General features: G+C 49.0%; 32 protein-coding genes (1 of these 32 cut by a window edge). 15 read left to right on the plus strand and 17 right to left on the minus strand.

Going from position 1 to position 42,901, the window contains the following annotated elements; genetic code table 11:
* The 4 genes from dhaK to EIZ48_RS08135 all read right to left on the minus strand — a co-directional run.
* Positions 1-58, minus strand: partial view of a dihydroxyacetone kinase subunit DhaK gene (dhaK, locus tag EIZ48_RS08120; protein WP_160649968.1) — the start only. Its footprint begins 1,010 nt before the window's first position; the window shows 58 of its 1,068 coding nt (coding positions 1-58); it begins with the start codon at positions 56-58; its stop codon lies off the left edge, out of view.
* 142 nt (positions 59-200) lie between these two features.
* Entirely contained in the window at positions 201-467 is a 267-nt protein-coding gene (locus EIZ48_RS08125; protein WP_160649970.1) for a hypothetical protein, read from the minus strand.
* Positions 468-565: 98 nt separating this feature from the next.
* Complete coding sequence (locus tag EIZ48_RS08130; RefSeq protein ID WP_160649972.1) at positions 566-2,842, minus strand: patatin-like phospholipase family protein; 2,277 nt, start codon at positions 2,840-2,842, stop codon at positions 566-568.
* Positions 2,843-3,156: 314 nt separating this feature from the next.
* The gene (locus EIZ48_RS08135; RefSeq protein WP_160649974.1) at positions 3,157-5,157 is read right to left on the minus strand and encodes a replication initiator protein RctB domain-containing protein; all 2,001 of its coding nucleotides are present in this window, start codon (positions 5,155-5,157) and stop codon (positions 3,157-3,159) included.
* A 1,280-nt stretch (positions 5,158-6,437) separates the two neighbouring features.
* On the opposite strand from EIZ48_RS08135, the gene EIZ48_RS08140 reads away from it, so the two are divergent.
* The 6 genes from EIZ48_RS08140 (at position 6,438) to EIZ48_RS08165 (ending at position 14,536) form a co-directional block, all read left to right on the plus strand.
* Positions 6,438-7,652, plus strand: a complete 1,215-nt coding sequence (locus EIZ48_RS08140) for a ParA family protein (protein WP_160649976.1) — start codon at positions 6,438-6,440, stop codon at positions 7,650-7,652.
* 8 nt (positions 7,653-7,660) lie between these two features.
* A complete protein-coding gene (locus tag EIZ48_RS08145; RefSeq protein WP_160649978.1) occupies positions 7,661-8,635 on the plus strand; it encodes a ParB/RepB/Spo0J family partition protein in 975 nt (324 codons plus the stop codon).
* A 153-nt stretch (positions 8,636-8,788) separates the two neighbouring features.
* The gene (locus EIZ48_RS08150; RefSeq protein ID WP_160649980.1) at positions 8,789-10,879 is read left to right on the plus strand and encodes a tRNA(Met) cytidine acetyltransferase TmcA; all 2,091 of its coding nucleotides are present in this window, start codon (positions 8,789-8,791) and stop codon (positions 10,877-10,879) included.
* A gap of 70 nt (positions 10,880-10,949) precedes the next feature.
* Positions 10,950-11,690, plus strand: a complete 741-nt coding sequence (locus tag EIZ48_RS08155; protein ID WP_160649982.1) for a phosphatase — start codon at positions 10,950-10,952, stop codon at positions 11,688-11,690.
* Positions 11,691-12,023: 333 nt separating this feature from the next.
* Positions 12,024-12,413, plus strand: coding sequence for a hypothetical protein (locus EIZ48_RS08160; protein ID WP_160649984.1), 390 nt, complete (start codon positions 12,024-12,026; stop codon positions 12,411-12,413).
* 458 nt (positions 12,414-12,871) lie between these two features.
* On the plus strand, positions 12,872-14,536 hold the full coding sequence (locus tag EIZ48_RS08165) for a flagellar assembly protein A (RefSeq protein ID WP_160649986.1): 1,665 nt from the start codon (positions 12,872-12,874) through the stop codon (positions 14,534-14,536).
* A 142-nt stretch (positions 14,537-14,678) separates the two neighbouring features.
* Here the strand turns inward: EIZ48_RS08165 and EIZ48_RS08170 are convergent, their stop codons facing one another.
* The 3 genes from EIZ48_RS08170 to EIZ48_RS08180 all read right to left on the minus strand — a co-directional run bounded on the left by EIZ48_RS08170 (position 14,679) and on the right by EIZ48_RS08180 (position 20,085).
* Positions 14,679-16,634: a bifunctional diguanylate cyclase/phosphodiesterase gene (locus EIZ48_RS08170; protein ID WP_160649988.1), complete on the minus strand. Its 1,956-nt coding sequence runs from the start codon at positions 16,632-16,634 to the stop codon at positions 14,679-14,681.
* Between the two features lie 287 nt (positions 16,635-16,921).
* Complete coding sequence (locus EIZ48_RS08175) at positions 16,922-18,274, minus strand: sigma-54-dependent transcriptional regulator (RefSeq protein WP_160649989.1); 1,353 nt, start codon at positions 18,272-18,274, stop codon at positions 16,922-16,924.
* Positions 18,271-20,085 carry an ATP-binding protein gene (locus EIZ48_RS08180; RefSeq protein ID WP_160649991.1) on the minus strand — a complete coding sequence of 605 codons (1,815 nt, stop codon included), beginning with the start codon at positions 20,083-20,085 and terminating at the stop codon, positions 18,271-18,273. The genes EIZ48_RS08175 and EIZ48_RS08180 overlap by 4 nt, the downstream gene beginning before the upstream one ends.
* 201 nt (positions 20,086-20,286) lie before the next feature.
* Here EIZ48_RS08180 and pdxH point away from each other — a divergent pair, with 201 nt between their 5' ends.
* Positions 20,287-20,922: a pyridoxamine 5'-phosphate oxidase gene (pdxH, locus tag EIZ48_RS08185; protein WP_160649992.1), complete on the plus strand. Its 636-nt coding sequence runs from the start codon at positions 20,287-20,289 to the stop codon at positions 20,920-20,922.
* Between the two features lie 70 nt (positions 20,923-20,992).
* Here pdxH and EIZ48_RS08190 read toward each other — a convergent pair whose 3' ends face one another.
* Both EIZ48_RS08190 and EIZ48_RS08195 read right to left on the minus strand, forming a co-directional pair.
* On the minus strand, positions 20,993-21,157 hold the full coding sequence (locus tag EIZ48_RS08190; protein WP_075766664.1) for an addiction module component: 165 nt from the start codon (positions 21,155-21,157) through the stop codon (positions 20,993-20,995).
* A gap of 187 nt (positions 21,158-21,344) precedes the next feature.
* Entirely contained in the window at positions 21,345-22,055 is a 711-nt protein-coding gene (locus EIZ48_RS08195; RefSeq protein WP_160649993.1) for a PAS domain-containing protein, read from the minus strand.
* A 1,167-nt stretch (positions 22,056-23,222) separates the two neighbouring features.
* On the opposite strand from EIZ48_RS08195, the gene EIZ48_RS08200 reads away from it, so the two are divergent.
* From EIZ48_RS08200 to putP, 4 genes are all read left to right on the plus strand, one after another.
* A complete protein-coding gene (locus tag EIZ48_RS08200; RefSeq protein WP_160649995.1) occupies positions 23,223-24,008 on the plus strand; it encodes an AraC family transcriptional regulator in 786 nt (261 codons plus the stop codon).
* A 415-nt stretch (positions 24,009-24,423) separates the two neighbouring features.
* Positions 24,424-27,552, plus strand: coding sequence for a bifunctional proline dehydrogenase/L-glutamate gamma-semialdehyde dehydrogenase PutA (gene putA, locus EIZ48_RS08205; protein WP_160649996.1), 3,129 nt, complete (start codon positions 24,424-24,426; stop codon positions 27,550-27,552).
* A 28-nt stretch (positions 27,553-27,580) separates the two neighbouring features.
* Positions 27,581-28,279, plus strand: a complete 699-nt coding sequence (locus EIZ48_RS08210) for an aldehyde dehydrogenase family protein (RefSeq protein ID WP_160649998.1) — start codon at positions 27,581-27,583, stop codon at positions 28,277-28,279.
* Positions 28,280-28,375: 96 nt separating this feature from the next.
* Positions 28,376-29,872, plus strand: coding sequence for a sodium/proline symporter PutP (putP, locus tag EIZ48_RS08215; RefSeq protein WP_160649999.1), 1,497 nt, complete (start codon positions 28,376-28,378; stop codon positions 29,870-29,872).
* An 83-nt stretch (positions 29,873-29,955) separates the two neighbouring features.
* Here putP and EIZ48_RS08220 read toward each other — a convergent pair whose 3' ends face one another.
* The 3 genes from EIZ48_RS08220 to EIZ48_RS08230 all read right to left on the minus strand — a co-directional run bounded on the left by EIZ48_RS08220 (position 29,956) and on the right by EIZ48_RS08230 (position 32,932).
* Positions 29,956-31,326 (minus strand): L-serine ammonia-lyase, encoded by a 1,371-nt coding sequence (locus EIZ48_RS08220; protein WP_160650000.1) that lies wholly within the window; start codon positions 31,324-31,326, stop codon positions 29,956-29,958.
* A gap of 80 nt (positions 31,327-31,406) precedes the next feature.
* Entirely contained in the window at positions 31,407-32,537 is a 1,131-nt protein-coding gene (locus EIZ48_RS08225; protein ID WP_160650002.1) for an HlyD family secretion protein, read from the minus strand.
* Entirely contained in the window at positions 32,537-32,932 is a 396-nt protein-coding gene (locus EIZ48_RS08230) for a DUF3302 domain-containing protein (RefSeq protein ID WP_160650003.1), read from the minus strand. Before EIZ48_RS08230 ends, EIZ48_RS08225 begins: the two co-directional genes overlap by 1 nt.
* Before the next feature lie 201 nt (positions 32,933-33,133).
* On the opposite strand from EIZ48_RS08230, the gene EIZ48_RS08235 reads away from it, so the two are divergent.
* Positions 33,134-34,444 (plus strand): tetratricopeptide repeat protein, encoded by a 1,311-nt coding sequence (locus tag EIZ48_RS08235; RefSeq protein WP_160650005.1) that lies wholly within the window; start codon positions 33,134-33,136, stop codon positions 34,442-34,444.
* Here the strand turns inward: EIZ48_RS08235 and yieH are convergent.
* Both yieH and EIZ48_RS08245 read right to left on the minus strand, forming a co-directional pair.
* Entirely contained in the window at positions 34,439-35,143 is a 705-nt protein-coding gene (gene yieH, locus EIZ48_RS08240; RefSeq protein WP_160650007.1) for a 6-phosphogluconate phosphatase, read from the minus strand. The two genes, EIZ48_RS08235 and yieH, sit on opposite strands and share 6 nt — an antisense overlap.
* Before the next feature lie 193 nt (positions 35,144-35,336).
* Positions 35,337-35,810, minus strand: coding sequence for a hypothetical protein (locus EIZ48_RS08245; RefSeq protein WP_160650009.1), 474 nt, complete (start codon positions 35,808-35,810; stop codon positions 35,337-35,339).
* Positions 35,811-35,908: 98 nt separating this feature from the next.
* On the opposite strand from EIZ48_RS08245, the gene EIZ48_RS08250 reads away from it, so the two are divergent.
* Positions 35,909-36,571 (plus strand): CatB-related O-acetyltransferase, encoded by a 663-nt coding sequence (locus tag EIZ48_RS08250; protein WP_160650011.1) that lies wholly within the window; start codon positions 35,909-35,911, stop codon positions 36,569-36,571.
* Between the two features lie 111 nt (positions 36,572-36,682).
* Here the strand turns inward: EIZ48_RS08250 and EIZ48_RS08255 are convergent, their stop codons facing one another.
* The gene (locus EIZ48_RS08255; RefSeq protein WP_160650013.1) at positions 36,683-37,618 is read right to left on the minus strand and encodes a Rossmann-fold NAD(P)-binding domain-containing protein; all 936 of its coding nucleotides are present in this window, start codon (positions 37,616-37,618) and stop codon (positions 36,683-36,685) included.
* A 102-nt stretch (positions 37,619-37,720) separates the two neighbouring features.
* On the opposite strand from EIZ48_RS08255, the gene EIZ48_RS08260 reads away from it, so the two are divergent.
* Positions 37,721-38,659, plus strand: coding sequence for a LysR family transcriptional regulator (locus tag EIZ48_RS08260; protein WP_160650014.1), 939 nt, complete (start codon positions 37,721-37,723; stop codon positions 38,657-38,659).
* 343 nt (positions 38,660-39,002) lie between these two features.
* Complete coding sequence (locus EIZ48_RS08265) at positions 39,003-40,196, plus strand: acetate/propionate family kinase (protein WP_160650016.1); 1,194 nt, start codon at positions 39,003-39,005, stop codon at positions 40,194-40,196.
* A gap of 173 nt (positions 40,197-40,369) precedes the next feature.
* Here EIZ48_RS08265 and EIZ48_RS08270 read toward each other — a convergent pair whose 3' ends face one another.
* Together EIZ48_RS08270 and EIZ48_RS08275 are read right to left on the minus strand one after the other, a co-directional pair.
* On the minus strand, positions 40,370-42,373 hold the full coding sequence (locus EIZ48_RS08270) for a methyl-accepting chemotaxis protein (protein WP_160650018.1): 2,004 nt from the start codon (positions 42,371-42,373) through the stop codon (positions 40,370-40,372).
* Between the two features lie 391 nt (positions 42,374-42,764).
* Positions 42,765-42,901 (minus strand): transposase (locus EIZ48_RS08275; RefSeq protein WP_160648522.1); only part of this gene is annotated, 137 nt, incomplete at its 5' end.

Below are 42,901 nucleotides of genomic sequence, written 5' to 3' on the forward strand. Positions count from 1 at the left end.
CAACACCTTGCAGTTGCTCCTTAACCACGTTATCGACTTGGTTAATCATCTTTTTCATCGTTCTATCCTTATTATTCTGGCGGGGTAATGTTGAATCTGATGGTATGTCAGCCACAGAGGAGATGTTACTTAGCCCCATTTGTTTCAACCTGAAACACTGCTTTCCATCGTGTCGTTTCATTATGAAACATTACTAATATTCAATATGTTGAACCTTGAACTTCATCATGTTTTTCAACAGGAGACTGAACGATGATAACGTCGCAATAAGCAGATTTGAGGAAAGTATTCAGCAGACTGATTTGTGAATTTGCAGGCGGGTTCACAAACAATCGACATCTCGCCACAGGGGCAACAGAAAAGCAAAAAAAAAAGCGAGCCGGTGTAGGCTCGCAAAAACTCATATATTGCTTTTCGAAAGGGTGGGTTGATGAAAAAGTCCCGACATCCATGCCGGGAAACTTCATCTCTATCTTCGAAAGGGACAAAGGTTATATCAAGGTCTATTTTGCCCGGTTAACCTGGTTTAATGTCAGTAAATTGTCAAAATATCCATTTAATTTAATTAATTAAACGAGCTTCCCACCGATAGGTAGATGGAGTTCTCACCCGCTTCGGCCTGGCCGTAACCCAGGTACAGCGGTCCCACCAGCGAGTCGACAGCAAGATAGACACTCGCCGCCCCGATACTGCTCTCCCAGCTAATATCACTGCTGTCATCCCACACCCCCCCGCGCTCGATTGAGCCGCCAATATACACCGGTGCAGAAAATGCGCCGAAATCATTATCCAGCAGGCGATAGCGGTAGTTGAACGCACCAAACAGGCGATAGCGACCGTTAAGCTCATAGCGATGGAAACCAGACAGGTTAAACAACCCGCCGAGATCCTGAACGTAAATCGGAATAAGCTCATCGGACTCCGAGCCGCCGGCCTTGAAGGTTGCCACCAGGGTATGACGCTGGTAGTTAAAGGGCTTAACCATCAAGGCATCATAGTAGATATTTTCCCCGTCAATAGACGGCTCGTTATTGAGCGTACTGCGGCTAAATCCGAGGCCTACGTCCGCTTCGAGCAAGAAACCCTCGGTCGGGAAGTAGAAGTTATTCAGGTCGTCATAGACAAACGACAGGTAGGGGCCGTGGGCGGTATAGTCCTGCTTGTCATTGTCGCCATTTATCTCTTTAGCCTCACCGCTGATCCCGTTATAGCCCAATGCAATCGCGCTCCATGGGCGTATATTCCAGCCAATTTCTGCAAAGCCTGTAACTTGCAGATACTCGGCATCAATCACGGTCAGATCCTCGCGCCCAATCAGACGTCGCTGCTCCTCCGACAGATTAAACTCACGGTTCTCACGATTCCAGCCAAGTCCGAATGACGTGAAATGTTTTTTCTGATAATCAAGAGGGAAATATAATTCGGTACTAATCTTCTTCCAGCTCCCGAGCAACCAGTCAAACTGCCACTCGCCGCCCTTATCGGTTAAATCGGTGTAGATGTACTGGGCACCAAAGGCGAAATCCGACCGGTTGGCAAAGTCATCTTCGAAGGAAAACTTGAAATTCAAGTAGCCCGGTCCCCATGATTTCTCGCTCACATTGACGACCAGGACGTTTTCATCATCCTGTTGTTTAATCTGATAGGTGATCCGGGCAAAGATGTCCTGAGCATTGAGTCTGTTCACAGCCAACTCGAGTTCATCGTTGGAGATCACCCGACCGACGTCTAAGTCCAACAGGGCAATTAACGCCTGATCCGAGCGTAAGGTATGATTCTCAATCTCGATCCTGTCGATATAATAAGCCGTACTGGCGCTGACCTGACTGCGGCGATCATACTTACGTTTCTCGTAGGCCCGGTAATCCTCCGGCGAGAGCTGATAGCGACGCAGCTTGGGCAAAGCCTCTAGGGCAACTTTTCTTCCTGCGATATAAGCCTGCTCCATCTTGTCAAAATCCGGGGCGAGCATAAAGGAAACCTCGGGCTCAAGGTATACGTCATCCGGCTTCATCAGCGACTTTTGCTGATCCGCACTGCTGTTGGTCATGAAAGTCGTCAGCTGGGCAATGATATTCAGTGCACTGTCGAGCTGTCCTTCCTCAAACAGGGCATCGCGCAAATCAACGGCAATGATCGCATCGGCACCAAGCTGCTGGGCCGCATCTACCGGCATGTTGTTAACCACGCCGCCATCAACCAGCAGGTGGTTCTGCCAGATAACCGGCTTCAGGGCACCCGGCACAGTCATTGACGCCTGCATCGCTGCGGCCAGGTGACCACTATCGATCATCACCGGTTTGACTTTTGCAATATCGGTCGCAACTGCCCGGTAGGGTATGGCCAGATCATCGAAGCTGGCCAATTCCGGCAGATTATCAGTCAGGGTACGCAGCAGTACTGCCATCCCCTGCCCCTGAAACGCGCCGGGCCTGGCCTGGAACTCACCGTCAAGACTTAAGCCGATATCGGCATAAATCTGGTAATCATCACTCTGCTTTTTTCTTCTGAGGATCAAATCGTTGCGGCTGGCACGGTCTTCGTAACCACGAAGCCAGTCGGCGGCAAGGGTGCGGTTTTTTATCTCTTCGGCAGACAAACCCATCGCGTACATACCGCCGACATAGGCACCCATACTGGTACCGGTGATCACGTCGACCGGGATGCGGTTTTCTTCGAGCACAGCCAGTACCCCGATATGGGCCGCCCCTTTCGCCCCGCCCCCGCTGAGTACCAGTCCGACCTTCTCCCTCTCGCTGGGGGCAGAAGCTTGAACGGGCATACAAAGTAACGTCAGGCAAATGAGCCCCAACCCACTGCAGATCCTTCTCGTCAATGACATGATGAGCCCTTTTTTAATAACTAAATAAATTGTTACAAGGTTAAAGCTACCCTCACAGTATGATATTCGCAACGGTCAAAAATCTGCTTTGTTAACACTGTCTTATTACATATAACGTATAATTGGCAGGATCAAAAAAGCCGGAAAAGCAAATTGCCTTTCCGGCTCTCAAATCAGCACCTGAAGTAGGCGGTTGCCCTCTAACAGAGCGAATTAGCGTCTGCCATAATAGGCACTTCGCGCCTGTACAGTTACCACGCGAGTCGGTCAATAAATTTACAGTGTAAATGTTATAAAGGCTCTATCGAAGGAAATTAAACCCCTCTTGCCATATCATCCAGCGCCTTGATGACCTGCTCATTGATATGACCTTCCTGCACAAGCTTACAAACCTTACGTCGTACGGCAAGACCGGAAATCAGCTTTTCGATAGAAAGATGATTTTCTTCCTGCTGACTGTTGTACAGCTCAATGGTCTTACTGAGGGTCTCGTAGGTAATGGCTTCCTGACCCACCCGAAGCCAATCGAGCTTCTCTAGCAAGCTGTGGCACTCCTCAGTGATTGAGGCTGCAGAGTGTCCCGTCATAGCAGATAAAGCCGTTATACTGCGTTGTAGAGCCTCTGGGGAAGTATATTTGGATAGGGTAATGGTCAACTCATCCGCATTGATCTCAACCAAGTGCTTCCTCAGCTTCACTCTGCGGCCCAAACGGCCCTTGGTCCGTCCCTCTTTGCGCTGGATCGGCTCGAACTCACCGTCGATGATCTCGGAAAGCTGATCAAGCTCCTGCTTGGGCATAATTTCATTGCGCAGCGGGTTTGGCATCGTCGGCGCCATCGAGCGCTTGCCTTCATTGGTGGTTTTGGCCCGTGAATAACGGATCACCTCATCGGCATCGCACTTAATGTCAATCTGATAATCGCAGTAGCGCTTGTCCTGATCCTCCGGGGTGATCGTCAGGTGATAACCCCACAGATTGACGGCAAAGATATCATCGGTGATCTTACCTTCGGCCAGTTTGCGTAGCTCGCGGATCAGATCCGACGAGAAACGGCGCCATTCAATATTACGAGCCAGTTTCTGATTGAGCTCGCTAAGCAGCATCGAGTCGTTGACCCGACGGGACATACGGCTCCGGAAAAAAGTATAGAGCTGGAAAACCAACGTATGCTGACGCAGGATCTCCGGCGGAAAGAGGAAAAAGTAATCACGGGTAAGCAACTCATCGAAAAACGAAGGTTCCCAGACCAGGATATACAGATTGGGCTTGATTCGGATCTCGCCGTCATCACCTTCCTGCGGTGCTTCTTCCGAAGCCGTGATCGTTCTGGCCAGAAAGCGGAAACGATCACTCTTGAAGCCTTCAGGCATGTTCTCGCTAAGCCAGCGACCGGTAAGTTCATGCAACTGGAAATCGGTAAATTCAATCCTATCAATACTCTCTCGGATCGAATCACGGGCCGGTCCGCTGTCTTTCTTGCCACGAAGAGCCAGAATATCCGTAATATAAATCGGGGTCTTGTTGCCCATATGGCGGGACTGGATCTCATAGTCAGGCAAATGATGATCGTGATACTGCACTGTCAACGTAAACAGGGCAAACAAGGTCATCAGATCATCAACCGTCATGATCGATTTTGAGGATCGTGTCTCGATGATCGCCTTGGTGCCGCTGATCGCAACCATCGATTTCTGATAACTCTTTTTGGTTCTTGGCGGTGCCAGTGCCTGATCAATGATCCCGGCCCAGCTGGTTGGCGAAACTACAATTTGATCAGCTTCATCAGGCATGGTTGGGGGGGTTCCCAAGCCATATTCGTTTAACAGCCGTCGGTTTACATGATTTTGCGCCAACGCCTTGGAGCGTTTCTGTTTCTCCTGAGCCTTGCTCTGCTCTGAGTTCAGGCTACCTGTACCAAGCTGAGATATCAGCAAAGCCGGATTCAAAAAGTGGTGCAGCATGGTTTTTCCGGCCAGGCCTTCTTCAAAACGTACGGGTTGCTGGCTGAATAAACCAATATTGACCGCTGCCCGCAGGCGCTGTTGAATGGCTGCTCGAGTTAGCTGTCCTTCAGTCGCTTCTACCAGCTCAGTAGTTGAAACCATACCGTCCTGGCTCGACAGGCCGCGAAGAGAAATTAAGTTAAGCAGTTCAATAATACTTTTCGTCACACCTTTGAAGTGCTGGTACTGAGGTAACCAGTCTACAAGGGCTGAAGGTATTGCGAACAGATGGCCATCTTTGTGGGATCGTGGCGCTAGGATCAAAATCTTTTCGACGGTTTTATTATCGTTGTTACCAGGGGCTTTCATTTGTCATTAGCCGTAGAAGCATCATCTTTCCGGAAAGATTAATAGAAAAAGATCAAGAAATAAAGCTCTTTTTATTGAATCAGTTAAATACTGATCTTTTTGTTTAATGTGATCTTATTGATATTATGATCTTATGATCCGGCGGAAAATAAACGTGTAAGTATTTGATTAAATAAAGATTTAAAAAATGCTAATACGGAAAGATGATCAACATAGTGCCGGAACGCTGATCATAACTTATCAGAAACGATGATCATAGAGCCTCAGGAAGGATGATCATCAGTCGAGCGTAACAATGATCATCACGATGTTGAAACGATGATCATGATATTAAAACAGGTTATCCACAGGTTTATTCAGTGTAGATCCTCTCCGGCGGTACAATTTCACTTTTTCAGCGAAAGATTGGCCCGGAAAAATGATCATAGCAGTGTACGTTCAAAGTTGGATCCTACTGCTATGTTGGTGACTGGTGCTTAATTAACCAAAATTCAAATTGCACTCACCGTAATTTAGAGCTCAATCTTCATGTGTCCGTGTTCGGATCGATGATCAAGCCGTTGGCTCTGTATTTCAACTTATTGTCTAAACATAGTCTCCCTGTCGAGTATTGCCTGATTTTGGGCCGGAAAGGCGGTTTCAGGCCTGTTGCAATCTGCATTCACCGTAAATTAGCGTTAAATGTTCATGCTTCCGGAAGCTCCTGTTTGCCGGCAAGCAGGTTGATCTTCATCTTGATCATTTTTCCGTTGCTCTCGTTGTGATCAGAGTGTGTGAGATGAACGCTTTTACATTGATTATTACCTTGATCATCGTTTCAGAACGGGCCCATTTGACTGGAAGAATGATCAAGTTGCATTGGCGGATTGTTGTTCAGTTCCAGGGACTAAGCCGTTTTTATCGTTTTCAGCCTGATTTTGTTTATTTTAGATTTTTCATACTGAAATTTGGCTACTGTATGTTGTGATAAAGCGATAGCAGAGATTGAAATGACACTGGCCGTAAATTGAGCAGATAATTTCACGCTTCCGGAGAAAATAGCCCTGATCTACAATTTACATTGTAAAATAGTGACGCTGTAACACTTTTGTGAGGTTGTTCTTTTCGTATCATTGCCCTCGAAAAAGTGACAGTAAAATCGATATGGAAGTTCGGTTTTTTGTTCGCTTAGCTTATTTTTACTTGAGAACAATATCACACTAGCACGTTCAGCTTTTTATTGTATGTATTGGGTTTTGCTGTACAATGTGTGCCAAAACTAATAATGGCGAACAATAACAATGAATAGGGAACAGACGATTCAAAACTTGCTCAATATTGCAGAGCAAACCAAGCAGGTACAAGCAGACCGGATCGAGATCGTTTTAGAAGAACGCCGTGAAGAGCTTTTCCCGCCGATGTCCAAAGCGTTGATGGAAACACGCTCTGGCCTCACCCGCCGCAAGCTCGATGATGCCATTTCCCGAGTCGAGGCAACGGGCCATCAGTTTACCAAGAACAATGCCAACCATTATTCGATTACGCTTGAAGAAGCGCATCAGCTTATGGATGCAGCCAAAAAGCCGGCATTCCATGAGCGAGAAGGCGCCGGTCGCAAGCCGTGGATTGTTAATGTGCAAAACCAGAAAGGGGGCACAGGCAAGTCGATGACGGCGGTGCACCTGGCAGCCTGCCTGGCGCTTGATCTTGATAAGCGTTATCGCATCTGTCTTATTGACCTTGATCCGCAGGGCTCTCTGCGTTTGTTCCTCAACCCGCAGATCAGTGTCGGTGAGCAGGAAACTATCTATTCGGCGGTTGATGTGATGCTGGGCAATGTGCCTGAAGGTCAGGAAATGGATAAGGATTTCCTGTTGGATAATGTGGTAATGCCTACCCAGTATCCGAACCTGAAGACCATTGCCGCGTTTCCTGAAGATGCAATGTTTAATGCTGACGCATGGCAGGACTTGGCGGTAAACCAGGATTTGGATATTGTCCGATTGCTCAAGGAGCGGGTCATCGATCCGATTGCCGATGAGTTTGACGTTATTATGATTGATACCGGTCCGCACATTGATCCCTTGGTCTGGAATGCCATGTATGCTTCGAATGCGCTGATCATTCCTTGTGCGGCCAAGCGCCTTGACTGGGCGTCTACTGTTAATTTTTTCCAGCATTTACCGACTGTTTACGAGATGTTCCCGGAAGAATGGCATGGCCTTGAGTTCATACGCCTGATGCCGACCATGTTCGAGGATGACAACAAGAAACAGGTCTCGGTATTGACGGAAATGAACTATCTACTGCGTGACCAGGTGATGATGGCTACTGTACCTCGTAGCCGTGCCTTCGAGACCTGTGCGGATACCTACAGTACCGTGTTTGATCTGACCGCAGCAGAATTTGAAGGTGGTAAGAAAACCTTGTCGACCGCCCAGGATGCAATTCAGCGAGTCGGGCTCGAGCTAGAGCGCGTCATGCATAGTCACTGGGCGAATTTGAATCAGGAGTAACATAGCAGATGGCAATTAAAACCAAAGATCTGAATGCTCGTCTGTTCGGAAAAGCGGATAAACGCCGTGCGACGAACGTCAACGAAGCGCAGAAAGCGGCTCGCGACAAAGCTTCTGTCATTGAGCTGGCTGTTGCCGGTGAAGATACCGTTGCGTTCGAGTTGGTGAAAGTTAATGCTGGCGAGGTGGAATCAACCACCCAGGTATTTGCCGAAAATGCCCGTGAGCAGGCGTTTTTGAACGAACACGCCCTGGCTGATATTTTGACCACGCTCAAGGATCGCGGACAGCAGTATCCCGCGGTCGGGCGCTGGCTAGACAACGGCAATATCGAGGTGCTTGACGGTAGCCGCCGTCGTATGTCCTGTATTCTGGCTGGCAAGGATTTCTTAATCTATGTCGCCAAGGGGATCAATGGCGAGCATGCCAAGTTTTTGTCTGATGTGGCAAATGCCCACAAGCCACTGTCGTTGTATGAACGAGGCAAGGAGATGCAGCTGTTGCTGACGTCAGGCAAAGTCGCCGATCAGAAAGAACTGGCGAAGTATTGTCAGTGCAGCGAGGCTTTGGTCAGTGGTGCGTTGAAGGCAGCGAGCCTGCCGATGGAGCTGCTGATGGCCTACCCGAGTGTCGGCGAGTTGGGTCGACCAACTATCGTTAAACTGCACCGTATGTTTTTTGGCTTGAACGACGAGCAGCGTGATCTGCTGGTGAGCAAGCTAACAGTCGGGGACGAGGCGATTTGGAAAACCATCGATGCTCAGGGTATTACGCGTATTACCCGCGAAGTGACGATGTTGCTTGAACAGATCAGTGATGAGCTGCAGCCGAAAGTTGAGATTGAAAAACCCAAGGCGCAGGAGTTGATCAAGGGGAAAGTCAGCTTTACCCGTGATGGCGACAAACTGCAGCTTAAGCTTAAGAAGCTAAGCGAGAAACAGGCCGACGATATCCTGGCATACCTTTCGGATTATCTGAAATAACCGTTATTTCAGATCTTGGATATGCTTCTAAAACCACGCCTGGCGTGGTTTTTTTATTTCAAGCTAGATGACTGCTTTCTATTGAGCATTAGCCTCGCCGCCGTTATCACCGGCATGCTATGATCGCTGGGTGAGTAACCGTTGAGTGTTGTAATGTCCGATTTTATCCATTTTTGTCACGCCCTTAGCGAGAACGCCAAGCAGGCCAATATCCGTTATCTAGTCGTTATTGAAGGCGACGCTGGCTGGACTAATAAACTGGTTGGTGCATTTCTTCAGCGCTACCAGCATCCCTTGTGGGCAGGCGAAACATCGCCCGAACATATTCCTTCCGTCAGATTAAAGAAGGCCAAACAGTTTCTTGGCCGTGAATGCGACTGTCTGATCTTCAATGCCGAACACGCCTTTGACGCCGAGGCGCTTGGCGCGCTCTCGGGAACCGTTACAGGTGGTGGTGTGCTGCTGTTGCTGGCACCGAGCACTTGGTTTCGGCAAACCGATGAGCAGTCACCGTTTATCCGCCGCTTGACTGGATTACTCTCACTGCCTGATGTTATTCAACTGCGCCAAGGCTTGCCTTTGCCGCCATTGCCTGTTGTGTCGTCTAGCCAAGGGGATTATTCAGATGACGAGTTTGGTTGCCTTACCCGTGAACAATTTGGGGCAGTAGCGGCTATTCGACGTGTCGTTACGGGTCACCGAAAGCGGCCGCTGGTTCTGACGGCAGATCGCGGTCGCGGTAAATCGGCATCACTTGGTATCGCTGCGGCAAGTTTGATGTCAGAACGGACGATGCGAATTGGAGTGACGGCTCCGGCTTATGCTAATACCGAGACGTTGTTTGCTCACGCCGCGCGGCGGCTGGGAATCAACAATGCGCCACTGGGCAGGCTGGTATTGGGTGATAGTGAGCTGGTATTTCTTGCCCCCGATGCCTTGTTGTCTGACAAGCCGGCATTAGATTTTTTGATTGTCGACGAGGCTGCGGCTATTCCGGCACCGATGCTGAACAAGCTACTGCGGTATTATAATCGTATTGCGTTTGCCAGTACGGTTCATGGTTACGAAGGGACCGGACGTGGGTTTGCTATAAAATTTTGCCAGCAGCTCGATGTTGTTACGCCCCAATGGCGACAGCTTAAAATCAACCAGCCGATACGCTGGGCTGATAATGATCCGCTTGAGCAATGGGTCTTTAATACACTTCTGCTTGATGCCGAGTATGCTGCTCTTGATACAGATTCAGATGTAGTGAATAGTGATGATATTCGATATCGTTATATTCCGACCGATTCTCTGCTTGGTGACGAAACTTACCTGTCCCAGTTGTTTGGCTTGCTGGTCAATGCACATTATCAAACCTCTCCGGCTGATCTTGTCCAGTTACTGGATGATGACGCTATTCATCTCGTGGTCGCTGAAACAAAGAACCACGTTGTTGGTTGTTGTCTGCTGAGTATTGAAGGTGGTTTTACTCCGGAGTTGGCGCGACAAGTGATGCTGGGGCAGCGGCGGCCTAAAGGTCACTTGTTGGCGCAGTCTGTTGCTGCCCATATAGGGATAGACTCCGCGGCCATACAGAGCTGTGCCCGGGTGCTTCGCATTGCGGTTCACCCCGACAGACAACAGCAAGGGATCGGGCAGCTTTTGCTGCAGCATTGCCGTCGCTGGGCGGTCGCAGAGAAACTTGACTACCTTGGTACCAGTTTTGGAATGGCATCAGAGCTTGTGGAATTTTGGCGTAAAGCCGGATATACCCCTGTACGACTTGGTGTCAGTAAAGATGCCGCCAGTGGTAGCCATTCATTGTTGATGATCCAGCCTATTTCTCCTGAGTCAGAGACCTGGGTAAGGCAAGCACAAAGCTTGTTTGCCGCCAATCTTAACGCCCAGCGTGTCGAACAGTATCGTGATCTTGATACTCTGTTGTTTAGCCAGTTATATTTCTTTGCACTGGATGGGGTGGCACAACTGCCACATTACAATACTCACCTTGGTGACCTGCAGGTGCGTATCTATGCCAATGGCGGTTTGGGGTACGATCTAGTGGTGGCAAGTTTGGAAATGTGGTTATCTGACTATCTTTCGGGTAAGCAGCAGGCACTAGATACGAACGACTACATGGCTGTGGCTAAGATATTACAGCGTCAGCCCTGGTCAACGATTGTGTCAGACTATGGATTCACCAGCCGTAAAATGGCCGAAAAGTCGTTACGCGAGTATGTTAGCCTGCGGGCTCAATAATATCGATTCTCTTGTACGCAGAGCGAGTCTGTTTTCGCTAATTCTATTTCTTGTATAAGGAGCTGAGCATATGCAATTTTCAGTTGATACCCACACCCATACTATTTCCAGTGGGCATGCTTATAGTACGTTGCTTGAAAACGCCGAGGCGGCAGCGAGTAAAGGGCTGTCATTATTTTGTGTGACTGATCATGCGCCGAGCATGCCGGGCGCACCGCATTTCTGGCATTTTGCCAATCAGCGGGTATTGCCCCGTTTTCTTCATGGGGTCGGTATTCTTCGAGGCATTGAAGCAAATGTCCTGAACCAAGATGGCGAGATTGATATTGACCCGCGTATCTCGTCACAGCTTGACTGGGTGATCGGGAGCCTGCATGAACCTGTCTATTCGCCTTCTTCACGCCAGTCGCATACTGACACCTTGTTAAATGTCATACGCTCGGGCCGGATCCATGCCCTTGGGCATCTCGGCAACCCGAATTTTGATTTTGATTTTGAAGCGGTTGTGTCGGCTGCGGCGCAATACAACGTTCTTATTGAAATCAATAATTCTTCCTTGAGCGGCTCTCGCCAGGGCAGCGAACCTCGCTGCGAGCAGATTGCAGCATTTGCCCGCGAGGCTGGAGCTCGGTTGACTACCGGATCGGATGCTCATTTCGCTCACGATGTCGGTAACTTCAGCCAGGTTGCCAAATTACTGGCAAGGGTCAACTTTCCGCTTGAACAGGTTGTCACTCATCATCCTCGCTGCTTTCTTGAGTTTCTCCAGGAGCGAGGACAGCCGTCGATCGAGGAATTTGCCGAGTTGTAATTTCATTTGGTATTTACACTGTAAATAGCGGTTAGCGGATAAACAAAAAAGTGGTTTACAGTGTAAATTTACCCAAGCAAACTTTTGATGTTCAAAAGACGGTGATTGTTTTGTTGTCTAGATTTTGCCGCTATTCAGTTGATGTAGAAACGCAAACCCGTCACATATCCTACTCTGCACTCGTCATAATCAGTATTTCATTCCATATAATAAGGGTGAAAAAATTTGGTATTGCTCCCAAAAATTGGTCTAGAGTTAAATAACTTAGGGAGGAATTATTTGTTGTAAATTCGGCCCATAAAGTTGATTGAAATGAGAGTTTATGGGGGTGTCATGAGTCTAGTTAAAGTACATACCAAAGCCCTTGAAAAGATGATGGCACCTGTCCATCACTGCGTCCAGCCAGACATTGCCTATTCTCCTGGCCTTGGTGGGTTGGCTGCAAGGCTTCATAAATCTTCAATTCATAGTGATATCAGCCGGTTTGATATCGGCTCCCGTGTCACAGTCTCGCGTTTGAGCAAACGCTGCCTGTATCTGCAGTCCTCAAAGCGTCTGGAGCTTAAGGCCTCTTACGAGCTCAGCCTGCAGGGATTTTATGAGTTGACGGGATACCTCACTCCGGTTAACAGCAGTGATAAGGGTACTTTTCAATATAAGTTTCACTCGAATACCTGGCTGACCGATGAGCAGTTGATGCGGCTCGTGATTGACTACGATTAAAAAAAAGCCCCGAAAACCGGGGCGAATTTGGACTAAGATATTGCTGCTCAATCGGGGGGAACAGCAGCAATGGATATTAAGCAGTCCTAGGGATTACCTTATCAATGCTATTTCCGTGCCAGAACTAACCTTCAGTTATATTTCTGTAAACCTTTGAAAAAATTAACTTTAATATTATGGACGAATTTTGCTGAAAATATATTGGGTGGAAATCTACCCAAAAAAAATTTGCAGTGTGTCAACTTGTACCCATCCGCGATCAGTATAGAATCCTGTATATCGTTGTTTTAGTGCCACGCCGACAACATTTTTTCCCTCACTTAAAGCATAATTTCTTACACTTCTCGATAAATTTGCTAACGGATCTGTGACTTGGCATGTACATGGTTTGTATGTGGTTAGGTTAAGATGGGCTATAAGACCGTTATGGTGATGCTATAAGTTTTAGGGAGTGCTCTATGCCGACACAGCTTCTTCAGCTGTCTCAAGATGGTCAGACGATATCTTTGATCGCCAAGCCGTTGGGCGAAGATGCTGAGCATGCGATAACCCGGAGCGACATCGCCACTGAGCTGGTCGACCTTCAAGCGATCGATTTCTTCCTGTTCGACAACGCAATCGATTCTGCCTTGTCAGTTATCAATTCCAAACCGGCTGACAGCGACGTTGAGGTCAAGCTTCAGCAATTCGTCATAGCAGAGCGACGCGATGCCGGATTGCTAATCAAGACAGATCCTGATCTCATGAAAACCTCAGTTACTGTAATTGGGGCATATGGTGGTACCCAGATCACCGGAAATATGTTGATTGATGCCTTAAAAGAGAACCATATCGTAAAGGGGATCCGCAAAGCTAAGTTGCAGGAGCTGCTGATGAAGTCAAAACAACTCGCTCCCGGTGAAAAGCTGACGATGCCTGTCGCTTTCGGTCGTTTTCCCGTACACGGTACTGATACCGCATTCGAGCCTCTGGTCAATGATGCTAGCCAACGAATTCTGCGCCCGCAATCAACAGATGACGGCAAGGTCGATATGCTTGATCTGGGAGAGTTAATCACGGTTAAGGCTGGCCAGCCAATTATGAAGCTGATACCAGCAACGAAGGGTTGTAACGGCTTTAACGTGCTCGGCAAGGAGATCACCGCAATTCCCGGTAATGAGCTGGCGTTTGAAGCCGGTGACGGTACGGCAATTTGTGAAGATGACGAGTATGTTCTTGTTGCCACTAAATCGGGTGTCCCGTTAAGAAAGCCTTGTGGTATGCAGGTTGATGATGCCCTGACCTTGAAAGGCGTCAATGTGACCACCGGCCATATTGATTTCGACGGCAGTATCTTGATCACCGGCGACGTTACACCGGGCATGAAGGTAAGCGCGACCGGCAACATTGTCGTTAGTGGGTTCGTCGAGCTGGGCGAATTAAGGGCCGGTGGTGATATTGCTGTCGCAAAGGGAGTGATTGGCCGCCAGCAGGACGGCAAGCATCTTCCGTGTTATCTCGAGGCAAATGGCAAGGTAACCAGCAAGTTTGCTCAGTTTGTTGAAATTGATGCCGGCCAGGATGTCTCTTTTTCCCTTCATGCCCTCCACTGTATAATCCGTACCAAGGGAGCATTGAGCGTTGTTGACCAAATAAAGCGTCATGGCACCTTGAGTGGCGGCTATATTGAAACCGGGCTGGGCGTCGAGGCGCTCAATATTGGCGCTTTGGCCGGGGTACCGACTGAAATTGTTGCATTCACCCAATATACTTCCCTACGAGATACCCTAAATACGGCATATCAGCTGATTGAAGATGAAAAGGCGAAAGTGCATAAAATCAAGGAGGCACAACATAAGCTTCTTAAGATCCCGTCTTCGAAGCGCCCGCCAGAATTGGTTGAGAAGGTGAAGTCCTCGATACAGCTTCATAAGCAACGCATGGCCGAGCTTAATATGTCCTATCAAAATTTACGTCAGGATTACGACGAGCAACTTAGCAACACCACAATTACTGCGATCGGGCGGTTGTTCTCGGGGGTGACGTGCCAGATTGAGAAGGAAAAACTCAACATACTGCAAGAGCATGGCCCCTCTATGGTTGCCTATCGTGATCGGACACTCCAAAGGCTTCCCTACAACTGATAAGCTATTTACACTGTAAATCGAAAACAATCCGCTTTTATCATGTCAATTCTTGTTTCGCTTAACTGTTAATCCGTGTTATTTACACTGTAAATTATCAGCGACCAACCTCTTATCAAATCTCCTTTCACACGGGATAACATTAGCTCACATGCCCGCTGTGAGTTTCGGCTCTTGCTCTGGTATTGAACCGCTCGATGATGAAGCCTTGAAATCCACTAACAAATAGTTCGGAGAGCCGCTCAAGCTGTGTTTCTGTTTCGACGCGGGTAGCAATGGTCATAATGTTGAGGCTATGGGCGGTTCTGGAAATTGATGACAAGAGAGCGGATTTATTCTGATCGTTTAACTGGTGGGTATAAGCAAAATCAATCTTTACGTAGTCAGGGCGGAACTCTTTTAGATAGTCCAGGGATTTGAAGTGACGGCCATAGTTGTCGACACCAAATCTGAACTTGTAGAATCGGATGGCAGAGCAGAGCAAACTGGTTGCATCGGGATGGCGGACAAAGCTGGCCTCGGGTAACTCGAAAAATAGACGCGAGGATAAGCTCTGATTTTTATCCAAAATTTGGCTAAGCCAGCGAATGAAGGCGGGGTCACTGATGCTGCTGTTGGTGATGTTTATCGCCAGAGGACCAAGCTGATGATCAGCATTGAGACGGTTGATAAGCTGCGCAACAATGTGGCGGTCGAACAAGCTGCCAATGGCGAGATCCTCAATGGCACCGAGAAACTGGCTGGCAGTATAGACATCGTCTTTTGTTTTTATCGCGCTGAACACTTCATGATGATAAATCCCGTTTTTGTCATTGGCGACCGGTTGGAAATGGTAAGAGAAAAGATCATTGTCAATGGCCTCGAGCAGCAATGACTTCCACTGCTGCTTGCCGAGGGCTATTTGGGTCGAAGCCTCATCAATAAATGCAATGGGAAGCTGTGGCGTGAGGGCTGCTTTGCTCAGGGCATTGTCGAGCTGGGAAAGCAGGGTGCTGGAACTTGACGGCTGGCTGTTAAGTAGCAGCCCGACATGCGCTGTATGCGGTGTGGTTTTTGCGTGCTCCGGTTGCAACTCGTCGATAACCGTCAGCATCGTTTCGCCGATTATCTTGAGCTTCTCGGCACTGATGCCGGGCGCAAGCAGAGCAAATTCGTCATAGGATAAGCGTGCGAGGGTAATGTCACTATAGATGATCCCTTCGTTAAGGCCGTTGGCGATATCTTTGACAAGCTGGTCACCTTTCTCAAATCCCTGATTATGGTAACAATCATCAATCAGCGATGTCTTAACCAAAGCCAGACCGCCCTTGGCTGACTTGGTCAGCCAGGAGTTAAGTTGGCTGATAAAGAAATTTCGGTTTCCCATCCCCGATACGCCATCGCGGTAAACCTGTTCTCTTAGTTTTGCGGCCTCGCGGGCCTGGGCCTTGAAATTGGCTTCAAGCTGGGTGGAAAGGTGATTGATAGTTTTGACGATGATCCCGAGATCGTACGTGTGAGGTAGTGGGATAGGCGCCCCAAATTGATTCGAAGACAGATCTTTTGCCTTGTTGACGATATTGTCTAACGGCTTGAGTTTTCTTTTGAGCACCAACAGGAGAAGCAGGAGGCCGGCAACTAGGCATACCAGAGTTACACCAAGAGACTGACACGTCGATTGCCACAGCTGGCGGTACAGTGATGTCTGATCGGCCGTGATGGACAGTGTAGCCAATCGCTCCCAGCCGTTGTTAATGGTGTTCGACTTGGTGAGCGGCTCAAACAGGTTCAGGTTGATAAACCAACTCGGCAAACCTTGTAAGTCGGATGGTCGCTGTATTTCAATGTGTTCTTTGGTGGCGAACAGGTTAAGGCGAAGATGCTGCCAGTCCTGGCTGGCAAAAACTTGATTGACTTGGTCTGCGAGCTGCTGCGAATCCTGATCGCCTAGAAACGGGGTCAGGGCGATTTCGAGACTGAGCAAATCATGATTCAGGCGCGTATAGGCCTGTGCTGCTATTTGATCCCGCTGTGAAAAAAACGCACTGACAGTAACAGTTAAGGTAAACAGGAAGAAGATTGCCAGAATCCACGAGATTAACTGTTTGTATAAAGACATATGACATACTCTAGCGATAGCGGTGTATTGTTCAGGCATGCGCCGAGCGATATTGGGGCTATGAGATTTTGCGGTTTGCGACGCTGACAAATTTTGTACATATGCACTCAATTTATCAAAAGTTCCTGTCTGCCACTGTGCAGATTTATTCTCCGCTAACAGATTTTGAAGGTACTTCGAAGTAATTCTGAAACAGCGTGAATGTTACAGTGGGCCGGGGGAGAGGGCATGCAGAGTAGGCGATGAAGCACGGAACCGTTATCCGTGCCGCATCCGGTTTTGTGTGCTTAGCTTGTTGCCTTGTAGTCATCCTTGTCGATATGGTGCTTTTTCATCTTGTCATACAGCGTCTTTCGCGCGAGCCCCAGCTCTGCCTGTACCTCCTTCAAACGCCCGTTATGGCGCTTCAAGGCATCGCTGAGCAAGGTATACTCGAACTGATTCATCCGCTCTGCCAGCGTGTGGATTAAAGGCGCATCGCTAAACTGGCTGCTGTCACTGAGTGTCGTTGTATCTCCCATCAAAATCAGGCGTTCGGCCAGATTTCGTAGCTCCCGCACATTGCCTGGCCAGTCATGCTCGAGTAGTTTTTGCTGTTGTTCCAGGTTGATAGAGGGCGGCTCGACGCCATAGCGGGTAGAAGCCGAACGGGTAAAGTTCTGGAACAGCATTGGAATATCATCTTTGCGTTCGCGAAGTGGCGGAATATCAACGCTGACTACGTTCAGACGGTAATAGAGATCGTGCCTGAATAGCCCGCGATCACTCATCTGCTTTAAATCGTCCTTGGTGGCGGCAATAATGCGGATGTCTAGCGGAACCGTTTTGTTGCTGCCAAGCGGCTCCACCGCCCTTTCTTCGAGCACTCGCAACAGCTTGATTTGCAGCGACATCGGCATTGACTCAATTTCATCAAGGAACAATGTTCCTCCGTTGGCATGGGCAATTTTGCCGACGCGCTTCTTCTGCGCGCCGGTGAAGGCGCCCGCTTCATAGCCGAATAATTCGCTTTCGATCATGGTTTCGGGGATTGCCCCGCAGTTAATCGCGACAAACGGGTGGTTCTGGCGAACGCTATGATCATGCAGGAAGCGGGCGACCAGCTCCTTTCCTGTTCCCGTTTCGCCATGGATCATGACGTCTGCCGGGGTATCTTTGATGTGGGAAAGGATCCGGCGTAGTTGCTTCATCTGTGGTGTGTTGCCCAAAATCCTCGGGCCGGGGCCGCTTTGCGCTTCTAGCTCGCGACGTAGATCCCGATTTTCAAGCACCAGCTCCCGCTTGTCCGCCGCACGTTTGACAACATCAAGCAGGTTGTCTGTCGAGAACGGTTTTTCAAGAAAGTCATAGGCACCGAGCCGCATCGCGTCGACGGCCATTGAAATGTCACCGTGGCCGGTAAGCAGAATGATACATAGCTCGGGATCAATCGCCAGTGCCTGCCTGAGGAAGTCGATGCCATCAATACCGGGCATGTTGATATCAGAAATAATCACTCCGGGGTATTGGCTGTCGAGCATTTCTAGTGCGGGTTTGGCACTTGCAAACAAGGTGACGTCGTAGTCTTCTAGTTCTAATGTCTGCCCCAGCGCATCGCGGATGGATTTTTCGTCATCAATAAAAATTACGTGTTGGTTCATTGAGTGTCCTCAGTGCTACGGGGAAGAGTGATCACAAATTCGGCACCGCCGCCAGGGTGGTCGGTAACTGTGAGCGTGCCGGTGAAGGCGTCGATGATCCGGCGGGAAATCGTTAACCCGAGCCCGAGCCCATCGTTTTTAGTGGTAAAGAATGGCGTGAAGATCCGCTTTTTCTGATCATCATCCAGGCCCGGCCCGTTGTCCCAGATACGGATTTCGACCAGGTTGTCGAGGGCTGCCAGCTGAATGCCAATTTGCGGCTGGTGTGCCGAGGACAATGCCTGGATAGCATTATGGAGCAAGTTGATAATAACCTGCTCAACCTGCACTGCATCGGCATTGATCAGTATATCCGGCGGCAAGTCGCCGACACGGAGAATCACTCCTTCCTTTATCAGTTTATTACGCAGCAGACTGGTTGCCGAGCGAATTGAATCTGCCGCGACGGTGCGGTTGTTATGTTCGCTGCCCTTGCGGGCGAAGACCTTGAAGCGCGCGATAATATCCGCGACCATCTGGTTCAGCTTGATGATTTCGTCGATGTTGCTGGCGACTGAATCATAGCGCTCTTTGCTGAGGAGCTTGCGCGAGTTCTCGGCATAGGTGCGCATGGCGGCGAGCGGCTGGTTAATTTCATGGTTGATGCTAGCCGAGAGTTCACCCAGCATGGCCAGCTTGGCGGCCTGCACCAATTCGCTTTGGGTCTGCTTCAGCTCCGCCTGACTACGCTCGTATTGTCTTAGTGTATCTTTCAGCCGCTGGTTATTTTCAAGCAGAGTATTGGTTCGTTTCACCACCAGTTGTTCGAGTTTGTCATTGAGTTGTGCCAGCGCCTTCTGTGCCTGCAGCGTCTGCCACCATGAGGTTACGGCCAGACTCAGAAGAAAGTAAAATACGCTGAACATGAGTACGGCTTGGGCCACATACTGATAGGCAGCACGGATCGGGCTGAAGCCGAAAATTGCCCACCCGGCCTGGGCCATTTCATGGTTGGCAACAACATAAGCAGCGCTTTTCTCATCTGCTGACGGTTGGATATCAATGGTTTCATTATGTCTGAGTTTATCAAGCCGGGCGTAGCCAGTGAGTGGGTCGAGCCTGGCATTGCCATATTGTCGTGATGCCAGGATCCGCTGTTTTTGGGTATCATCCAGCGGGATCAGCGACCGGTACAGCCAGCTGTTCTCAGAGCTGTAGAATACCACGCCCTGCGAATCGGCAATGACGTATTCGATGTCTTCGTATTGCCAGATATCTTCAATCAGCGACAGATCGACCTTGATGGTCAGAACACCGATAACAGACTGCTGATGGTAGATTGGCGCAGAAAAGTAATAGCCGCGTTTATCAGAGCTGGCACCCAGTGCGAAGTACTGGGCGGGATTGCCTGCAATCGCCTCGCGGAAGTAGGGGCGGTAGGCATAGTTTTGTCCGACAAAACTGTCAGGCTGTTGCCAGTTGCTGGCAGCCAGGGTCTCTCCCTGTCGGTTAATCAGGTAAATCGTGTCGGCGCTCAGCGTCGTCGCCCACTGCTGGAGCAGCTGGCTGGTTTGATGATAGTGTTCGGCCTTTGTCGGTGATGTCGGATCGGCCAGCAAAGGTTGCGAGAGTCGCGGATCATTGGCCAGCACCTCGGGTAGTTTGCTATAGCGCATAAGTTGCGCATCCAGCTTCTGACCCAGTAGGTCGACATCAAGGGAGATTTTGTCTGCCAGATGCTGTTTGACCTGCTGGTAGGTTAACTGGGCGATAAGAACGTTGAGTATCAGACCGACAACTACAATAAGGGCGAGGCATTTACTTTTCTGCACTTGACGTTTCCGTGGCATTTTTATGGGCTTGTATAGCAAACTTTACCCGATGAAAACACGAACCAGCTAGCAGAGATGAAATGAAGTGGTCTGCTATTCGATAAATAGTTTTAAAAATCATTCAGATCAATGAAGGAACTTGTTTTTCCTAGAGCCAAAGCGCACAATTTCCCCCAGAATGACTAAGAAGCGGAGTTAACAATGGAATTGTCTGATATTCGTCGCGAATACACGCGAGGTGGTTTACGTCGTCATGATTTACCAGATGAGCCGCTGAGTTTATTCGATAAGTGGCTGAAGCAGGCCATTGAGGCAAATTTGAGCGATCCGACGGCAATGACGGTGGCTACTGTGGATGATAGCGGTCAGCCGTATCAGCGTATCGTGTTACTAAAACACTATGATAAAGAAGGCTTTGTTTTCTATACCAACCTCGGTAGTCGAAAGGCGATGCACCTGGACCATAATGCCAAAATTAGCCTGCATTTCCCGTGGCACGCTATTGAGCGTCAGGTACATATCACGGGTGAGGCTGAGAAGTTGTCTAAGATGGAAGTGATGAAATATTTCACGTCGCGTCCTAAAGAAAGCCAGCTTGCGGCATGGGCCAGTAAGCAAAGCAGCCGAATTTCTGCCCGCCAGGCACTTGAAAGTAAGTTTATGGAACTTAAACAGAAGTTCTCGAACGGTGAAGTGCCGTTACCCACTTTTTGGGGAGGCTACCGGGTGAAAATCAGTTCGATAGAATTCTGGCAGGGAGGGGAAAACCGCCTTCATGATCGTTTCTTGTATCGACAAGAAGCTGACAATTGGGAAATTGATCGTCTTGCCCCTTAATTGGCTATGGAAGAAATAAAGAAGTGTAGCCTAGCCGCTACACTTTTTTTATATATCCTGAATTAACCGGTTACTGCTGATTGCTAGTAACAATACTCACCCCTTCAGGGTGGCGTATTCTTAATGCCTTCTCGGCTGATTGAATCGAGGCGATTTCGCTTTCTGCTGCTATTTCGTATTTACACGGAATATTAAAATGTGGATGTACAACGTAGGTAATAGTAAATTGTTTCATACTTGTTTCCAGTTAAATAATAATATCAAGCCACGGAGTCAATTAAGGCTAGTTAATTACTCGGGCTAATTAATTCTGCAGATATTGTAGGTGGTGTTTGACCTGCAATATTTGATCTGGAAACAGACTTGCATTGGCAAAATTTCAAACTAAGAGTGCATGAAACGAGAGTGTTTGTTGCTGCCGGTTATTCTTTTAGGATGACAGACAGCTGGCGCTTGAGCATACTTTCCGGAATATGAGAGCCAAAGCCGAGATCAAGGGCCAGGTCCAGCAGTTCGCCTTTAGAGTTCGCATTGAACTTTTCGCGCAGGCGAACAACATAGTTCTCAACGGTTTTCACCGAAACATTCAGTACCTTGGCGATATATTGCGGTTTTTTACCATAAAGCAGCAAAAAGAGAACTTCCGATTCACGAGTATTCAAGCTCACCGCCTGGTTATGCAGATCAAGACTGAATGACGCCTGCTCTTTATTGCTTAACCCTGCCGCGCGGCAGATCCAATGGCCGACTTCAAGGATGGCCGTATCTTTTAACTCGACACCGGAAAAAATCGTACCGACGGTTTCATTCTGCTCATCTTTCCACGGTGTTTTAGTGAATAAATGTGCACGCCAGCTTCCATCTGAATAAGGATGAATATCGAGGACACGCATTCTGTTCCCCGTAGAAAGGACAAGGTTATCCTGCTCTCTAAATGAATCGGCACATTCGACTGTCGGGCTCGGCATATCAAAATCAGTTCGACCAATACAATCGAGGTGATGGTCGACACCAATAATTTTCCCATATTCTTCATTGGCATAAATAAAGACCGAGTCTTTATCTTTACACCCCCAGCACCCAGGAAGCTGATTAAAAATATGTAGTAGAGAAGGGTCGACTTTATCTTTCACTCTTTTTGCCTAATGAAATTGGCTTGGTTAATTGACTGTACAGAGTTTAATAGAAAGAAGAAATCTTACAATAACCAGATGACGGTATATTGGGCATATTTGTGTATTTTTTAAAAAAAAGCCGGTCATAAAGACCGGCAAAGACAAGAGTTTGACTCCGAAGAGCACAATCCTGTACGACGTGTAGAAGAGGTATCCAATTAAGTTCATCTCTTTAATATGAGGGTGTATATCAAAGGAACTTCATTGGCATGTATCCAATGCTGGATACTGCAGACACTGAACAGTGAAGTATGTTCCCTGTCTACGGAACGAACTATAGCTTACAGGCGTATTGTATATAAGGGGGGAAATCACCTATTGACGCAGGAAGTATAATGTGCATTGGCCTGTTGGGTGACAATGTTTATATGTCTACTGTTGATATGCTCTTATTGAGCGATAGGCAGTAATGAGTGCGGGGTGGGGTCAGTTTATTAACATGAACCACGATAGCTAGATAGCGACTATGATCATTTCCGAAGCGATGATCAAGAGGCTGCAAGTTCAATTACTGGCGCCTGATGAAGCTTGCCTCTGCTGATATTGGTCCGGGCATTCACTGGTATACAGCCTGCGGTATAGAATCCCGGAAAAATGATCAAGACAGGCTAATTAACGGGGAGTGTCATTTCAATTGGAACGATGATCAAGCGTGATCATCGTTTTGATCCTTGCTGTTATGGAAAAATGATCAAGGCTGATGATCATGCTTCAGTGAATGAAGGGGCTGGGCAACGATGAAGGATAAACCTGTTGTCAGTGAGTACTATAGAAATATTGAGCTTAATTATTTGAATAACAAGGATAAATCATGCTTAGAGCGGTTGTGTGACCGGGCGAGGGACCCCTGGGGATGGGATGGCATTGGTGGATTGTGGTGTTGGATCGGAGCTGTTGCGGTAAATTGAAAAGACAACGGCCGTAAAAAAGTTGTTCTTGATCATTTTTCCGGTAGCAGCCCGCTTCCTGGGGAGGGATGGTGATCACCGTCATCTATACTAAGAGGTGTCAATAATGATTGCCTGATCGCTACTGGCTATATCATCAGATATCTATCTGGTTCTACAGGCGGGTATGGTATTCTGGCCCGAAAATAGATGACACCTTTTATGTTATTAATGACATATGGAAATTAAATCCAAACACGCGAATTTTAAGCCCTCTGAAATTGTCGCTCTGCCACAGCAAATGGATCACCACAATCATGGTTATAACCAGGTCGTGATCGGACTGTCCGGCCAGACAGAGTTTGATATCGAAGGCTACGGTAACCTTGTTTGCTCCGGTCAGGGCTGTCTGGTGACGGCAGATTCGGAGCACGCGTTTTCCGGGATCGGTAAAAACGAGATCCTGGTCTTGAATGTGCCCGTTGATCAATTGCAGCCTTCTTATTCGCAGGAAAGAATGACCCGGTTATTTGACCAGTCGAGTTATTTTCATCTTGACAGTCAGGCACAGAATTTGATTCAGGCGCTGACGGCAGAGATGACTGCCCATCCTGATGATCTGCTGCTCAGCAAGGCCTGCACCGATACTTTGTTGTGCGTGCTGCAGCGTCATTTTAAGCCGTTAAACGACGATCGCCAGAGCTACCGGCTGAATATGGATATTATCGATCAGTACATACTTCAGCATCTTACCCGTAAAATTTCTGTAACACAGTTGGCCGGGCTGGTATTCCTCGGTGAAAGCCAGTTTCATTATTTGTTCAAAGAACAGACAGGCGTGACACCGCATCAGTATGTCCTGAAAAAGCGTCTGGAGATGGCGAAACAGCTTATTGAAGAGTCTCACTTAAGCCTGGCCCAGGTGGCGCAAAGCTCGGGATTTGCCAGCCAAAGCAGCTTTACCCAGGCATTTTCCCGCCTCTACGGTATGCCGCCAGCCCGCTACCGAAAAATTCACAGCTAACGCTAATAGTTTATCAAACCCTTCTTTATCAATGGCTTGCTGAGAAATGCTGGTAAGCCATTGAGCGCTTATCTCGCCACTATTCCTACAGTCCCTTTTGGCGTTGCTATACGTCTGCCTTTCTTGATCATCGTTCCAAACAACCACTGCTGATCGACTAGTTAATAACACTATTGACGTAGCTGTAATTAGCGTTTCGCTATATGAAACCAAAGTTTTTGATGTAGTTTTGTGTCTATTTTTGTTAAAAAACGGACTTTTCCTAAAAATTATCGGAGAATATAGCAAGACTCTCGGCGTGGCGGAAAATAGAATCCTCTCAATGCTAACACTGGTGTAACATTTAACCTGAGCGAGATCGCCTAGTAGATATAGATACTGGTATTCAATCAGGTTCACTATTGAGGGATTGATTATGTTCAATGCGGCAGATGTACTTCAGCCATCATTTATTGAGCGACCATTGGAAGAAATCTGGACATTGATTTCACCGCTCTATTCTGTTGATGAGTCTCAGTGGCTTAAACAGTTGATACCTTTGGCTGAGCCTTCGGAGCAAGAACGTAAACACACCACGGAACAGGCTGCGACGTTGATCGAGCGTGTTCGTGCCGATCAGAACGCGATTCAGATGATTGATGCGTTGTTGCTGGAATATAGCCTGGATACCAAGGAAGGCATTTTGCTGATGTGCCTTGCCGAGGCTCTGATGCGTATTCCTGATGCGGCAACGGCTGATGCGTTGATCCGCGACAAGCTGAGTGTTGCAGACTGGAAGTCGCACCTGAAAAATTCCGACTCGTTGTTTGTTAACGCCTCGACCTGGGGCCTGATGCTGACCGGTAAGGTGGTCACCATGGATGCCAGGGAAGACGGAACACCGAGTCACGTGATCAACCGCCTGGTGAACAAAATGTCTGAGCCGGTGATCCGCCAGGCAATGAATCAGGCGATGAAAATCATGGGTCACCAGTTTGTCCTTGGCCGCACCATTGCCGAAGCAATGAAAAACGGTAAAGACAAGCGGGACCAAGGGTTCACCTATTCATTTGATATGTTGGGTGAAGCCGCACTGACAGCACAAGATGCCCAGAAGTATTTCAAAGATTACATCATGGCTATCGAAGCGGTCGGACGTGATGCCTATTCGAGCCAGAAGGGCAGCAATGCGAAATCGCCGGATCCGACAGTGTCTATCAAGCTGTCGGCGCTGCATCCTCGTTACGATGTGGCCAATGAGACACGTGTACTGGACGAGATGTATGAGTCGGTGCTGTCGCTGCTCAAGCGTGCCCGCGAGCTGAATGTCGGGATCACGATTGATGCAGAAGAAGCGGACCGTCTGGAACTGTCACTGAAGCTGTTCGAGAAGCTTTACCGCGCGGACGAAGTTCGTGGCTGGGGCCGCTTTGGCCTGGTTGTGCAGGCTTACTCAAAGCGTGCGCTGCCGGTATTGGCATGGCTGGCTGCATTGAGCAAGCAACAGGGTGACGTGATCCCGTTGCGTCTGGTGAAAGGGGCGTATTGGGACAGTGAGCTGAAACTGTCACAACAGAGCGGTTTCTCGGGTTACCCAGTGTTCACTCGCAAAGAAGCAACAGACAGTTCTTATCTGGCCTGTGCCCGGTTCCTGCTGTCCGAACACCTGCGTGGTTTGATTTATCCGCAGTTTGCCAGCCACAACGCCCACACGGTGTCGGCGATTGTTGCCATGGCAAGTTCAAATAAGGATTACGAATTCCAGCGTCTGCATGGTATGGGCGATGCCCTCTATAACCATGTGATGGACATGCACAATGTGAACGTGCGTATCTACGCACCGGTAGGCAGCCATAAAGATTTGCTGCCGTACCTGGTCCGTCGTCTGCTGGAAAACGGTGCCAACAGCTCGTTTGTTCACCGTCTGGTTGATGCCAACTGTCCGGTTGAATCTCTGACCCAGCATCCGGTGGACGAGCTGCTGGCCCGGTCGACACTGCATAACGCCCTGATCCCGCTGCCACCGCAAATTTTCGGTGAACGGCGTAAGAACTCGGCTGGAATCAACATTGATATCGAGTCGGAGTGGCGTCCGTTCTCGGACTCGGTCAAGGCATTTTCCCGGCACCAGTGGCAGGCCGGCCCCATCGTCAATGGTGAGAGGCTGTCTGGCGAAGTGCAGGTGGTAACAGCACCGTATGATCGCCGTGAAACGGTTGGTAGCGTAGCTTTTGCCACTGCCGAGCAGGTAGAGGCTGCTATTTCCGTTGCGGCCGGGGCGTATCCGAGCTGGTCACAGCGACCGGCTGGCGAGCGAGCTCAAAGCCTGGTCCGCCTGGCTGATTTGCTGGAAGCACATACCGGTGAGCTGGTGGCGCTTTGCCACCGCGAAGCGGGCAAAACGATTCAGGATAGCATCGATGAAATTCGTGAGGCGGTTGATTTCTGCCGTTTCTATGCCGATCAGGCGGCAACGGACTTTGCCGAGCCGAAGCAAATAACCGGTTTTGATGGCACGACCAAGTTGCTGAGCTACCAGGGGCGCGGTGTGTTTGCTTGTATCAGCCCGTGGAACTTCCCATTGGCGATTTTCCTCGGTCAGGTGTCTGCTGCTCTGGTGGCAGGTAACACGGTTGTCGCAAAACCTGCGGAGCAGACGTCGCTGATTGCGTTTAGGGCGATTGAGCTGATGTTGGAAGCAGGCGTGCCTGCGGGGGCTATCCAGTTCCTGCCAGGTACGGGAGCGCAGGTGGGGGCACCCCTGACATCGGATCCGCGTATTTCTGGGGTGGCCTTTACAGGCTCGACCGAGACCGCACAGCGTATTAACCGTTCGCTGGCGGCACGCGATTGTGAACCGGCGACGTTTATTGCCGAGACCGGTGGACAGAATGCGATGATCGTCGACAGTACGGCCCTGCCCGAGCAGGTTGTTCGTGATGTGGTTCGTTCGGCCTTTGCGTCTGCCGGACAGCGTTGTTCGGCGCTGCGGGTGTTGTTTGTTCAGAAAGATATTGCCGATCGCATTACCTCCCTTATCAAGGGAGCAATGGATGAATTGTCGGTCGGCCGGCCTGAACTGCACAGTACTGATGTCGGCCCGGTGATTGATACCGGCGCCCGTGAAAAGTTGCTGACCCATATTGAGTCTTTGAAGAACCAGGCCAAGGTGGTGGCGCAGGCGACACTGGATGAAGAGTGTCAGCACGGTGATTTTGTTGCCCCGACGGCGTTTGAGATCGGCAGCATTGATGTGCTGAAGAATGAAAACTTCGGCCCGATCCTTCATATCGTACGCTTCAAGGCCAGCGAGCTGGAGCAGGTGATTGACCAAATCAACAACACTGGCTTTGGTCTGACGATGGGGATCCATAGCCGAAATGAGCGTACCTATTGCCATATCGAGCGCCGTGCTCGTGTTGGTAACTGCTATATCAACCGGGACCAGGTCGGTGCCGTGGTCGGGGTACAGCCATTTGGTGGGCAGGGATTATCGGGAACCGGTCCGAAAGCCGGTGGTCCGCACTACCTGTATCGTTTTACCCAAGATGTGTTTAACGCTTAATGGCCGCTGAGTTGAGAAGGAAATAGCTATGACGATAAGTATTCAAGCAATGGTAGATAACAGCTCGGCAGCCTGGGAAGGGTGGAACGGCTTGGGCTATGAGGCGCGCTCACAGATCCTGGGCCGCTGGGCAGAAGAGCTGGCCCCCGATGTTCGGGCAATGGTGGCGTTCCAGTGTCGAAATGCCAACGAGCATGTGGCAGAGACACTGCTGATGCCTGGGCCGACGGGTGAGACCAACGAGCTTTATTGCGCCGGTCGCGGCAGTTTCATTGTAACGGCCGATGTCGAGACATCACTGGTTGCTGTTGTCGGCCAAATTGCGGCGGCACTGGTTACCGGAAATACAGTTTTTGTTTGCCTACCGTCGGACTACATGCTGTCGGCAGGTGAACTGGCTGCACAGCTGGAGAAAAGCGGCTGTGCTCGCGGTGTGGTCACCGCAATTGATAGCGATCAGCTTGCGGATCTGGTGAGTCACCCGGCAATTGCCGGTGTGGCGTATGCCGGAAAGCTATCAACATCACAGGCGCTGGCGCGCCAATTGGCTGCCCGTGACGGGTTGCTGGCTCAGCTGATCAGCGAGACTGACTGCGAGTCACTGTCTGTTATCGGTAGCCCTACGTACTCACTGCGTTTCGTGACCGAAAGGACACGGACCATCAATATCACGGCAGTTGGCGGAAACGCGACATTGCTTGAATTGGGGAGTGGTGAAGAACACTAACGCGAGTTGTACTAAACAGCTCAGCTGAAAATCTTTCAGCACAATAAACAAAAAGCCCCTGCTATGGACAGGGGCTCTAAGTGAGGGAACTCAACAATGATAGAAAATAGCTTTGCTATTACAGGAACGTTTATCGTTTATCTGATCGGTATGCTGGCAATTGGTTATATTGCCTACAAGCGAACAGCTAACTCCGCCGACTACTTCCTAGGCGGCCGTACGCTGGGCCCTTGGCCTGCAGCCCTGTCTGCCGGTGCGTCGGATATGAGTGGCTGGTTGCTACTGGGCCTGCCGGGTTATGCCTATGCGGCAGGGATAGAATCACTATGGCTGGCCGGCGGCCTGCTAATCGGTACTTGGCTAAACTGGCTGATTTGTGCCAAGCGCCTGCGTACCTACAGTATTACCACGGATAATGCGTTGACTCTGCCTGAGTTCCTGGCTCGCCGTTTTGACGATAAATCTAAACTGATCCAAACCATTTCAGCATTCTTTATTCTGCTGTTCTTCCTTTTCTATACCAGTTCAGGTTTGGTTGCCGGTGGTAAGCTGTTTGAAACCGTATTCGGTCTTGATTACACCCTCGCGGTAATTATTGGTACGGTGTGTGTCGTTTCTTACACCTTGTTCGGTGGTTTCCTTGCCGTGTCGTGGACTGACCTGGTTCAGGGGCTGCTGATGTCGGCGGCATTGCTGATTGTACCGATTGCGGCTATGAGTGGTGGTGTTGGTGATCTGACTGCGGCACTGGAAGCAAAGAACCCAGAGCTGATGACGCTGTTTAATGATGTCAAGGGCGAGCCGCTGTCGGCGATTGCGATCATCTCACTGGCCGCGTGGGGTCTGGGCTATTTCGGTCAGCCGCATATCCTGGCGCGTTTCAAGGCGACTCGATCTAATAAAGATATCGGTACGGCACGTCGTATCGCGGTAGCATGGACAGCACTGTCGATGACGGGGGCTATTCTTGTTGGTCTGGTAGGTATTTTGTTTGTCGATAACCAGCTGGGCGGCGAACTGGCCGATGGCGAGAAAATCTTCATGCTGCTGGTAAACTCGATCTTCCACCCTGTGATTGCCGGTATCTTGCTGGCGGCGATTCTGGCGGCAATCATGAGTACGGCGGATTCACAGCTACTGGTGTCATCATCGGCGTTGGCTGAAGATTTCTACAAGCAGGTATTCCGTCCGCAGGCAACGACAGAAGAGATTGTAATGGTCGGTCGTGTGGCTGTTATTGCGTTGTCTATTGTTGCGCTGGTACTGGCGATGAACCCTGACAGCACGGTACTGGGTCTGGTGTCTTATGCCTGGGCTGGCTTCGGTGCGGCATTCGGTCCCGCTCTGTTGCTGAGCCTGTTCTGGAAAGGCATGAACCGCAACGGTGCGCTTGCGGGTATTGTTGTTGGTGCCCTGACTGTGGTGATCTGGAAGCAACTGTCAGGCGGTCTGTTCGATATGTACGAAATCGTACCTGGATTTATCTTCGCGACGATTTCTATCATTGTGATCAGCTCTATGACGGGCGGCGCATCGAAGGAAGTGGAAGCGCAGTACGAGAATTACGAGAAGAACCTGGTTGAGTTTGACTAACAGATAAACCAAGCCTCGAACATCAAAGCCAGTCGCCATCCAGCGGCTGGCTTTTTCATTTCTGATACCTCGATTTACTTGAATTACTCGCAGGGTGGGGCGAGGTGGATCATCGCCAGGCCGCCGAGAGAGGTCTCCCGGTACTTCTTGTTCATGTCTTTACCGGTCTGGTACATGGTTTCGATAACCTTGTCGAGAGAGACCAGCGACTTGCTGTTGCGCTTTAAGGCCATCCGCGAGGCATTGATGGCTTTGATCGCTCCCATCGCATTACGCTCGATACACGGAATTTGAACCAGGCCGCCAATCGGATCGCAGGTCATTCCCAGCGAATGCTCCATGGCGATTTCAGCCGCCATGCAGATTTGCTCGTTGCTGCCTCCGCGAATTGCCGTCAGACCAGCCGCTGCCATCGACGAGGAGACACCGATCTCACCCTGACAACCGACCTCTGCACCGGAAATGGAGGCGTTCATTTTGTAGAGCATGCCGATAGCGGCCGAGACTGCGAGAAAGTCTTTGATTTGCGGTGTGTCGAGCGGACAGATGAATTTGTTGTAGTACATCAGCACCGACGGGATCACCCCGGCGGCACCGTTGGTTGGCGACGTGACCACTTGGCCGCCAGCGGCGTTTTCTTCACTGACGGCGAAGGCAAACAGGTTTACCCAATCGAGAATGGTCATTGGGTCATTATCAACGTCTTTATTGGCTTCGAGTTTTTTCAGCAGTGCCGGGGCACGGCGAACAACATTCAGGCCACCTTCCAGGATCCCTTCGGTTTTAAACCCGCGTTTCATACAGGAAGACATGACCGCCCAGATTTGCTTGGCCTTGGCATCGAGTTCGTCCTCGGACCGGAAAGCCAGCTCGTTGCGGAGGATCATCGCGCCGATACACAGGCCTTCCTTTTCCGCAGTAGCAAGGATGTCTTCGGCAGAGTGAAAGCTGTAAGGCACAGTGACCGTGTCGGCAGATTTACCGCGTTGCAGTTCATCGGCCGTGGCAATAAAACCACCGCCGATCGAGTAGTAGGTCTCGATAAAGAGCTGTTTGCCGGCAGTATCAAATGCACTGATGGTCATCCCGTTTTCATGTCGTGGCAGGTTGGTGCGGTGAAACAGGATGTCGGTGTCAGGATTGAAACCGATGGTTTTCTTGCCGGCCAAATGGAGTGTCCCGGCCTTGATACCGCCTGCCATTGCTTTGTTGGCCTGTTCGATGTCAATGTGATCCGGGGTATTATTCATTAGGCCGAGAATGGCCGCGCGGTCAGTATGGTGTCCTTTTCCCGTCAGGGACAATGATCCGTAGAGGTCGATCTGGACACGTTCAATGGCGCCAATCTGTGCCTCCACCTTCTGGCAAAAATTGAACCCTGCCAGCATCGGACCGTTGGTGTGGGAGCTGGATGGCCCGACCCCGACTTTGTAGATATCGAAAATAGATAACATGGTCACTTCCCTCGTGCTGTATATCTGTTAGACAACCTGATCGCACAAATTTATTCCGTGACGGTGGTCCTAATCTCGGATCAATGATCAAGGAAGAGATAGTTCTGCCAGCTCTTCATGCGGATCAGCACTTTTCGCATGACGGATACATGTTCGAAGCTGTCGGAATAGACGGCAATCTCGACATTGGTTCCCTGCGGGAGATCAAAAGGTGATAAATCATCGGTTACCCGAAGTTTGACCAACGGACGTCCCTGCCTCAGCAGCAAGTCGCTGCCGTAAAGTACGCCAGATGCCTGGATCTGGCTCTCACCGATGGCAGGCAGTACCTCGATAACTTCGCCTTTGAAGGTTTTACCCGGCAGGGCCCGAAAGACAAAATCAGCCTTGAATCCGGTTTCAAGCCGCAGCAGGGAGTTTTGGCGGAAGGCACCGATATAGAGTTGTTCTTCCTGGTGAACGAAGGTCATGACGGGTTTTAGCGGCAGCGGTACGGCCATCATGCCCGGGCGCAGCGATACCTGGGTGACATAGCCATTGGTAGGTGCATAGACAACGGTTTCATTGAGGTTGAACTCCGCCTGGGTGAGCTGGGCGCGTATTTTGGCAACGGTTGTGTTTTCGCCCATGATCTCAGATTCAAAGGCAAGCTTGGAGCGGCGTTCCTCGGCTCTGGCTGCAGCCAGAGAGGCTTCGGCACTGAGATAGAACTGGCGCCGGTTATCGACTTCTGACTGGGTAAATGCTCCGCGTTTGTAGCCTTTTTCGTAACGTTTGAACTGCTGCAGGGTCCGATCGCGCTCGGCGATGGCTTTTGCTGTGGTGGCCTGGGACGATTTATAGTCGGCCTCAAGACCGAGAACATATTGTTTTGCTTCGGCCAGGGAGGCTTGCTGCAGCCGTACCTCCGCCTCAAAGGGAGTGGGATCTATTTTGAACAGTACTTCGCCTTTTTTTATCGGCTGGTTGGGCGAGACCGGTACATCGATCACTTTTCCCCTGACGCCTGGAACTATCGGGGTGGTAACAAAATACTGGCCGCCGTAGTTGGTGTGCGGATGGTTGTAGTTCATCAGCAGTATCAGGGTGCCGATCAGCACGATTCCCCCCAGAACTGCGGTCGGTACTGTCCATTTGTTGAGTGGGATCCGGAAAATCTTAAAGACGGCAATGCACAGTGCGGTATAGGTAAGAATCAGCAATAAATCCATTAATCCTCCTCTTTCTGGTTAACTTTGTCGTTTCGGTGGGAGGTGGCGGACTGCCGGGCCTGGGTAACTTCTAGCTGTGCCACTTTTTCTGTCAGCCTTTCTACCTGCTCTGTCAGCTGGAGGACCTCGTGGTGAAGCTCGTGTTGTTCGTTTTGGATTTTGGTGAACCCCCAACCACGGTCTTCCCGCCATAGCGTGGCCCAGATCCACAGAAACGGCCAGATGGCGTGAAGGGTAAATAGGCTGACCCAGCCGGCATAATGAATGGCATCCTGGTGAGGGTGATTGCGTTTTTTCGATATTTCATAGGGGATATCATGGATTGCGATCACGCCGTAGAATAAAAAAACGGCAACAAACACCAAGACCCCCAGAGCAAAGTAATCGAGAAACATCCATGATCCTTAATGTGTTATTGGTAATGGTATAAGTAAAAAGTAGCATCGAATAACGGCACTATCTGAGTTTGCAGTACTTCTTTATCTCTCTATTTTTAAACAGTGTTTTTTGTGTGGTTAATTACTCTGGCATAATAGCTCTAGTTTTGCGGCATTCTGCCGTTACATAGAGTGTAGAAAATTGTTGCATGAGGGGTTATGTCAAACCTGGTAATCGGTCTGAGTTTGATCGGCGTGGTGCTGGTTTGGGTGATTGTCCGCTATTTTTCCGCGATGAAATCTCAGCGCGTTAAAGTGCAGGAGAAAGTGCTCAAAGATCAAAAGTATCAGCGGGTCCTGGAAAAGGCCAAAGTGGCAGAGCACGAGGAAAAAGTCTTTAAGGCGCAGACCGGGCACGTTTCAAGCCAGCTGTCGCTGGCAAAGGAGTTTGAGCTGACCAGTATCAGTCAGGCGATATTTTGGTACCAGAAGGCTGCGGCGTTAGACAACGATATTGCCCAGAATGCCCTGGCCCGCCTATGTCGGTTAGATCGGTCCGACTCTGATGGCGAGGCGAAATCGAAATATTGGCAGCAAGTCGTGCTGGCCAAGCGCAAAGAGCCGGAAGCTCTGTATCAGCTGGGATATTACCTGGTATCCGGCTACGGCACCGAGATTGATACCGAGTCGGGGGTTGAAAAAATCATCGTGGCGGCTGAGCAGGGGCATGTGGAGGCGCAGCTTTTTCTCGGTGACTGGTATGTAGCAGAAATAAACCAACACAAAGACCCTCTGGTCGCATTCGGCTGGCGGGTGCGGGCGGCGCTGACCAATGAGGTTAAGGGTTGCATCAAAACCGCATTTTGTTATCAGAGTGGGGTTGGGGTGACCAAGGATCGCGCTCGGGCTATTTACTGGCTGGAAAGAGCGGCCGAAATGGGTAGCAGTGAAGCACAGTTTTTGGCCGCGAAGATGCACTTGGGATCAGATGCCAATGATGCGGCTATCGCTTATGTGTGGTTTTCGATTGCCAACGCCTTTGGCCATAAAACGGCCAAGACCGAACGTGATGAAGCGGCGCAGTATGTTGGAATAGAGTCTATCCTGGCGGCCCAGAGCGTTGCCAATTCTGTCTTTCGGCTGCTTAAACGCCAGCCAGTTGCCCGCCACCGGGTAATTGATCTGATGGATCGGGTATATGCTCGAAGTAGCTACCGGCCTGACGAGGATGTTCTGGCATCGCTGGCCAGCGGAGAACTGGCTGGAGATACGGCACAGGCTGAGGCGATTGCCAGCCGGGACGGCGAGGTGGAGATGGATTTGTCTTCGGTCGCCTCATCGGTGCAGGATGGCGAGTTTCGCGACATAGAAAACGGTGTTAGCGCAGATGCTGAGAAAAGCGAAGGATCAGACGACAGCAGCTTGGCATCAGAGACCAAGAATGAAACAGCGACCAAGGAGTACCAGCAGCAAAACTGGGCAACCTCTTGGGACAGTTTTACGGCAGAATCGAAGAAGCCGTCATCATGATACCGGTACCGAATCCACCTCAAGGTAATCAAGCAGCTGCGGCATCGCTGTAATGGTGGTTACTCTCGGGTGGCTAATCTTGACCGAGTGGGGTGTCGCGGCAAAGTGAAAGGTACGGATATCGGCGTTGATCCCGGCCTGCACGCCCTTCGGGGTATCATCAACGAATACGCACTCTTGTAGCATCACACCCATGTGCATGGCGGCAAAGTGGAGAATATCCGGTTCAGGCTTCCAGCTGTTAGCCTGAAAGCCGCTAAATAGCTTCCCTTCAAAATAGGGAAGTAGCCCGGTCAGGCTTAAAGTGTGTTCGATTTTGCTGATCGGCGCATTTGAGGCAATACACATATCGCACCCCAGGCTCGACAAGGTGTCGAGCAGCTCAGGCACGCCTTTGATTGGCTTAAGTCCCTGTTCGAAAAGCTGTCGGCACTCTTTCCTGTACATGGGCTCGAGATCATCGATACGGGCCTTGATGCCGGCACGTGCTCTTGTTTCGGTGAGAATATCGACCATTTTTCCGCCTTGGAAATGGCGCAGGCACTCTTCGAGGCTAAGGTTGGCACCCAGTCGGTTGAATACATTGACCAATGCCTGGTTGCAGAGTATCTCGCTGTCTACCAGGGTGCCGTCGCAATCAAAAATGACGCAGCGTACACCCGTTGCTCTTCTTGTTGCCGTGTTGCTGGTTTTATCCATAAAACGCACTCCACTCTTATGCAGCTGACATCTCATTGTTAATACACCGTCTGTAGTTCTACAATGCGCATATTAACGTTTTGCTATCTCAATCGCGGTTAATGGCGTTTTTTTGTAAGTTATGAGATTTGTCCCTTATTCTGTCTAGAAATGCAGATATACCTATACCTCGATAGCTACAGGCAGAAACTCGTTATTGATTGCCGGGGCAGTGATAGCGGGAAAGGAAGCTATCCAGCGCGGCCTCGCTGTTGGTTCTTTTACTTTGCTCTCCTCGTAGAAATGCCAGGATGGCATCTTCATGTTCTTGTACTAGCAGGAATAAGTCTGAATGCTGCTGTGCCCGTTGGGCCTGATGACGATATTTCAGTGCATAGGGTTCGACCCAGGATGCCATGGTATCGACTAGAGCGGGCCATTCCAGTGACAGCCATTTTTCGGCATCATGACGTCCCTTGCCTTCCATTACCGGGTGGCTGTCGGGGCAGCTGATGCCGAGTTTTTCCAGCCCGGTTTTAAGGTGGCGGGCAGTGACTTGTTCGACAAGGATTAGCTTTTGCCAGTTGTTGATATGCTTATCATCACTATACTTTTCAGCGAAAGCAGTAAAAAAGGCAATGCCGTACAGTTCACCGAGGTAAGCTGAAAAAAGTTGTTCTGTTAGCATTTTGCAGGGCTCGATAATGGTTGATAAAAGAAGGACAGCATTTTACGCCATTTTTCGTAGTGTGATTAGACGGCTATACATAATAAAAAGGGGTGGCTATGTCATCATCCATATTTCCTTCATGGCTTGGCGGCTATGAAGTGCGAGAACATATCGATAATCCGAATATTTCTGTCGGGGCGCATACCTACTATTCTGGTTATTATCACGATAAACATTTTGAGGATCAGTGCGTACGTTACCTGTTGGGGGATCATTCCAGCCGGGCCGTCTGGGAGTCCGGTATTTTCGGTGAGGTTGACCGGCTCATTATCGGCAAATACTGCTCGATAGCCTCGGGGGCGACCTTTATGCTGGCAGGTAATCAGGGGCACCGCCATGACTGGGTGTCTTCGTTTCCTTTTGATGTCAGCCAGTTTGGTGACAAGGTCAAGTCAGGCTTCGAGCGGGCCGGAGACACGGTGATCGGAAATGATGTGTGGATAGGATCCGAGTGCGTCATTATGCCTGGAGTTAACATTGGCGACGGGGCGGTGATTGGTGCCCGGGCTGTGGTAACCAAAAACGTCGAACCCTATGGCGTAGTGGTCGGCAATCCCGGTCAGGTTGTTAAGAAGCGCTTTAACGAGGAACAGATTATCATGCTGCGGGAGATGAAATGGTGGGACTGGCCGCTCGATCTTCTGAAACAGAATATGGATTTGATGTGCAGCAATGATATTGAAGGTTTGTTCGACCGTTACCGTCAGTTTGAACGGTGAGTGTTTATTACATCTCTAGTTTAAATGTCTATGTTAAGCGGGGCCCCGAGAGGGCCCCTGTCAGTTTGTAGATACTTAATTGAAGCAATATTAGGCAAAGACAGTCAAATACTAGGCATAGTTAGAGACGCTTCGCCAACTTCTTTGCAGAGCCAGCTCCAGTGGCGTATGGATAAAGCTTGATGGTGCATGGAGCGGTATCGAGTAGGCTGGTGGCTTGCCGCCGTGTTGCCAAAGCTCCCGGGTTTTGAGGAATCGGCGAAATAGCGGTGAGAAAAAGGCTATGAACTCAAGGATTGTCCAGGATAGTTGGATGATCGATACCGGCTTACCGCTGCTGAGTGCCAGGCAGCGGGCAATATCATTGATACTGGCTTTGTGCCCGGGGTAGTAGACAATATTCAAATCGGGTTGCTCACACTGCTCGTGAGAGAGGAGATGGGCAATATTGTCTGCAAGATCGGGTAAGAATGTCCAATAGTGGCAGAGTCTTTGATTGCTGGGGGATTGGATGATGACTTTTTGCTGCGTTTCTTTTATCAGCATCCCCAGGTAGCCATGATGCAGTGCGCAGCTCAGGCTGTGTCCGCAGCAGATCACCAGAACTTTGGCTCCGTTAAAGCTTGCCTGGCGTAAGCGGTTTTTCAGTCGTTTGGGCAGGCGGACAGTAATGGGTTTATTTTTTCTCCAGACAGCAAGAGAGGGGAACCAGGGCTGTTGGACATCATATTTATTGGTGGTGATCACCAAGCGCAGTTTGAGCTGCTCGGAAAGCGAAATAATGTGTTCTATGGAGAAAATGAGCTCTTTTCTGGCAGCCGCTGATTCGGGCAGGTGAACAAAGACGGTATCAACGTCTTTTGCTACCTGGTACAAGAAGTCAAGATCATCGCTATTCATCTCGGCCAAAGTGAGCTGGCTGAGTATCGGTACGTGGGCAGAGTCGTCACGAATAATACCGATGACATCCCAGTCATTGTTGATCAGCGTTCGGCAGAGGTTATTGCCCATCTCCTGACAGGCTCCAAAAACTAAGGCTTTTCTCATAGTTAACCTCAATCATGCGATTCATATCAATATACTGTTATGCAGTTTGGTTCTTATTGTGGCTATAGTAAATACACAGATAGGAATAGTAGGTATACGAATATGAATAACACGGAGTGGGACAGTATTCGGATATTTTTGGCTGTGGTCGAAGAGGGGAGTATGTCGGCGGCGGCGCAGGTACTCGGGGTGTCTCAGCCAACAGTGAGCCGTTATATTTTGGCACTGGAAGAGAAGGTCGGTGTCAATCTCTTTGACCGTTCCAGCAGCGGGCTCAAAGTGACCGAGGTCGGGGCGAGCTTGTTGGATTCCGCCAAGGCGACCGCCCTTGGGGCCGAGAGCTTTGCCAGGCTGGTTAATGCTACTTCAGAGCATATTGATGGCCATGTCCGGCTGGCTGTGAGTGAAGTGGTCGCATACTACTTTTTGCCGGATGCGATAACAGCATTTAACCGCCAGTTTCCGTCTATTGAAGTTGAGATACTGATTTCTGATCAAGGGGTGAACCTAAACAAGCGTGATGCCGATTTATTGGTCTCTGTCGAAAAGCCGGAGCAACCGGATTTTGTGGTCAGCCACCTTTTTGAAGGGAAACTGGGTTTTTTTGCTCACCGTGAATACCTAGAAGAGTATGGCAAGCCGGATTCACTTCAGGATCTACATGCCGGCTTCCATCAAATAATCGGCGATGACAGCAATAACTTTTATCTCCGCGAGGCTGTACGGATTGGTCGTCCCCTGAGTAAGTCACATTTCAGCTTTCGTACCGATAGCCAGAAAATGCAGGTTGAACTGCTCAACGCCAGGGCCGGTGTGGCTGTTACGCTGTTGGCGATAGCAGAAAAGTATCCGGATTTGGTGCAGCTTTTTCCGGAAGCTGCCTTACGTCCCTTTAACTGGTGGCTGATTTGCCATCGTGACGTGAATGTTAATCCGCGTATCCATAATCTGATGACGTTTTTGAGCCAGTGGTTTCAGCAGAATAAATGGCGACAGCAGCAGCCTGCTGAGGGAAGAAAGAAACACCTTGCTGTGATGTAAGTTGAAGGGGGTTCATCACAATGCATATTAATTTTGATTGGAGGGCGCTATTCAATAGTTGAAAAATATTCAGGAAATATTCAACAAAAATTTAGTTGCTGGGCGATTTTCGCCCAAGGTTAAACGTTTTCGTTGCTATAAACTTGATCTGGACCAGCGTTTTTTAACTTTTTTTGATATTTCAGAAAACAAAAGTTGAGTTATTCAAAAAAAATTGAATAATGTAATTAAAACATATAATGCCGAGAAAATGCTGCTCCACACATTTTCCTCTGCAGTCTAAAAAGACGTGTGACGGGACAACAACTTGTCCTTAGGCCCTAATTATTCTGATGAGATAACCATGAGCAATTCTCTAGTTCTTGTAATCAACTCCGGTAGTTCTTCGCTAAAATTTGCCCTAATCGATACCGTTAGCGGTGAGGCAACCCTGAGTGGCTTGGGTGAGTGCTTCGGCATGCCTGAAGCCAATGTTAGCTGGAAGATCAACGGTGAGAAGTACGAATACAAACTGAACGATTCAGGTAACCACCACCAGCAGGCAGTCGATCGCATCGTAACCCTGCTTGAAGAGCAAGGTATCAAGCAAGATATCGTTGCTGTCGGTCACCGAGTTGTCCATGGCGGTGAGAAGTTTACCAAGACAGTAAAAATTGACGATAGCGTGCTGGAAGAAATCGAGAAGCTAAGCGATCTGGCACCACTTCATAACCCTGCTCATGTTATCGGGATGCGAGCTGCAATTAAGGCTTTCCCGGCACTGGCTCAGTACGCGGTATTTGATACGGCGTTCCACCAGACAATGCCTGCCCGTGCGTACACAGGTGCTATCTCTCAGAAGCTATACAATGAATACGGCATCCGTCGTTACGGTTTCCACGGTACGAGCCACTACTTCGTCAGCCGTGAAGCTGCCAAGATGATCAACAAGCCAATCGAAGAGAGCAACTTTATCTCTGTTCACCTGGGTAACGGTGCATCGGTTTGTGCAATCAAAGACGGCAAGAGTGTTGATACCAGCATGGGCTTTACCCCGCTGGCCGGCTTGATGATGGGTACACGTTGTGGTGACCTTGACCCAAGTATCATTGAGTTCCTGCTGAAGAAAGGCTGGGCTCAGGAAGATGTTTTCAAAGAGCTGAACTCGAAATCAGGCCTGCTAGGTGTATCTGGCCTGACAAGTGATTGCCGCGGTATTATCGAGGCGATGGAAAATGGCCACGAGGGCGCAACCCTGGCATTTGAAATCTTCACTTACCGTGTTGCTAAGTACATCGGTTCTTACATGGTGGCACTGGATGAGCTGGACGGCATCATCTTCACCGCCGGTATTGGTGAGAACTCTCAGCCAATCCGCAGCAAGATCCTAGAGAACCTGAAGATCTTCGGTTACCGCGAAGACGAAGAAGCCAATGCAGCGGCTCGCTTCGGTAACAGCGGTATTATTACCCAGCCAAATACGCCAGTTGCTATGGTAATCCCGACCAACGAAGAGTGGGTTATCGCAAAAGAATCTATGGCGTTACTGCACGCGTAATAGATTATAGCCAGCCAAGTTTCCCAAGGGCTTGGTTGGCTCCCTGCCTGGAACACAGGGAAAGACGGAACGGGAAACGGCCCCGAGCATCTGCTCGGGGCCGTTTTTTTATTTTGAGCAAAAAGTTTTTTAGCTACATAATCAATAATTACAATTAAAGAGTAATATTCAGGCTATTGAAGTTTGAATTTGTTTACTAGAGTGTCTAACTGTGAGTTCGCAGCAGACAGGCTTTGTGTACTGTCTACTGTCGCTTGACTATTTTGAGTCAATTCATAAATCATCTCACGGATATTGTTCATATTACGGTTCACTTCTTCGCTTACTGAACTCTGTTCTTCAGAAGCAGTTGCAATTTGAGTGCTTAAGTCACTAATCTCAAAGATAGAACCTGTCATTGCATCCAAGCTGTTTGATACGCGCTCTGCATTCTCAGCGGTACGTTCACAGCTTGCTTTAGTGACTTCCATTGCAGTAACTGCATTGGTCGCATCTTGACGTAACTTCGTTAATATTTCATTAATTTCTGCTGTGCTGGTCTGAGTACGCGCTGCAAGTGATCGCACTTCATCGGCTACAACTGCAAAACCTCGTCCCTGCTCACCTGCTCGTGCTGCTTCAATTGCGGCATTGAGTGCCAGAAGGTTTGTTTGATCTGCAATTTCTCCTATTACACCTAGTACACTAACAATTTGTTGAGTATTTTCATTCATAGTATTAATGCTTGATGATGCTGTGGCCACTTCTTCTACTAAGATACTCATGCTACTAGATGCCTCAATTACATCATTTTTTGCTAATTGTGCATCGTCACTGGCTTTATTCGTATTTGCGGCTGTATCGTTGGCGCTTTGTGCGATTGTCTCAGCCGTTGCGCTCAATTCAGTGATGGCAGCAACGACTTGATCGGTCTCGGTTGCGTGTTCGTTTAATGCCTGGTTATTGTTATCTGACTGCACATTAAGTTGCTTGATACCATCAGAGATATGAGTAGAGGCCTGTGATATATCCATGATCATGGATTTCAAATATATAATGAAGTGATTGACTGATTCCGCGATATCTGCGACTTCATCAGATGAATTTGTTTCGATAACAGTTGTTAAATCGGCATTTCCTGATGAAAGCGACCGAATGTTGTTTCGTAATGATTCAAGGCGCTGAGTTAGTTTTGAGAATACAATAAAGCAAAAAATAATAATAGCGGCTACGATGGGAAGTTGAATTGATGCTAAGATCATCATGATCGAGTTGGTTGTTGATTGTATTAGATCTGTTTCAATGCTAAAAGCAACTATCCATGGAGTGTCCGTAATTTGATGCATGAAAAGAGTGTGATTAATACCATTATTATCGTAGTTGACTTGTAATTGATTACTTGTATTAATCTGAGTTAGGTGACGGTTAACATTAGTTGCAAATGGAGACTGTTGAGTAATAGAAGATAGATTTTCAAGTATGAGTGGGCGATTAATGCTGCGTGTGTTGCTTAGTATTTTACCATCAGATTCAATGATAAGGATATTCCCGTTTAACATTTTCTCTTTTTCAGCGACAAGGTTATTGAAAAAACCCAATGTAAGATCAATTGTAGCAACACCATAGCGTTCACCCTGCTTGAATATCGACATGGCACAATTTGTTCTAGCTTCATTACTGGCCGAATCTTGGTATGCAGGTGCCCAAGCACATCGCCCTTGAGGAGCCGTTAGGCCATTTTTGTACCAAATTTGTTCGTAGTAATTGGCTGAGTCAGCAGAGTTCCAATAGGTATTTTCAACAAGCTTATTGTTGTCATCACGGTGATAAAATGTACTATATTTTTCAACGCCTTGTTGGCGTTTCCCAGGCAAAGGCCAGATACCGCCACCGAAAACTTGAAGCTTTCCGTATTGATCGACCATACTTGGTAAAATTTGATCAATTTGCTCACTAGAGATGAGAGGAATGGTTTGGGTTATTGTCCGCTGTTGTGCTTGAACTTGTTCTAGTTCCGTTAAGATTACATCATTGATATCTTGTAGTGCGCCTTCGATAATTGCTTCTTCATTTGCGACTAGTTTGGGAGAAATCCAGTAGTTTATTCCTAAAGTGGTCATTAGCCCTACAACCAACATGAAAAAGACAAAATAAAGTGGATATTTATACCGTATAGATTTCATTTTTCTTGTTTTCATCCTTGTTCCTGGTCCAGTAATACTGATTAATGGAGATTTCGTAACATGCAGTGTTTTTACCATTGGTTGTAGCTCGTATTGATAAAGCGCTCATTAATGAGCTGAGCTATGAACACCTCGAGAAAGCGCTTTCATTAAGTATTATCGCACTTGGTGGGAGGAGAGGCAATTAGGTAGTGCATGTATTGGAGGCTTCCAATCACACATTTTGAATGAACCAAATTCTTCTTTGCTTGAACTAACTAAGAAATATTCTTGTTTGGGTGTCAAGTTGAAGGTTTCTGTTATTAGGTAGCCCAAGCTACTACGCACGACAACTAAATTCTTGTACTAAGTGGCTATTACGTTTAATCGATGCAAAATATGTATGATGTAGTGGCAAAAAAAAGGTTCATCGCGGCTTTCCGGGGAAAGCTGCTTTTATCTTTAGGAAGAAGTATTCCGTATCTCGATATCCGTATCCCATACGCTTGATGAGTTTTATCTTGTTATTGATCCCCTCCAGCGTACAAGTATTCAGATGATATG

This window comes from Photobacterium alginatilyticum, assembly GCF_009910675.1.
Classification (GTDB): Bacteria; Pseudomonadota; Gammaproteobacteria; order Enterobacterales; family Vibrionaceae; genus Photobacterium; species Photobacterium alginatilyticum.

What these genes read in the sequence shown, in the direction of transcription:
- EIZ48_RS08125 (WP_160649970.1), bottom strand. Translation starts at nt 467, where the DNA reads ATGAAGTTTCCCGGCATGGATGTCGGGACTTTTTCATCAACCCACCCT.
- EIZ48_RS08130 (WP_160649972.1), bottom strand. Translation starts at nt 2,842, where the DNA reads ATGTCATTGACGAGAAGGATCTGCAGTGGGTTGGGGCTCATTTGCCTG.
- EIZ48_RS08135 (WP_160649974.1), bottom strand. Translation starts at nt 5,157, where the DNA reads ATGAAAGCCCCTGGTAACAACGATAATAAAACCGTCGAAAAGATTTTG.
- EIZ48_RS08140 (WP_160649976.1), top strand. Translation starts at nt 6,438, where the DNA reads ATGAATAGGGAACAGACGATTCAAAACTTGCTCAATATTGCAGAGCAA.
- EIZ48_RS08145 (WP_160649978.1), top strand. Translation starts at nt 7,661, where the DNA reads ATGGCAATTAAAACCAAAGATCTGAATGCTCGTCTGTTCGGAAAAGCG.
- EIZ48_RS08150 (WP_160649980.1), top strand. Translation starts at nt 8,789, where the DNA reads ATGTCCGATTTTATCCATTTTTGTCACGCCCTTAGCGAGAACGCCAAG.
- EIZ48_RS08155 (WP_160649982.1), top strand. Translation starts at nt 10,950, where the DNA reads ATGCAATTTTCAGTTGATACCCACACCCATACTATTTCCAGTGGGCAT.
- EIZ48_RS08160 (WP_160649984.1), top strand. Translation starts at nt 12,024, where the DNA reads ATGAGTCTAGTTAAAGTACATACCAAAGCCCTTGAAAAGATGATGGCA.
- EIZ48_RS08165 (WP_160649986.1), top strand. Translation starts at nt 12,872, where the DNA reads ATGCCGACACAGCTTCTTCAGCTGTCTCAAGATGGTCAGACGATATCT.
- EIZ48_RS08170 (WP_160649988.1), bottom strand. Translation starts at nt 16,634, where the DNA reads ATGTCTTTATACAAACAGTTAATCTCGTGGATTCTGGCAATCTTCTTC.
- EIZ48_RS08175 (WP_160649989.1), bottom strand. Translation starts at nt 18,274, where the DNA reads ATGAACCAACACGTAATTTTTATTGATGACGAAAAATCCATCCGCGAT.
- pdxH (WP_160649992.1), top strand. Translation starts at nt 20,287, where the DNA reads ATGGAATTGTCTGATATTCGTCGCGAATACACGCGAGGTGGTTTACGT.
- EIZ48_RS08190 (WP_075766664.1), bottom strand. Translation starts at nt 21,157, where the DNA reads ATGAAACAATTTACTATTACCTACGTTGTACATCCACATTTTAATATT.
- EIZ48_RS08200 (WP_160649995.1), top strand. Translation starts at nt 23,223, where the DNA reads ATGGAAATTAAATCCAAACACGCGAATTTTAAGCCCTCTGAAATTGTC.
- putA (WP_160649996.1), top strand. Translation starts at nt 24,424, where the DNA reads ATGTTCAATGCGGCAGATGTACTTCAGCCATCATTTATTGAGCGACCA.
- EIZ48_RS08210 (WP_160649998.1), top strand. Translation starts at nt 27,581, where the DNA reads ATGACGATAAGTATTCAAGCAATGGTAGATAACAGCTCGGCAGCCTGG.
- putP (WP_160649999.1), top strand. Translation starts at nt 28,376, where the DNA reads ATGATAGAAAATAGCTTTGCTATTACAGGAACGTTTATCGTTTATCTG.
- EIZ48_RS08220 (WP_160650000.1), bottom strand. Translation starts at nt 31,326, where the DNA reads ATGTTATCTATTTTCGATATCTACAAAGTCGGGGTCGGGCCATCCAGC.
- EIZ48_RS08225 (WP_160650002.1), bottom strand. Translation starts at nt 32,537, where the DNA reads ATGGATTTATTGCTGATTCTTACCTATACCGCACTGTGCATTGCCGTC.
- EIZ48_RS08230 (WP_160650003.1), bottom strand. Translation starts at nt 32,932, where the DNA reads ATGTTTCTCGATTACTTTGCTCTGGGGGTCTTGGTGTTTGTTGCCGTT.
- EIZ48_RS08235 (WP_160650005.1), top strand. Translation starts at nt 33,134, where the DNA reads ATGTCAAACCTGGTAATCGGTCTGAGTTTGATCGGCGTGGTGCTGGTT.
- yieH (WP_160650007.1), bottom strand. Translation starts at nt 35,143, where the DNA reads ATGGATAAAACCAGCAACACGGCAACAAGAAGAGCAACGGGTGTACGC.
- EIZ48_RS08245 (WP_160650009.1), bottom strand. Translation starts at nt 35,810, where the DNA reads ATGCTAACAGAACAACTTTTTTCAGCTTACCTCGGTGAACTGTACGGC.
- EIZ48_RS08250 (WP_160650011.1), top strand. Translation starts at nt 35,909, where the DNA reads ATGTCATCATCCATATTTCCTTCATGGCTTGGCGGCTATGAAGTGCGA.
- EIZ48_RS08255 (WP_160650013.1), bottom strand. Translation starts at nt 37,618, where the DNA reads ATGAGAAAAGCCTTAGTTTTTGGAGCCTGTCAGGAGATGGGCAATAAC.
- EIZ48_RS08260 (WP_160650014.1), top strand. Translation starts at nt 37,721, where the DNA reads ATGAATAACACGGAGTGGGACAGTATTCGGATATTTTTGGCTGTGGTC.
- EIZ48_RS08265 (WP_160650016.1), top strand. Translation starts at nt 39,003, where the DNA reads ATGAGCAATTCTCTAGTTCTTGTAATCAACTCCGGTAGTTCTTCGCTA.
- EIZ48_RS08270 (WP_160650018.1), bottom strand. Translation starts at nt 42,373, where the DNA reads ATGAAAACAAGAAAAATGAAATCTATACGGTATAAATATCCACTTTAT.